The organism is Flavobacterium dankookense (assembly GCF_004362665.1).
GTDB classification, from domain to species: domain Bacteria; phylum Bacteroidota; class Bacteroidia; order Flavobacteriales; family Flavobacteriaceae; genus Flavobacterium; species Flavobacterium dankookense.
Genome location: NZ_SNXR01000011.1, coordinates 403701 through 461371, shown reverse-complemented (window position 1 = coordinate 461371; position 57671 = coordinate 403701). Strand labels below are relative to the sequence as shown.

Below are 57671 nucleotides of genomic sequence, written 5' to 3'. Positions count from 1 at the left end.
CCTCAGGTTTTTAAACATAAAAATGACTACTATATGTTACCCGAAACTCAAGGAGCAAATCATGTGATTTTATATAAGGCAAAAAGATTTCCTTATGAATGGGAAAAATGCGATACACTTTTAAAAAATACTAAATATAAAGATCCAACCATTTTTCTTTCGGACACGTTGAATATTATGGTTGCAACAGACCAAAATTTGACTATGCATTTATTTGAGGCAGATTCTCTTTTTGGCAAATGGAAAAAGCATACTAAACATACTGTGCTTATGGGTTCAGAATCGCGACCTGGCGGACGATTTTTTATTCATAAAAACGGATTGATGCTTCCTATTCAAAACGCAAGTAATGGTTATGGAACTGGACTGTCTTTGTATAAATTTAATTTTAAGAATGGTGATTATACTTTTTCAAAAGAAAAGCATTTTTATTTAAAAGGAAATAAAAAAACTAGAGAATTCAACGCTGGAATGCATCACTTGGATATTCAGAAAATTGACGGAAAGTATTATTATGTCTATGACGGAATTCGTTTATTGAATGAAGAAAAGACACTTCATGCAAAATCCGTATTTAAAATGAACTTCATGGATTTAAAAAATTGGATGCATCAAAAAGTAAATAACTAAAAAAGAGCAGTCAAAAACTGCTCTTTTTTTTTAAATTAAAAATCTATATCTAATTAGAATTTCAAATTATATGTTGCTCCAATACCAACAACTTGAATATCAACTTCATTTTCTGCAAATGTGTTTTGATAGTAAGCATAGATATTCCAATCAGCATTGTGATAACCAACTTGTGGATTAACATATAAACCACCAGAATTATTATCAATATTAGTTAGGAAACCATAACCTAAATCAGCACCAAGAAACACACCTTCAGTTTGGAAGTAATATCTACCAAATGCTGCCAATGGAACTAAACCAAAATCATCTAGACCATCTTTTCCAAAGAAATGGTTATATCCAGAAGTAACACCAATTCCGAAATGCTCCGTAACTAAATATTGACCTCTTAAATCTAAACCAACTGCAAAAGAAGAAGCATCAGCTGCATCTCCAACAGGTAAACCTGCGTTTAATCCTAATTTTAACCAAGAATTTTTTGAGTTAATTTCAACATCTTGTGCAAAAGTTGCAGTTCCGATGAACAAAGCTACTACTAAAATAATTTTTTTCATTTTTAATAAATTTAAATATTGTTACTTCCTACTTGTCAATTTTTGTGCCAAAATTCTTGTTTACATTTATTTTTTTAGCAAAAAAACTACAAGATACTGAAATTTAAATAGTTATGCCTCATAAAAAAACCTGACATATTTGTCAGGTTTTTAATATTAATCATTGTTTTCTATACTTTTATATGCGTCAATTACTTTTTTTACCAATCTATGTCTGACGATATCTTTGTCATCAAGATAAATAATTCCAATTCCTTCGATATCTTTTAAAACTAAAATAGCTTCTTTTAATCCTGAAATAGTTCTTCTTGGTAAATCCACTTGACCAGGATCACCAGTAATAATGAATTTAGCATTTTTACCCATACGCGTTAAGAACATTTTCATTTGCGAATGCGTTGTGTTTTGTGCCTCGTCTAAAATCACAAAAGCATTATCCAGTGTTCGACCACGCATAAATGCTAATGGAGCAATTTGAATAATTCCTTTCAAAATATAGTCGTCTAAGGTTTGTGGCGGCAACATATCACGCAAAGCATCGTATAATGGTTGCATGTATGGATCCAACTTGTCTTTCATATCTCCAGGAAGAAAACCTAGATTTTCTCCTGCTTCAACTGCTGGACGTGTGAGTACAATTCGTTTAACTTGCTTTTCTTTCAAAGCTTTAACCGCCAAAGCAACACCTGTATAGGTTTTTCCAGTTCCTGCTGGACCAACAGCAAAAACCATATCATTTTTATTAACCGCTTCAACAAGTCGTTGTTGATTTGGTGTCATGGCTTTGATTAGTTTTCCACCAATTCCGTGAACCAAGATTTTATCACTATCTGGCATTCTTTGCTCTTCTTGCGAATTACTTTGAATAACTCTATCGATAACATTAGTATCGATATTATTGTAGCGAGTGAAATGCAACATCAAGCGATTGAAACGATTTTCAAACTCATCGAGTTCTTCTTTTTCGCCAAATGCCTTGAGTGTTGTTCCTCTTGCGACAATTTTGAGTTTTGGATAATATCTTTTTATAGTTTCAAGATGTGCATCTTGAGCACCCCAAAATTCTTTTGGAGCAATGTCGTGTAATTCAATGATACGTTCGTTCAAAAGCAGTAGTATTAAATTAATTTTTTAGCTAAAAATAAATTAGCTTTGCATTCAAATTTAATCAAATTAGCGGTTAGGTTTTACTATTTTTGAAACCGATTTCAACTAAGTTATAAACAATTAATGTCAATAATTACACTTACAACCGATTACGGATTAAAAGACCACTTTGTTGGTGCATTGAAAGGTAAAATTCTATCCGAATTCCAAGAAGCTACTATCATTGATATTTCACATGAAATTGATCCATTTAATATAGCTAAAACCAGTTATGTTATTGGTGCAGCGTTTTCGAGTTTTCCAAAAGGAACTGTTCATCTTATTGGTGTAGATGTGGAATTGAATTCTGAAAATCAACATATTGCTATGCAATGGAATGACCAATATTTCATTTGTGCTGACAATGGTATTTTGAGTATTTTAATTCAAAAAATTGTTCCTCAAAAAATTGTAGCCATCAACATTCATGATCGTTTTCCATCTGATGCAACGGATTTAGACGTTTTTGTAAAAGTAGCTTGTCATCTAGCAAAAGGAGGTTTATTGAATGTTATTGGCAAAGAAATTAATAGTATTAAAGAAACTACAGAACTTCAAGCTGTGGTTCAAGAAAACCAAATTAAAGGTTATGTAATTTATATTGACCATTTTGGAAATGCTGTGACAAATATTTCTAAGAAAATGTTTTTAGAAACAGGCAAAAGTCGTCCATATGAAATTCAATTTAAGACCAAAATCATTAAAACAATATTAGCTAAATACTCCGATATTGTTGTCTCTGAAAAATACTCAATTAAAGATTATGAGGGTGAAAAACTTGCCATTTTTAACGAAGCTGGTTTTCTAGAAATTGCTATTTTCAGAAGTAATCCAGAAACCGTTGGAACTGCCAATACCTTATTGGGACTAAATTATCGAGATACTATTTTAATTGAATTTAAAAATTAAACCTTATGTTCATCCGTATAGTAAAAATGAGTTTTCATGAGGAAAATATTCCAAAATTTATGGAAAACTTCAATTTAATCAAAGAAAAAATACGAAACTCGCCAGGAAATCGTTATCTAGAATTATATCAAGACAAAAACAATCCGTGTATTTTTTTTACATACAGTTTTTGGGAAACCGAGGAAGATTTGGAAAACTATAGAAAATCAGCTTTATTTGATGATGTTTGGACGTTTACCAAAAAATTATTCAACGATAAACCCGAAGCTTGGAGTGTTGACAAAGTTGTCAGTTTACAGTAATTAATATTCAGTAAAAACAATAAGAAATAAATGAAATCAATCGCATTAAGAGAAATTAAATCCTTTTTTGGTTCGCCCATTGGATATTTAGTTATTGCCATTTTTCTTTTACTCAACGGATTATTCCTCTGGGTTTTTGATGGAGAATACAATATTTTACAAAGTGGTTTTGCCGATTTAAGTCCGTTTTTTACACTTTCGCCATGGATATTAATTTTCCTAATTCCGGCGGTAACTATGCGAAGTTTTTCAGATGAAAAAAAACAAGGAACCATTGAATTACTTTTAACCAAACCTTTATCGATTTGGCAAGTCGTTAACGGAAAATTCCTTGGTGCTTTTTTATTAATTGTAATCGCTATTATTCCAACATTGATTTATGTTTATGTGATTTCATCGCTTGGAATTCCTGAGGGAAATATAGATATGGGAAGTATTATGGGTTCTTATTTTGGACTTTTATTTTTAGTTGCTGCTTATACTTCTATTGGAATTTTCACTTCTACGCTATCCGAAAATCAAATTGTATCGTTTATTCTTTCGGTATTTTTATGTTTTTTCTTTTATTACGGTTTTGAAGGAATGACCACTATTATAAAATCGCAATCGGATGTAATTGCACGATTTGGTATGGATTACCATTTCAAAAGTATGGCTCGTGGTGTTATAGATACTCGTGATGTAATTTATTTTATTACCGTTTCAGTTTTATTTCTATCGCTTACTGTGTTTAACTTAAAATCGTTGAAATCTTAATGAAAACTATAAAAAACAACTTCAAAAAAATAGTTTCGCTTTTAGCCATTTTAATCGGAATTAACTTTGCTGGGCATTTCATTTTTAAACGTTTTGACTTAACGGCTGACAAACGTTACACACTTTCAGAAACATCGCTACAAATTGTTAACGAAATAAAAGAACCTGTATACATAGACGTTTTCTTGGAAGGCGAATTTCCTGGAGAATTCAAAAAACTTCAAACGGAAACACAACAATTATTAGAAGAGTTCAAAGCACAGAATTCAAATATCATTTTTCAATTTGCCAATCCATTAGAAGAAGAAGATAACAAAGATGAAACCATAAAATCATTTCTCGACAGAGGTTTAATGCCTGTTAATGTTACGGTTAATGACAAAGGTCAACAAACCCAGGAAGTTGTTTTTCCATGGGCAATTGCTACTTGTGGTAATAAAAGTGTAAAAATTCCTTTGCTGAAAAATATGATGGGTGCATCGACGGCTGATAAAGTGGTGAGTTCGGTTCAACATCTTGAATATGCTTTTACCAATGCCATCAATACCGTTTCTAAAGAAAAACAAAAACGTGTTGCTATCATAAAAGGAAATGGCGAATTACACGATATTTTAATTGCTGATTTTGTGAAATCGGTTCGCGATAATTATTACATCGGAACATTTACTTTAGATTCAGTTGCTAAAAATCCAACTGAAACGTTGAAATATTTAAAAAAATATGATTTAGCTGTTATTGCAAAACCAACCGAAGTTTTTACCGATTCTGAAAAACAAGTGCTTGACCAATTTATTATTAATGGTGGAAAAACGCTTTGGTTGATGGATCATGTGAGCATGGAAATGGACAGTTTGATGCAAACTGGAGAAAATCTAGCGTTTCCTAGAGATTTGAATTTGAACGACCAATTTTTCAAATATGGAATTCGAATTAAACCCGATTTGATAAAAGATATTATGGCTACTCCAATTTCTTTAGCCACTGGACAACGAGGAAGCGCAACACAGTATACGCAATTTCCTTGGTTATTTTCTCCTGCAGTTTACAGCGAGTCATCAAACCCAATTGTGAGTAATTTGGATATCATAAAATTTGAATTTGTCAATCCAATTGAACCACTAAAAAATGACATTAAAAAAACTGTTTTACTAACATCGTCAAAATATTCAAAACTTATTGGAACACCATCAGAAGTAAATCTAAACATGGTGGAAGAACGTCCGGAACAAAAAGAATTTATCGGTGGTGGAAATTTTCCAGTAGCCGTTTTATTAGAAGGAAAATTTCATTCCGTATATGAAAATCGTGTTTTAGCTTTCAAAGACAATACATTCAACAGCATTGGAAAAGACAATAAAATGATTGTTATTTCAGATGGAGATATTATTAAAAACCAATTGGATAAAAACTTCCAACCACTAGAATTGGGTTATGATAAATGGACCAATAATTTATATGCCAATAAAGAATTTTTGATGAATTGTGTAAATTATCTTTTAGATGATACTGGACTTATCAACATCCGAAGCAAAGAAGTTGATTTACCTATGCTGGACAAAGAAAAAGTATATACAGATTACACTTATTCACAAGTAATAACCGTTGGTTTACCGCTAGTTATCCTAGTGGTGTTTGGATTACTCTTTACGTTTTTGCGTAAGCGAAAATACAGTAAGTAATGTTAATAAAAAACTTTTTGAAATCTATTAGTTTAAGATATATTTGTAAAAAATAATTACCAATGAAATTTATAGTATCGAGTTCATACTTATTAAAACAACTACAAGTACTAGGTAGCGTTATCAACAGTAGCAACACCTTACCTATTCTAGATAACTTCCTTTTTGAATTAGATAATAAAGCATTAACCGTTTCTGCTTCTGACCTTGAAACTACTATGTCTGCAACGCTAGAAATAGATTCAACAAGTCAAGGAAGTGTAGCTGTTCCTGCAAAATTGTTATTAGACATTCTAAAAACTTTTCCAGAACAGCCATTAACGTTTACTGTTGAAGAAAATAGTACGATTGAAATCAGTTCTAATTCAGGAAAATATGCCATTGCTTATGCTCCAGGTGCTGAATTTCCAAAATCAGTAAATTTAGACGAACCTTCAACAACACTTATTCCTGCGGATGTTTTAGCAACTGCAATCAGCAAAACAATCTTTGCTGCTGGAAACGATGATTTACGTCCAGTAATGAGTGGCGTATTCTTCCAGTTTTCACCAGAAGGATTAATTTTTGTAGCTACAGATGCGCATAAATTAGTAAAATATGCTCGCACCGATGTAAAAGCATCTGAAGTAGCTGATTTTATTATGCCAAAAAAACCTCTGAATATCCTTAAAAGTATTCTTGGTGCAACCGATACCGAAGTTAAAATTGATTATAACGACTCTAATGCAACTTTCTCTTTTGATAGTTACGTTTTGACTTGTCGTTTAATTGATGGAAAATATCCAAATTACGAAGCTGTTATTCCAAAAGAAAATCCTAATAAACTAATGATTAATAGAGTTTTATTATTGAACTCTGTTCGTCGTGTTGCTATTTTCTCAAACAAAACTACGCACCAAATTCGTTTGAAAATAGCTGGTGCAGAATTAAATATTTCTGCCGAAGATATTGACTATTCAAACAAGGCTGAAGAGCGTTTAACTTGTGATTATCAAGGTGATGATATTCAAATTGGTTTTAACTCTCGTTTTCTTTCTGAAATGTTGACGAATTTAACTTCAGATGAAATTCAATTAGAAATGTCTATGCCAAATAGAGCTGGAATTCTAACACCAATTGATGGTTTAGACGAAGGCGAAACCGTAACCATGCTTGTAATGCCAGTTATGCTAAACAATTAAATCAACTAACCTTACTTTAATTGAAAACCGTCTTGTATAAAAACTAGACGGTTTTTTTATATTTGCATAATGAATAGTAAAAACTACATACTATTAACTAATTACTACTCACTAAATTTTACCTTTGTAAAAATTTAAAAATGATTTCACAAGAAACAATTGTTGCTTTAGCTTCGCCTTCTGGTGCAGGAGCAATTGCAGTTATTCGAATTTCTGGAAAAAATGCTTTACCTATTGCGGAAAGTATTTTCCAATCCGTTTCTGGAAAAAAAATAAGTACACAAAATACACATACCATACACCTTGGACATATTGTTGACGAAGGAAAAACGTATGATCAAGTTTTGCTTTCCATTTTTAAAAACCCAAATTCCTATACTGGTGAAGATGTCATTGAAATTTCTTGTCATGGTTCAACCTATATTCAACAACAAATTATTCAATTGTTACTTCGTAAAGGTTGTAGAATGGCTCAAGCTGGAGAATTTACTTTGCGTGCCTTTTTAAACGGAAAATTAGATTTATCGCAAGCCGAAGCCGTTGCAGACTTAATATCATCAGATAATGAAGCATCACATCAAATTGCAATGCAGCAAATGCGTGGCGGATTTAGTTCTGAAATTGCCAAATTAAGAGAAGAATTATTGAATTTCGCATCGCTTATTGAACTCGAATTAGACTTTGCGGAAGAAGATGTTGAATTTGCCGACAGAACACAATTCAAAGAATTATTAACCCGAATTGAATTTGTTTTAAAACGATTGATTGACAGTTTTGCCGTAGGAAACGTGATTAAAAACGGAATTCCTGTTGCTATTGTTGGCGAACCAAACGTTGGAAAATCAACGCTTTTAAACGCATTATTAAACGAAGAACGAGCTATAGTTTCAGATATTGCTGGAACAACTCGCGACACCATTGAAGACGAATTAGTAATTGATGGAATTGGTTTCCGATTTATCGATACTGCTGGAATTCGCGAAACAAAAGATGTCGTAGAAAGTATCGGAATTAAGAAAACATTTGAAAAAATTGAACAAGCGCAAGTCGTTTTATACTTGTTTGAGAGTTTAAAATTTAAAGTTCAAAGCTCTGAACATATCATAGAAATTGAAAAGATTAAAAACCAATTTCCATTAAAACCATTAGTTGTAGTTATCAATAAAATTGATTTGCTTTCAGAAACTGAAATTCAAAATATCAAGGAACAACTTGAAACACTGAACGTCAAACTACAGACCATTTCAGCTAAAAACAACATCGGAATTGAGGATTTAAAAAGTCAACTGCTATCCTTTGTCAATACTGGTGCTTTGCGAAACAATGAAACCATAGTAACCAATACACGACATTATGATTCGTTACTAAAAGCTTTAGAAGAAATTCAAAAAGTACGTTTTGGTCTCGATGGCGGTTTGTCTTCTGATTTAATGGCAATTGACATCAAACAAGCGTTATATTATTTTGGAGAAATCACAGGAGAAGTAACCAACGATGAACTATTAGGTAATATTTTTGCAAATTTCTGTATCGGAAAATAATCATGAACACTGATTTTTACAACTTATTAGGTGGTTTTTATTGTTGGATTTTCAAATTTTGTAAAACTAAATTAGCTGACGAACAAGCCGAAAAAAATAAAACAAGAAATCTACTAACTGCATTTATTCTAAACCTTACATTTGTAGTAACGTTAGCTATAATCATAACTTACTTCTAAGAATTAATCCATAATGAAAAAATTAACCCTACTACTACTCGCTTTACTATTAGCTTCATGCTACGACCAAGAACGAAAATGCACCGATTTTAAAATCGGAAAATTTGAGTTTTCTCAAGAAATTGATGGCAAAAAACAAACTTCTATTTTCACACGAACAGAAAATTTACAAATTGAAACTTTCAACGGCAAAACAGACACAGCAACTGTTCGTTGGGTAAACGATTGTGAGTTTATTTTAGAAAAACTGCATCCTAAAACCATGCAAGAAAAAAAAGCAATAAGTATGAAAATTTTGTACACCAAAGACAATTCCTATACCTTTGAGTATTCATTTGTTGGCGATGCAAAAAAACAACGTGGCATTGTAACAAAAATCGAATAATCAAGTATAATCGACATAAACATAAATTAAACTCATGGAAGTATTCTTAAATCCCGACGCTTGGATTGCGCTATTAACATTAACATTTTTAGAAATTGTTCTTGGAATTGACAACATCATATTCATTTCCATAGTAACAGGAAAATTACCCGAAGAAAAACGCAAAAAAGCCACCCAAATTGGTTTATTTCTCGCCATGTTCATGCGAATTGCGCTATTATTTGGAATAACTGTTTTAATAGCCATGAAAGCACCATGGTTTAGCATCGATTGGGGTTGGTTTAGCGCTAGTTTTACAGGTCAAGCTATCATTCTTTTGCTAGGTGGAATTTTTCTGATTTATAAAAGCACCAAAGAAATCCACGAAAAAGTTGATCACAAAGGCGAAGAAGAGAAAGTCCTAAAAACATCAGCAGCAAAATCATTTAGCAGCGTGATTGTTCAAATTTTATTAATCGATTTAATCTTCTCTGTCGATAGCATTCTAACCGCAGTTGGAATGACCAATGGCGTTGAAGGTGCGTTATATATTATGGTTACAGCTGTTGTAATTTCAGTTGGCGTAATGATGCTATTTGCCGTTCCAGTTGGAAAATTTGTCAATTCCAATCCTTCAATACAAGTACTTGGTTTGGCATTTTTAATCCTCATTGGATTTATGCTAATCACAGAAAGTATGCATTTATCCAATGCTTCATTGGCTGGTCAACACGTTGGCGTAGTACCAAAAGGTTACCTCTATTTTGCCATTGCGTTCTCGCTTGCGGTGGAATTCATCAACATGAAAATGCGTAAAAAGAAACACTAAAATAAAAATTAGAAGCGAATCGCTCGGGATTTATCAGTAAATGCAATTCCCGCTTTTCGTTACAATAAAAAAACCTTTCTGAACACCAGAAAGGTTTTTTTATTTTCTCTTCAATCGGGGCTAAAAAGTATTTTTTTTCTATTTGTACTTTTTTCTAGTCCTAAACACTATCGATAAATACTACCAATTTGGATAATTTCAATAAAAACATATAAATAAACAAATAGTGTTTTTGGATAAGCTCAAAAATAATTTTAAAAAATTATGTAACAATTTAAATACTATTGAATCCAAAGTGAAACTTTAAAAAAAAATATCATGAAAACAAAATTAGTGTTACTCGTAGTTCTAACTTTACTAAGTACCCAATTTTCAACTGCACAAAAGTCTTTTTCTGTTTCTGTAAAAGGTAAAGGCGAACCAATTTTATTATTTCCTGGTTTTGGATGTACTGGTGAATTGTGGAATGAAACTGTTGAAGAATTGTCAAAAACAAATGAATGTCATATTTTTACTTTTGCAGGTTTTGGAACTGTACCTCCAATTGAAACACCATGGTTTACAACAATAAAAAATGAACTCATAAGTTATGTAAAAGATAAAAAATTAAACAAACCCACACTTTTAGGACATAGTTTAGGTGGAACACTAAGTCTTTGGCTAGCATCATCCGAAACGGAGCTGTTTAAAAAAGCAATTTTAGTTGATGCTTTACCTGCATCAGCAGCTTTAATGATACCAAATTATAACGGTGAAATCATTGAATATGATAATCCTCAAAGCAAAATGATGCTTGAAATGGATAAAAACAGTTTTGAAGCGATGAATTCACAATCTATACCTTTTATGTGTTTAAATAAAGAAAAACATAAAATCATTACTTCTTGGATGAATATGGCGGACCGAAAAACATATGTACACGGCTATATTGATATGCTAAACTTGGATTTGAGAAAGGAAATTTCAAAAATTAAAATTCCTGTTGTAATTTTAGCTGCAACATCCCTTGGTTTAGATATTGTAAAAAGTACTTACACATCTCAATACCAAAATTTACCTTCTGTACAAATATATTATGCTGAAAATGCAGCTCACTTTGTAATGTATGATCAGCCTGATTGGTTTATCAAAAACGTAAAACTAGCGCTAAAGTAAAGTGGAAAAAGAAGAACAGTTCAATCAAATCTTTATTGACCATTATCATAAAGTATTCCGACTTTGCAAAGGATATTTCAATGGTGACACCAATAATGCAGACGATGCAACACAGGAAATTTTTATTAAAGTGTGGCAAAAACTCGAAACATTTAGAAAAGAATCGAGTATTAGTACCTGGATTTATAGAATAACCGTAAACACTTGCTTACTCTATTTGCGAAAAGAAAAATCTAAAAAAGAGATAGCCACTCAATTTTTTCCAATTCAAACAGAAGAAAACTATTCCGATGAAAAAGAAATACAATTGAAAAAAATGTATGACTGTATTCAAAAATTAGATGAAACTGGTAAGATGATCATTCTAATGATTTTAGAAGGAATTGAATACAAAGAAATAGCTGATGTAGTAGGTTTAAGCGAGGAAACGCTCAGAGTGAGAATTCATCGAATTAAAAAAAGTTTAACTCAATGTACACAATTATGAAAACATTTGAAAATTTACAAGATATTTGGAATCAACAACCCGCATCGAATATCACTAAAACTAGTGCAGAATTAATAAAAAAAGGTGAAAACCACATAAAAAAGATAAAGTCAAATCATATAGGAACTATAGCAATTATTGGGACTACTACTGTACTTTTAATCGCTTATTTTATTTGGATAGCTAAATACTCATTTACAATTTTCACAACAGGATTAAGTTTAATGATTTGTACAATGCTTTTGCGAATTATTTTAGAATTGATAAGTATTAAAAAATTTAATGCTTTAAAGATTGAAACATCGTTATTAGAATATAGTAAAAATGCAGCATCATTTTACAAATGGAGGAAAAGTATTCATTTCATAGCAACGCCAATAATTTATATAGTTTATACAATCGGATTTTCGCTATTAATACCAACGTTTTATAAACAATTCTCTACACCTTTTTTTATCTATCTGCTAGTTAGCGGTTACGGATTTTTAATCGTATTTGGTTTTTTTCTACGCAGAAAGTTAAAACATGAAATGAGCATTTTATCATTTTTAAAAAATATTGAATAATTAAAAAGCCTTTCGCATTGAAAGGCTTTTTAGTACAATTATTCCAATGATAATGTTATCTGACCATCATCACCCGTTTCCGTTTGAATATCTTCAGAAATAGTAGTTTCATCCGTTACTTCCATTTGTTCTGGTTGCTCTTCTTCTGGCTCTTCAAACGGTAATGATTCTAGCAAATTCACTTGTTTTAGTTTATCCGCAGTCAATTGATTACCTAAAGCTTTAATTCCTTTAATCGCAATAAATTGTTCTAAATCAATAGTTTGATTGTCTTTTTGAACACCTTTTACTTTAGCAAAAACAATTTCAGCAACTGGTCGCCAATCGGTAGAAACAATTTCTAATTGTGATTTTTCATGTTCCGTAATAAAGATTTCTTCCTTGTTTTCGTTTTCAACCAAAAAGCGTTTGATGAAATAACGTTCTTTTTCGCCGTCGTAATAAATGGCTGAAATCGGTTTCTTTGGATTCCATTTTTCCATTACAACTATATCTTCATCAAAATGCGTAGTCAATTCTGGTATAATCGTTTTCAATTTCCCCGATTGATTAATTAACAACAATCGGTCATTTGGTCTAAATTCGCCAAGCAATTCACCTCGTCCATCTACATTCAATCGTTGAACGGTATCGTCAAACCACACTTTTCTTGGTCGCAACGTGGAAATTCCTTTTTCCTTCAGTTCAATTTTCTTAATTGGATATTTAGTAACTGTATTTCCTCTTGAAGCTCTTCCTTTAATGGCTATTTCAGCAAAATCCAAATCCCATTTCAATTTTTTAATGCTTCCAACTTGACGCAACAAAATCGAAATTACTTCCGCTTCACCATTTGGATTATCCGAAAAATAAAGCACTTGCGAACCTGCTTTTTCCTGTGTTAAATCATAAAATTTATCACGAGTAACTCCCGAAACATTGAAACGTTTGATAAACGCCGAACCATTTTTACCATCGCGATAAATCATATTGTAAATCGTACGTTTATCGTTTTTATCAAATACTGCAATGTGAATGATGTCTTTTCCAACGAATTTTTTGTCATCTACTTTAGAAACCATCATTTTCCCATCGCGCAGAAACACGATAACATCATCAATATCAGAACAATCCGCAACGTATTCGTCTTTCTTTAAACCTGTTCCAAAAAAACCTTCTTCTTTGTTTACATAAAGTTTAGTGTTTCGCAAAACTACCTTTGTCGCTTCAATATTATCAAAGCTTCTCAACTCCGTTTGACGTTCGCGACCTTTACCGTATTTGTCTTTTAGTTTTTGGAAAAAATCAATGGTATAATCAATAATATGATCCAAATGATGTTTCACCTCTTCCATTTCAGCTTCCAATTTTGCAATAGCATCATCGGCTTTATCCGAGTCGAAACGTGTAATACGAATCATTGGAATTTGCGTTAATTTTTGCAAATCGTCATCATTAATTTCTCTAACAAACGATTTTGAAAACGGTTTGAAACGTTCATACATATAAACATTCAACGATTCTCTATCAGAATATAATTTGAAATCGATGTACATTTCTTCTCGAATGAAGATTTTTTCCAAAGTAGAGAAATGCCATTTGTTTTCGAGTTCATCCAATTGGATTTCCAATTCACGTTTGAGTAAATCAACCGTTCTGTGCGTTGAAATTTTCAACATATCTGTAACACCAATAAACAACGGTTTGTGGTTTTCAATCACACAACCCAATGGCGCAACCGATGTTTCACAAGCCGTGAAAGCATACAATGCATCTATCGTTTTATCAGGAGAAACACCTGGAGGAAGATGAATTAAAATCTCAACTTCGGCAGCCGTATTGTCTTCAATTTTTTTAATTTTAATTTTTCCTTTCTCATTGGCTTTCAATATACTATCAATAAGAGTTGAAGTATTAGTTGAAAAAGGGATTTGTGTAATTACCAAGGTTTGTTTGTCCAATTGACCAATTTTAGCACGAACTCGAACTCGTCCGCCACGCATTCCGTCATTGTAATTGGAAACATCAGCAATTCCAGCTGTTGGAAAATCTGGAAAAAGTGTAAACGGTTTTCCTTTCAAAACTTTAATCGAACAATCGATTAATTCATTGAAATTGTGTGGCAATATTTTGGTAGATAAACCAACGGCAATTCCTTCAGCACCTTGAGCCAAAAGCAACGGAAATTTTACCGGAAGATTAATTGGTTCTGCTCTTCTACCGTCGTAAGAAACACCCCATTTTGTAATTTTCGGCGAATACAAAACATCATGACCAAATTTCGAAATACGCGCTTCGATGTAACGTGAAGCCGCAGCACTATCGCCAGTCAAAATGTTTCCCCAGTTTCCTTGCATGTCGATAATCAAATCCTTCTGTCCGATTTGCACCATAGCATCACCAATACTAGCATCACCGTGCGGATGATATTGCATCGTATGCCCAACGATATTCGCTACTTTATTGTAACGACCATCGTCCAACTCTTTCATGGAATGCATAATACGACGTTGAACCGGTTTGAAACCATCTTCAATGGCAGGAACTGCACGTTCCAAAATCACATAGGAAGCATAATCCAAAAACCAATCTTTGTACATTCCTGTAACTTTGGTGATGGTATCTTCTGGATTTTCATCGTTTTCATAAAAATGACTGCCTGTTGAAGGACGAATTACGTCTTCAAAACCTTCTTCTAAGGAATCATCGTTTGTAGAGTCATTCAACTCGTCGTTACTTTCTTCTTCGTTGATGTTATCTTCTTCGTCTTTCATTTATGCTGAATTATTTTTCAGATCTGCTATAAAAAATTTTTCCTACCTGATTAATGTGTTCTATCAAACTTTTGGATTGTAAATCGCTAAATATAGAAATATCAATTAAATACGGAATTGTACTTTCTTCAAATTCGTGTTTCAATTTTATTAAATCATCATAATTTAAATTTCCAAAAAGTGTAAAATCGATATCCGAACCTTCTTTGTAATTTCCTTTTGCTCTTGAACCATAAATAATGACTTTTTCAATATTTTCATGTTTTTGAAAAATTGAAAGTATTTGTTTATATGAGCTTGGATACAATCCGAACATTATAAATAGGTTTTCATTTTGGTTTCAAAATCGATAAAAATGGGTAAATATTCATTAAAAACAATTTCAAGTATTTTTAAAATCTCGATTTCATCATAAATGTGAGAGGTTTTATTTCTACTTTCAATTGTCTTTAGCCAATGTTCGCCATTAGATATTAATCCTACATTGAATGCTTCTCTCACGACGGTTTTACTTCCAAAAAGGTCGGTTTTTCCTTGAGCTTCTAAAAAATCTTTCATTACTTTCCAAGAAAGCTCTTGAGTAACTTCAAAAGCTTGTACAGCACCTTGAAGTTCCAATTCTGTAAAAGCTCTTTGTTTCTGTAACACATTTGCATTCTTTAATTGCTTTAATGCTCCTAAAAAATGATCAAAACGTTGTTTCCATCGAATGTCTTGATTATCCATATTCTTAATTAATTTTTCTCCACTACATCCAATTCCACTTTCAAATTATTGATGATAAAATCTTGTCTGTCTGGTGTATTTTTACCCATATAAAACTCTAAAAGTGTTTCAATACTTGTGGCTTTGTCTAACATAACTGGATCCAATCGGATGCTTTCGCCAATGAAATGCTTGAACTCATCGGGTGAAATTTCTCCCAAACCTTTAAATCGGGTGATTTCGGGTTTTGGTTTTAATTTTTCGATAGCGTCAACACGTTCTTGTTCACTGTAGCAATAAATCGTTTCTTTTTTATTTCGCACACGAAATAATGGCGTTTGCAAAATGTATAAATGTCCGTCTTTAATTAATTCTGGGAAAAACTGCAAGAAAAACGTAATCAACAACAAGCGAATGTGCATACCATCGACATCGGCATCGGTTGCAATTACGATATTGTTGTAACGCAAATCGCCCATATCTTCTTCGATATCCAAAGCAGCTTGTAGCAAGTTAAACTCTTCGTTTTCGTATACAATTTTCTTCGTCATTCCATAGGAATTCAACGGTTTTCCACGCAAACTGAAAACGGCTTGTGTGTTCACATCACGACTTTTAGTAATCGAACCCGAAGCCGAATCTCCTTCGGTGATGAAAAGCGTACTTTCTAAACTTCGTGGATTTTTGGCATCGGTTAAATGCACACGACAATCGCGCAATTTTTTATTGTGAAGACTAGCTTTTTTGGCTCGGTCTTTGGCTAATTTTCTAATTCCGGATAATTCTTTACGCTCACGTTCGGCTTGAAGGATTTTACGAAGTAATAAATCGGCTGTTTCGGGATTTTTATGTAAAAAATTATCGAGTTTGGTTTTGATAAAGTCGTTTACAAAAGTTCGCACTGATGGACCATTCGGACCAATATCGGTTGAACCTAATTTGGTTTTGGTCTGACTTTCAAAAACGGGTTCTTCTACTTTTACAGAAACTGCAGAAACAATAGATTTACGAATATCCGAAGCTTCAAAAGGTTTGTTATAAAATTCTTTAATCGTTTTTACAATCGCTTCACGAAAAGCACCCAAATGTGTTCCGCCTTGCGTTGTGTTTTGTCCGTTTACGAACGAATGATATTCTTCAGAATATTGTGATTTACTGTGCGTTAAAGCAATTTCGATATCATCACCTTCGAGATGAATGATTGGATATTGCATGTCTTCTTCGGTGATGGTTTCTTCCAATAAATCTTTTAAACCAAACTCCGAAACGTATTTTTCACCATTGTAATAAATCGTTAAACCACGATTTAAATAACAGTAATTTTTGAGCATTTTGATGATATACTCATTTCGGTATTTGTAATTTTTGAAAATGGTTTCATCGGCTACGAAAGAAACTTTTGTTCCTTTGCGTTTGGTAGATTCAACAACATCTTCTTCGAGAGTAAGATTTCCAGCGGAGAATTCGGCTGCTTTTTGTTGGTTATCACGAACTGATTCTACACGAAAATAATTGGACAATGCATTTACGGCTTTCGTACCAACACCATTCAATCCAACCGATTTTTTAAACGCTTTGGAGTCGTATTTTCCTCCTGTATTCATTTTGGAAACTACGTCAACGACTTTTCCAAGCGGAATTCCACGACCATAATCGCGAACGGTTACCATTTTATCTTTGATAGTAACTTCAATCACTTTTCCTGCACCCATTACAAACTCATCGATACAGTTGTCCATCACTTCTTTGAGGAGAATGTAAATACCATCGTCAGGCGAAGAACCATCGCCTAGCTTTCCGATGTACATTCCTGGTCGCATTCGGATGTGTTCTTTCCAGTCGAGTGAACGAATATTATCTTCGTTGTATTGTGTTTCTTGAGCCATTTTAAAAACTATCGATTTTAACTACGTTCAGTTCGGTTTGTGCTTTCTATACAAACCTCGGGTGTGCTAATATAGTGGAAAACGAGCGTTTTTTGAAGTTGTGGAAAAAGAAGTTATTAAGAATGATATTGACAAAAATTATGGATAATGACGAAAAATTCCGCTATCGGTAACGGTCCAGAGTGCTGCTTTTTGATTGGCTGCTTTTAAGGCTAGATTTGCCCAAGAATTGCAAGTATAAAACAGCGAATAACTTCCGTTAGCTTCATAAAACACATCATTTTTTCCATAAACGGCATTGGTTTCAATTTTTAGAAATTCGCCAGAATTGGATTGAAATGATTCATTGATAAAAGAAATTAATTTGGTGTAATTCTCGGGAGAAATCAACAACTTTTTGCAAGAAGCATTCTCATTCATGGTTTTATAAAATGTAACATGCATTGCGGTAGAACTCAATCCTGAAGCGGCTTTCAACGCTGTACGGACTTTTAAATCAGCCCAAGTTGGCGTTTCTAAATAAAAACCTTTGTCGCCCCAACCCAAAGCAACATAATTATGAGTGGTATCTTTTGCAATAGTATGTTCGAATTTTAATTGTTTACTCCAATCTTGATGTTCGTTTTTTAATGGTATAACAATATCAGTATGAACACCGTTGGTTAAAATATAGATTGGAATTTCTTTTTGATTTTCTGTTACTTCGTCATTGACAGAAATTAAAGGTAACGAAAGCATAATCAAAACATAAGAAATCAATACTAGAATGAAAATGGCGACGTATTTAAGAAGTTTTTTTATGATTTTCATGGTTATGGTTTTCGATGGTCAGTCAAATTTTATGCCAAAAAATGAGGTTTATTTTTGAAACCTAAAGATTGTGATTTCTCCTTCGTCGAAATGACAAAACTGGCGATTAAATTAGTTTGCCCCAGATTGAAATGGAAAGCATTTTGCAGTTTTGCTGCCTGATTTTCTTAAAATAAAATAGCGACCAAAGGAAGCTCATTTTATTTTTTAGAAAATGGCGCAAAACAAAAAATCTTGGAATGAAAAGCTGGAAAAAGGCACAAAAAAAACGCAAAATTTCCTCTGCGGTTTTATGAAATATATCTATCTTATAAATCAAATGACAATTGTGTAATTAAATTTAAAGTGTTTGTTTTTATAGTATTATTTTCTCCAGATTGATTGAAATCTTGAATTATATTGACTAATCCAAAATTGTCTCTCAATTCTACAGATAATTTAGTTTTTGAATTTAATCTAAATGATTTTCCAACTCCCAAAGAAATTCCATAATCAACTCCACTCATATCATCCGCAAATGGAAAATTATTTTTTTCAACATTTATTGGATAGTTATACAATATCTCACTTGTTATTTTTGAAGACTTATGGTACTTTCCAGATGACGAAATAAATAAACCTCCATTAATAAAAAACAAGTTTTTTTTGCCAAAATTATATTTTAATAATAGTGGCAATGTAAAATACTGATATTTGTTTTTGGTTTCAAAAGAATATTCTAGAGGTAAAATTTGTCCCACCTCACTAACATAGTAATATTCAGATTTTGAATTATAATCAATTTGCTTTTGTTCAAATGATAATCCGGTAACAATAGACAAACGATTATTTAAAATGAATTCATATGAAACACCATAAGAAATGCCAAAGTTTGATTTTGTTTCATCAAGAAAATCTGAACCTCTTAAACTAAAATAATTAGGTCCGAAAACAAATCCAAGTTGGTGTTTACTTTGAGTAAAACTTGAATTACAACAAAGGACCGTTAGTATTAAAGATGCAAAAAGTTTATTCATCTCCTACACATTAAAACGGAAATGCATCACATCGCCATCTTTCACGATGTATTCTTTTCCCTCTACGCGAAGTTTTCCAGCTTCTTTGCATTTAGCTTCTGATCCTAAAGTTGAATAATCTTCAAAAGCAATAACTTCGGCACGGATAAATCCTTTTTCAAAATCGGTGTGAATTACTCCGGCAGCTTTTGGTGCTGTATCGCCAATATTGATTGTCCAAGCGCGAACTTCTTTTACTCCAGCTGTGAAATACGTTTGTAGTTTTAATAATTTATAAGCGGCACGAATTAAAACTGCCGAACCTGGTTCTGTTAATCCCATATCTTCAAGGAAAACTTGGCGTTCTTCGTAGCTTTCTAGTTCAGTAATATCAGCTTCGGCTCCAACGGAAAGAATAATCACTTCGGCATCTTCGTCTTTTACTAATTCACGAACTTGGTCCACATATTTGTTTCCGTTTACAGCTGCACTTTCATCCACATTACAAACATATAAAACTGGTTTTGTTGTGATTAACTGAAATTCTTCCATCAAAACTTCTTCATCTTGGTTTTGAGGAATTACAGTACGAGCCGATTTTGCTTGCAATAATGCTTCGCGAATTCTATCTAAAAGTGCTTTTTCAGCTTGTGCTTCTTTGTTTCCTGTTTTGGCTGCACGATTTACTTTTTCTAAACGTTTTTCAACCGTTTCTAAGTCTTTTAATTGCAACTCGATATCAATAGTTTCTTTATCGCGAATTGGGTTTACATTGCCATCAACGTGAACGATATTATCGTTATCAAAACAACGTAAAACGTGAATAATTGCGTTACATTCTCTAATATTTGCAAGAAATTGATTTCCTAAACCTTCGCCTTTACTTGCGCCTTTTACTAAACCTGCAATGTCAACAATATCGACCGTTGCCATTTGAACTGCTTGTGGTTTAACTAATTCTTCTAATCTATTGATTCTTGGATCGGGAACGTTTACTACGCCAATATTTGGTTCGATTGTACAAAACGGAAAGTTAGCACTTTGCGCTTTAGCATTTGATAAACAATTAAATAGCGTTGATTTTCCAACGTTTGGTAATCCTACAATTCCTGCTTTCATTTTTGAAGTAATTTTTAAAAGTTTGCAAATATACTTCTATTAATCTAAATCCATAATAAAATCAAATGACTATTCAATTTTATTAATTATTTCTAGTTCTTCTTCTGTTGCAGTTAATCCAGAAACGTTCCAATAATCCGTTAGGACAACGTCTTTTTTATTGAAAAGTGTTTTGTCTTTAAATACCTCGCTTTCTTTGTAAGTATAGTTTTGATTACTAAAATTGGTGGTTACAAAATAATTTCGAACTTCAATATCTGTAGTTTTATTATTTTTATCAACTCTCTCAAAACCAATTTCTTCCTTTGAACTAACTAAATAATAATTTTCACTATCTATTCGGTAAATTGTTTTAAAAAACGATTTATAAACATTCCTAGAACCAATCGATTTTTTGTCTTTATTTCGAGCTAAAGTCATTGGAGAAATTGCTGAATTGATTTCAACAATCAACTTTTTAGTTGGGTCATAAATTATCGTAAAATCATCCAATAGTCCTTTTGAATTTTCTAATGGTGATGCTGTAATTGCGTAGTAGTTTTTATTTGCTGTGTAAACTTTAATCAAAAAATCATACTCTTTTTTAGCTTTTGGTTCTAAAATTGGATTTAAGTATTTAAAATTATAATAATTTTCCATTATGTTGTTCAAATTATAGCCTAAAACATCACCGCTTATTTCTTCATTAATCAATCCCATCGAACGGTTTTGCTCAACTAAAATATTGCTTTTAAAGTTTTTATCCTTGCCGTAAAGCTGAAAATTCAGCAATCCGTCGTTATAATAAGAATAGGTTCCATTAAGCTTAAAAAACTCTCTCGAATATACTTTCAATCTTGCTGGAACGGTTAACTTTTTTATTGAATTATCAACGATAGATTTAAGAATTTTTTGCGGATGCTGTTTGGTGATGATAATTTCATCCAAATCTTTAGTATTGTTCTTTAGATAAATAATGTTATCTGTTTTCAATAAGGCTGTTGAACGAACTGTAACGCTAACATAAGAAGAATGCGTCGCTTGAATATTAGATGTGCCCGAAAGTGTAAAAGTTACTTTTCCTTCTACATTTGACAATAAAGTTTGTTTTGTCTTAATAATATAAACTGTGACATCTTCAATGGGAAGGTTTGTATCTGCATCGAGTAAAATAATCGATTTTTCGGCTGATTGTGCGAAAATCAATGATTGAAGAGAAATAAAAAGTAAGAGTACTACTTTCCTCATTTGTAACTTGTTTTAACAAATTAACAAAAAAAAATTCAAAAAAAAATCCCTTCTGAACTAGAAGGGAAAATTTTTATTCATTATGTAAAAATGATTGTCTGTTTAAAAGTGTTTCTTCACTTTCTACATGATTTTCATCAGGAACACAACAATCCACTGGACAAACAGCTGCACATTGTGGTTCTTCATGAAATCCTTTGCATTCTGTACATTTACCCGGAACGATATAATAAATATCATCAGAAATTGGAGTTTGAGCTGCATCAGAGTCAACTTCAGTTCCATCAGGTAAAATTACCTTACCTCTTAGTTTTGTTCCATCTTTATATCTCCAATCGTCAGCACCTTCATAGATAGCTGTGTTTGGACATTCTGGTTCACATGCTCCACAATTGATGCATTCGTCTGTTATTATGATTGCCATAGCTAATTTTAAATATTAAATTTCAGATATTAAATATCAGATTCTAGATGCTCACTTTTATCAAAAGAAATAATATCTTTTTTTTGAAAATTACATCTTTTCTCTTTAATCTATTTTCTATTGTCTTATTTTTGTGCAAAATTACAATCAAAACCATTCATAAACAAATAAACAAATGTTACAAATCGATAAAAAAAAATGTTTTATTGAATTAGGTCGTTTTTTAAGTCAATTTTCATTCGAAAACTATACAAAAAACGAAACTGTACTACACAACGATTTGCATTTTGATGGTTTTGCCGATTTAATTCAACTTTCGCAATCACACAATGGCTGGTTTACACCTGAACAAGTTTGCTTTTCTGTTCAATCATGGGCAAATGCGTTAACAGAAGAAAAACTAAACAAATGGTTATCAAACTATAATCTCCAAGAAGCGAAACCAAAAACCGTTGGATTAATTCTTGCTGGAAATATTCCTTTAGTTGGTTTTCATGATTTTCTTTCCGTATTGATTTCCGGTCATAATGTTTTGGTTAAAACATCTTCAAACGACCAACATTTAATTAAGTTCCTAGCAAAATATCTAATAACTGTAAACCCTGAAATAGAAAGCCACATCAACTTTACCGATGGAAAGCTAGAAAACTTTGATGCTGTGATTGCAACCGGAAGCAACAACACAGCGCGTTATTTTGAATTCTATTTCAAAGACAAACCAAGTATCATTCGCAAAAACCGAAATTCCGTTGCTGTTTTAACTGGCAATGAAACAAAAGAAGAATTAATAAACCTTGGCGAAGACATCTTCCGCTATTTTGGTCTAGGTTGCCGAAATGTTTCCAAATTATTTGTCCCGAGAAATTATGATTTTAAAGATTTCTTCGAAGCCATCTACGAGTACAAAGACGTGATTTATTACGAAAAATACTCAAACAATTACGACTACAACAAAGCCGTTTTCTTAATGAGCAATTTCAAATTATTAGACAATGAGTTTCTTACTTTGAAAGAAGACAGCAGTTACGCCTCGCCTATCTCATCAGTGTTTTATGAATATTATGACGATATTGAAGTGCTAAAATCGCAACTAAAAAATGATACCGAACAAATTCAATGCATTGTTTCTAAAGAAAGTATAGAAAATAGCATTCCATTTGGAAAAACCCAAAAACCTGAACTTTGGGATTATGCAGATAATGTAGATACAATAGCTTTTTTGTTGTCGATTTAAAATAACAAATCTTATCAACGAAACCGTTTTCGTTAATAATACAATTGATTTACAAGAAAATAAAAATCGGTTATATTGCACTAGTTTCCGTAATTTGCATCTTTAATTTTTTGAAAATCAAACCATGAAAAAACATAATTATAGCGCCGGACCATGCATCCTTCCACAAGAAGTATTTGAAAAATCAGCCCAAGCCGTTTTAAACTTCAACAATTCAGGATTGTCAATCCTCGAAATATCACACCGAAGTAAAGATTTCGTTGCCGTGATGGACGAAGCTCGTGCATTGGTTTTAGAACTTCTAGGACTTGAAGGGAAAGGATACCAGGCGTTGTTTCTTCAAGGTGGAGCAAGTTTGGAATTCTTGATGGTGCCAAACAACCTTATGAAAGTTAATGGAAAAGCGGCTTATTTAGATACTGGAACATGGGCGAATAACGCTATTAAAGAAGCTAAATTATTTGGAGAAACTTTGATTGTAGCTTCATCGAAGGAAGAAAACTATAGTCATATTCCAAAAGAGTTTACTATTCCTGTAGATGCGGATTATTTTCACTGCACGAGTAACAACACTATTTTTGGAACGCAAATGAAATCGTTTCCAAAAACAAATGTTCCAGTAGTTTGTGATATGAGTTCGGATATTTTTTCAAGAAGTTTAGATTTTTCTCAGTTTGATTTGATTTATGCTGGAGCTCAAAAAAATATGGGTGCAGCAGGAACAACTTTAGTTGTTGTAAAAGAAGAAATTCTTGGAAAATCTGGAAGAGCAATTCCGAGTATTTTGGATTATGAAAAACACATCAAAGCGGAAAGCATGTACAATACACCAGCAGTTTTTGCGGTTTATACTTGTTTACTAACTTTACAATGGTTAAAAAATCAAGGTGGAATTCCTACTATTGAAAAAATTAACGAAGCGAAAGCAGCGTTACTTTACAACGAAATCGACCGAAATCCATTATTCATCGGAACGGCAAATGTAGAAGACCGAAGCAACATGAACGCTACTTTCTTATTAGTCAATCCTGAACATCAAGAAACCTTTGACAAAATGTGGAAAGAAGCGGGAATTTCTGGTCTTCCTGGACATCGTTCTGTTGGTGGTTATCGTGCTTCTATGTACAATGCTCTCCCTCTAGAAAGCGTTCAAGTACTAGTTGATGTAATGAAAAAACTAGAAGAAGTGATAATCAACCAATCACAAATAGCACAACAATAAATACAGTTTAAATTAAACATTAAACGCTAAAAATTAAACATTAAAAATGAAAGTATTAGCCAACGACGGAATTTCTAAAAGCGGAATTAAAGCGTTAGAAAAAGGTGGTTTTGAAGTAATTACAACCAAAGTAGCTCAAGAACAAGTGGCTAACTTTGTAAACGAAAATAATGTTTCGGTGGTGTTAGTTCGTAGCGCAACCAAAGTAAGACGAGATATTATCGATGCTTGTCCAGGATTAAAAATAATTGGTCGTGGTGGCGTTGGAATGGATAATATCGATGTAGAATATGCACGTAGCAAAGGAATTCATGTCATTAATACTCCAGCTTCATCATCAGAAAGTGTAGCCGAATTGGTTTTTGCTCATTTGTTTACTGGCGTACGATTTTTGTATGATTCCAACCGAAACATGCCACTAGAAGGTGATACAAATTTTGAAGGTTTGAAAAAAGCTTATGCGAACGGTATCGAATTGCGTGGAAAAACATTAGGAATAGTTGGTTTTGGACGAATTGGTCAAGCTGTAGCAAAAATGGCATTGGGATTAGGAATGAAAGTTATTGCGGCTGATAAATTTGTGGATAAAGCCGAAGTTAAAGTTGACTTTTATAATGGACAATTTATAAATGTAGAGTTTGAAACAGAACCTTTAGAAGATGTCTTTAAACATGCTGATTTCATTACACTTCACGTTCCTGCACAAGAAGGTTATGTTATTGGGAAGGAAGAATTTCAACTATTAAAAGATGGTGTCGGAATAGTAAACTGCGCTCGTGGTGGAGTGATTGATGAAGTAGCATTAATAGAAGCATTAGATTCTGAAAAAGTAGCCTTTGCAGGATTAGACGTTTTTGAAAAAGAACCAACTCCCGAAATTCAAATCTTAATGCACCCAAAGATTTCGTTAACACCACATATTGGTGCTGCAACTTTAGAAGCACAAGATAGAATTGGAACCGAGCTAGCCGAACAAATTATTAGTTTATTAAAGAACGAAAAATAACCCACTTTTTTTACCTAGTTGTATTTTTTTTCATACATTTGGTTGTTAACCAATAAAAAGTATGAGATGTTTGAGCAATTAACAGAGTTAGTAAAACAATACGGTGGCGAAGCTGTTGTCAATAATACAGCGGTGCCAAACGAACAGAATGAAGCGGTTATGGAACACGCAAGTGGTTCTATTTTAGACAGCTTAAAAAGTATCGCTTCCCAAGAAGGTGGAACTGATTTGATTGGTAAATTATTCCAAGGGAATAATGCAAATGATGCTTCTAATCCGGTTGTTAGCATGATTACTAATCAACTGAGTGGAAGTTTAGGTCAAAAATTTGGATTGAGTAGCGAAGCATCATCCGGTGTTGCTGGCAGTTTAATTCCAAAAGTTTTAGGTTCATTAATTGGAGGAGCAAAAGATCCAAACAATTCAAGTATCCAAATTAACGATGTTATTGGAGCAATCACAGGCGGAAATTCAGATGCTAATGGCGGATTGATGGACTCTATTTCAAAATACGGAGGAATGCTCGGATTGGATAAAGATGGTGATGGTAAAGTAGGAATTCAAGAAGCCATATCAGCCGTTAGTGGAAATAATGATGGAAAAAGTGGTGGTTTTTTAGGTGGTTTGCTTGGAAAACTATTTGGAAAATAAAAAATAAAACTAAAACAGTAAAAAAGTCGTGCTTCAAGTACGACTTTTTTTTTAACACTTTGATTGCAAAACCTTTCGGGAAACTTCCGTAATTTTATAGAAATTTAATTACTGTGAAATCTGTTATTTCAATACTGCTTATTCTTCTAGCTATTATGGGTTGCACAAGCTCAAAAAGCATTTCAACCAATCCAAACGATGCAGTTGCAAATAAAATCTCCGATACGGTTAAAATTGCCAACGAAGAACTAGAATATGAAGTAATCATTATCGATCCAGGATTTAGTTCATGGATTTTAGGTCGCGCTCAACCGAGAGGTTTTCACTCAGAAACGTTTTTAGAAAGTAGAAATAGAATTTATGTAGCTGAGTGGAATCGTAGAGCAATGCAGCCACATTTATACAATCCCAATTTATATGAAATGCAAATTGATTACAATCCTAACATCCATTATGGTTACGAAGTCAATTACTTAATCTTTAACTATTTCATCTATTTTCAAATTACCTATAAACAACAATTAGCAGGATTTGTTCCTAGAATTTAAAATTAATAGCTTTGCATAAGTTTAATTTCTATGGCAAGTTTTAAAGAACGTTGGAATATTACTTCAAATTGGCAAGTTTTTGTCATCCTAATCGTTTTTGCTGTCACCGGTTCATCATCGGCTTTATTAGCAAAACCATTTTTAGGACTTTTTGGAATTGAAAAAGGAACTATTTCCAATTGGATTTATTATCCATTATATGTTGTTATGATTTTTCCAATATATCAATTGCTGTTGGTTTCATTTGGTTTTATCTTCGGACAATTCAAATTCTTTTGGGCATTCGAAAAAAAAATGCTTCGAAGCATGAAACTTGGTTTTATTGCTGACTTTTTTGAAAACAAAAAAAGAGCTTAACGCTCTTTCTTTTCAGTTTTAATTACATAAGTATAAATCCACATTAATGTAAATGTTGGAATAAAGTCGGTAAAAGGAATTATCTCTTCCAAAAAGGCAAAAATACCTGCCACTTTTCCTGAAGCACCTTTGTAAATTCTAGTCATCATATAACCAGCAATTGGCGCCCAAAGTAGATCACCTATTTCACCTAAAGCTGGTATAAGAAACGTAGCCATACCAACTAAATCTAATAAAACACTAATCATCAAATTACGGCTTTTATCCGACTCATAATTTGATTGTCCAACGGTTTTGAGTTGCTCTGTCAATTTTTTTAGTTTAATAATTTCTATAACTAATTATCAAAACTAATGCCAAATTTATTCCTGATTAATTAAATTGAAGAAATCATTTCTATTTTCCTTTTCATTAAAAATTCCTCCGTATTGAATTGTTGAAGTGTAACTACTTTCGTCTTTGATACCTCTACTTGAAACACATAGGTGCTTTGCTTCCATCACAACAATAACATTGTCCGTTTCTAATACTGTCTTTAATTCGTTGAAAATTTGCATAATTAATCGTTCTTGCACTTGTGGACGACGAGAATAATAATCAACAATTCTATTTAGTTTGGATAAACCAATTACTTTACCGCTAGAAACATAACCAATATGCGCTTTTCCAATAATAGGTAAAAAATGATGTTCACATGTAGAATTGAAACTAATGTTGGCTTCTACCAACATCTTATCATAATTATAACTGTTTTCAAAAACAGAAATTTTTGGTTTATTTGCTGGGTTAAGTCCTGAAAATATCTCTTGTATAAACATTTTCGCCACTCGATGTGGTGTTCCTTGCAAACTATCATCGCTCATATCCATTCCCATTTCATCCATTATGGCATGAAAATGTTTTTCAATAGCAATCATCTTTTGTTCATCTGATTTTATAAATGCATCAGGTCGCATTGGTGTTTCCGCAGAAGTCATTTGATGATTGTCGCCTATCAATTCAAATAATTCTTTTTCAATGGTAGTGTTCATAAGAATTAAATTTTTAAATTTTGTTTAACAAAAGTAATTAATAATTAAACAAAATTAACTACTTAACAAAACTTTATAAATTATTCAACTATAAATAAAATTGATAATGACCAAAAAATAAAAATACTTTGTTACTTTGTGAAAAATTCGATTGATGATTATTGCAAAAAATATTATTAAAAAATACGACAGCGTACAAGTACTAAAAGGCGTTTCTTTAGAAATAAAAAGAGCAGAAATTGTATCCATAGTTGGTGCTTCAGGAGCAGGAAAAACTACACTACTCCAAATCTTGGGAACGCTTGATAATCCTGATAAAAATGACAATTCATATTTAGAAATTCAAGGACAGAATTTATTAAATATGAAAGACAAGGAATTGTCTAAATTTAGAAATTTACATCTTGGATTTATCTTTCAGTTTCAACAATTGTTACCCGAATTTACCGCTTTAGAAAATGTTTGCATTCCTGCTTTCATTGCTGGAAAGGAAAAAGCCCAAACCGAAGCTGAAGCGATGAAACTGTTAAACTATTTAGGTTTAGCGGAACGAATACATCATAAACCCAACGAACTTTCGGGTGGCGAACAACAACGCGTTGCAGTTGCCAGAGCTTTGATTAATAAACCTGCCGTTATTTTTGCCGATGAACCATCCGGAAATTTAGACACTGCTTCTGCTGAAAATTTACATCAATTATTTTTTAAATTGAGAGACGAATTCAATCAAACCTTTGTAATTGTTACCCATAATGAAGAGCTAGCCAACATGGCTGATAGAAAATTAGTAATGGTTGATGGTTTAATTTCTGAATAATGAACTTTGACGAACTCAAAGAGTTTTTGGACGAAAAAGTTGAATTATACAACACAAAAAAATTCATAGACTCAGATCCTATTCAAATTCCGCATCAGTTTTCAGTAAAAGAAGATATTGAAATTGCTGGTTTTCTCTCTGCTACCATCGCATGGGGAAATCGAAAGATGATCATCAACAATGCACAAAAGATGATGGATTTAATGGATAATTCGCCATTTGACTTTGTGAAAAATCATAGTCCAAAAGATTTAGAAAGCTTAAACCATTTTGTACACCGAACTTTTAATGGGCAAGATTTTCAAACTTTCATAAAATCATTGCGGCATATTTATCAAAATCATGGTGGATTAGAAGGTGTTTTTACTAAAAATCAAGAACCAACTTCGCTCCAAAAAAGCATCACTGTTTTTAAAAATCATTTCTTTGAAATAGAACACCAAAACAGAGCCAACAAACATGTTTCCAATCCTGAAATGGGTTCGGCAGCCAAACGAATCAACATGTTTCTACGTTGGATGGTTCGTAAAGATAATTCTGGTGTTGATTTTGGTCTTTGGAAAAACATTTCACCAAGCAAATTATCTTGTCCTTTAGATGTTCATTCGGGAAATGTAGCAAGAAAACTTGAACTCCTTTCTAGAAAACAAAACGATTCAAAAGCGCTAAACGAACTGGATGTAATGCTACGCAAACTAGACGCAACTGATCCAGTCAAATATGACTTTGCGCTATTTGGATTGGGTGTTTTTGAACGTTTCTAATTCATTATAATTCGATTCAATTCCGCAAGAGAAATTGGTTTAGAAACAAACTCGCGAACAGTTTTATAAAGACTTACTTTTTCGATTTCAGTAGTATCAATAGTTGACGAAGTAACATAAACGTTTAGCGAATCGCCAAAAGGTAATAACTCAATTTCATCCAAAAACTGCCAGCCATCAAGCATTGGCATGTTAATGTCAAGAAAGATTATATCGGGTAACTTTTCGTTTTTTGAAAATTTTTCTTTTAAAACTTCTAAGGCTAAATATCCATTTGAAAATGTTTCTAAAGGTGTATTGTTTTCCATTTTTAAAAATAATTTTTTAAGCACAAAAACAAAAATTGCATCATCATCTATCACAAAAATAGATTTCTTATCACTCATATAATCTAAATTTAAATTCGGTTCCAATATTAACTTTACTCTCCACTCCAATATTTCCTCCCAATGCTTCTATGTGGTTTTTGGTCATAAATAATCCCAAACCAACAGCATCAGGATTGCCATGAAATGTTTTATACATTCCAAAAATTTTATCTTTATTTTTAACCAAGTCTATTCCAAGTCCATTGTCTTTAACGCTTATAGTATATTTATTCTCTTTCTTTTTTGCTGTAATTTCAACAATCAAATCTCTTTCTTTTGAACGGTATTTGATAGCATTTGTTATCAAATTGAGCATGATACTTTCAAGATAGGAAGGAATTACTTTGATAGTAAAATCATCAGGAATGTGATAATTAATCGTAACATTATTACTTTTAACTATGGCGTTGATAGCAACTAGAATTTTTTCAATTTCTTCTTTCAGATTTAGCTTTACCCTATTCTCTTTAGAACTCAATTGAATATTTACGGTTTCATTTAAATAGTAAATCGTATCAACTAGTTTTTTGTTACTTTCCTTCAGTAATTGAAAGTATTCTTCTTTTTCATCATTGTCAGAAGTTGATTCTATTAAATCAATAATCATACTGATATTGCTCGTATTAGAACGAATATTGTGAGAAATAATGTAGGTAAAATCAAGTAGTCGTTCGTTAAGATTTTTTGAAATGGTATACATTTTGTCAATCTCCATTTCTGCTGTTTTTATAGCTGTTACATCTCTTGAAATGATAATGTATTTTTCATAATTACCGTTTTCATCATATAAAACACTAGCTGTATCTTCTCTCCAAAAATAATTTCCTTCTTTATTTTTAAATCGGAATTCAGATTTAAAGTTCTTCTCTCTTTTACCTAAATTATCATAGATAATGGTTCTAACCTTTTCTACATCTTCTGGATGGATGCTATTAAAAACATCTTCCAACTTCATTTTATAGACTTCTTCCTCAGAATATCCAAGCATTTTAGAGTAAGAAGGTGAAATGTAAGTGATTACTTTATTCTCAAAAACTACAAAACCATCTTTAGAATTGTTTGTAATTAAACTCAGTTTTCGCTCACTCTCTACTAATTCTTTTTCAACTAATTTCTTGTTATTTTGCTCAAAAAGTATGGATAAAATATCCGCAATTGAACGAGTAAATGCTAAATCAGAATCTATCCAAACTCTATCGCTATCCCGATGTTCACAACATAGCACTCCATACAGTTTTCCATCAATTCGGATTGGCAAATCAAGCATATCTGTTATTCCAAGCGGAATTAGATAATTTTCTTTTAACTCTTTGGTATAAGTGTTGTTCAACACATCATCAGCCACAATGGCAATACCGTCTTTTAATGCTTTGAAATAAATAGGTAAATCTGCGGCAATTAAATCAGCCTCTTTGGTATGGGAATTAGTATTTTTTTCGAATAGATTTAAGCAGACAAGTCTATCATTTTCAATTTTCCAAAAACTGCATCGCTCAATATGTAAACCTTCTACAACTGTTTCGGTGATTTTATCTAGAGCAATTTCAATGGTGGTATGATTAGCCAAGGAAAATCTGTACAATTCGAGCAGTAACTCAAAGTGCTTATCAGAATATAGTAGATTCTTGCTAATTCTTCCATTTTCCATACATCACTACTTACAAATAAGAATACTGGAAATTTAAGATTATTATTTAGATAACACAAGTTAATTTTAATTAATATTATAAATTATTAAATAATTTATGTTAAAAACAAATTATTATTATTTTGAACATGGAATATCCTTTAAAAATATATATTTGTTAAAAAAAATAGGAATGAAAAAAATTACACAACTACTTGCTTTACTACTTATCGTTTCCTCCTGTGGCGTTCGTCAAACGAGAGATATGTTGACTTCTGGAGAATATGATGGAGCTATTCAAAATGCTGTTGATGGGTTGAAAGGCAACAAAAACGCTAAAGGAAAACAAGATTATGTTTATTTGCTCGAAGAAGCGTTTGCCAAAGCAAAAGATAGGGATTTACGTAACATAAATACTTGGTTTAAAGATGCTAATCCACAAAATCTTGAAAAAATATATAATACTTATGTACAATTGAATAACCGCCAAGAACAAATTCGTCCATTATTACCATTAAAATTATTAAAAGAAGGTCGAGATGCCATTTTCCCTTTTGATGATTATTCAGATCAAATTGTTAGCAGCAAAAATGCTTTAGCAAAATATTTATACGATAACTCAAAAGCGCTTTTAATCAACAAAGACAAAATGGTTCTCAGACGTGCGTATGATGATTTGATTTACTTAAAAAACTTAAGTCCTGGATTTAAAGATACTGACAAGCTTATTGAAGAAGCACGATTTAAAGGAACCGATTTTGTTAGCGTTTACACCAAAAACGAAACCAATATGGTTATTCCGGTTCGTCTTGAAAACGATTTATTGGATTTTAGCACCTTAGGTTTAAATGATAAATGGACTGTTTATCACAGCAATCGCCAAAAAGGAATTGATTACGACTATGGATTGGTGGTTAATTTTCGCCAGATCAATATTTCACCAGAACAAGTGAAAGAAAAAGAACTTCAAAAAGAGAAAATTATAAAAGTAGGTTTAAAAAATCTATTAAATGCTAACGGACAAGTTGTAAAAGACAGTTTAGGTAACGCAATCAAAGTTGATGACATGCGAACAGTTCGTGCTACTGTTTATGAGTTTGCACAATTTAAAGCATGTCAAGTAACTGCAAAAGTGGATTATATTGACTTTAGAACCAATCAATTATTACAAACATTCCCATTAGCAAGCGAGTTTACTTTTAATCATATTTATTCGAGATTTAAAGGTGATAAACGAGCATGTGAACAAGAATACTATCCTAATTTTGATAGACGAGCAGTTCCATTTCCATCCAATGAACAAATGGTTTTTGACACTGGAAATGATTTAAAAAACAAACTGAAAGAAATTATTACAAGGAATAAATTCAGAAGATAAAAAACAAAAAACGCATTGTTCTCCAATGCGTTTTTTATTGCTTTAAATCAAATAAATGATTCTAATTTCTTTGCCTCGATACTTTCATGAGAGGTATCATAAATTGCTTTTCCTTCCTTAATAAGTATAATTTGTGGTGATTGATGAATAACACCAAAACGTTGAGCTATCTCATTTGAAATATCCCGAAACTCTATTAAATCCAGAAAATAAGTTACAATTTTATCGCCAAATGCAAACTCATTCTCAAATTGCTTCAAAGCATATCTGCTAATACTACAACGTGTGCTGTGCTTGAAAATCAAAACTAACTTTTCATTTGACACCTCAACAATTTCATTCAACTGACCTAAATCGGTTAATTGTCTCCACGTCTTTTTTGAAGTTTTATTATCTTCTTCGGATGAACCAAATATATTTTTAAATAAACTCATAAAGCCTTTAATTTACATTGAATTGATTTTACAAAATTACGGCTTCTTTATTTAAAAAACTTGTTTTTATGTATTGATTAATACCATCATTTTTTTGGTTTAGTCAAATTATAAATTATCAGAACATGTTGTTTTAATACAAATTAATTCCCTCTATAAGTCGCGTATCCAAATGCAGAAAGCGTTATGGGAACATGATAGTGATTTTGATCTTTAATCTGAAACACAACATCTATAAATGGATAAAAACTTTCTATGTTATTTTTTTTAAAATAATCATTAGTAAAATAAGTCAATTTATAAATCCCAATATTAGATTTTTCAGAATTTAAAAAATCAGTAATTCTGCCATTAACATCTGTAATTTTTTCATCTACCAAATTCCAAGTTTTGTTTTGCTCGTTATATCGTTCCAATTTGATATGAACGCCACTAACTGGAACTCCTTTTGAAACATCTAGAATGTGACTAGACAATTGATAATTTGCTTTTTGTGCAAAAATAATTGAAACAAAAAGCGTTAAAGCGACTGTAAATAAGTTTTTCATGTTTTTTTAATTTTAAATTTTTATTTTGAAGTAGTAATTCCAAACTCTTGAATTGTTGCCGATTTCGCTAAAAAATCATCATTTTCTGGACTTCCGCCACCAGCAACTCCAATACTTCCCACAATAGTTCCTTTGTACCAAATGGGTGAACCGCCACTCAGTAAAAGCAATTCTGGTAAAGTATTTAAATTTTTTGTGTCGTCATTTGCTGCAGCATTTCTCAACAATAAAAGTGTAGCCGTTTTTGTAGAAAGCGCGGTGAAAGCTTTTCGTTTTGCGGCATCCGCGTTATGAGGTCCAACTCCATCATCTCGAGTTAGTAAAACAATTGTTCCTGAGGCATCAAGTATTGCTATGGCTACTTTTTTATTAAGCAAACGAGCCGATTCATTAACGCGTTTAACTATTTCGAAAGATGCTGATAATGTCAAATTATCTACAGAATGAATATAGGTGTTAGTTGATATTCCAAGTTCTTTTGGTTTCTCTTTAGTTTGTGCAATACCAAAAAAAGGTATTAACAAAAGAAGTAAGTGCAACGTTTTCATATAAAATTTGTTTCAGCAAAATTAATTGCTCAAAAACAAAAAAACGTTGCTTTATGTCAACGTTTTCTATAATTTAGATTTGATTCTACTCAAAGTAGATGGAGAAATTCCCAAATAGGAAGCTGCCATTTTATTGGAAACTTTAAGGAATAGTTGAGGTTGATGTTTTATTACCCATTTCACTTTATCTAATGCATCAAAACCTTGAAAACCATATATTCTTTTTTGAGCAACTATAAAACCAAGCTCCAAAATTTCAGTATATAGTTTTGCAAATTGCGGTATTTCTTTAACTAAGTTATAAAAGTCGGCTCTTGATATGCACAAAAGTTCCGATTTTTCAATGGTTTGCAAATACTCCTCAGCAGGTAACTGATCAATAAAACTTGGTAAAGCAGTAGCAAAACTACCTTGAAATGCAAAAAATCTCGAACTTTCATTTCCATCTTTCGAAATTGTAAACAATCGAATGCTTCCTTTATTGATGAAATAATAAAAATTACACACTTGAGAATAATCCAAAAGAATTTGATTTCGCTTTGTTTTCAATAACACAAAACATGAACAAATCTTATCAAGAGATTGTGCATCAATTTCAACTTTACTTTTTATAAATTTTTCTAAAACAGAATACATAATACTGAAATGTTAAGGATAATCGATGAAGCATGTAATTAAATATCCTATTTTCAAATTTAGTGTAAATAAACTGAAAAATTGACATCAAACCCGACTATTTGTCGTAACTTTATTAGTGTTGTTTGCTTTCAAACAAGCCATTTTGACCGCTTTATAACATTGGAACATAAATTGACGTAACTATTTCAAAAATCAATTTCAATCACAACAATAAATTATACAACAATTCACTATACAACAACACATTATAAAAAAAAATGAACATCAATAAATTCACAATCAAATCGCAAGAAGCTTTGCAACAAGCACAGCAAATTGCACAAAGTTTAGGGCAACAACAGCTCGAAAACGAACACATTTTCAAAGGTATCTTGGAAGTCGACGAAAATGTAACCCCTTTTATTTTGAAAAAACTTAACGTTAATGTAGAGCTTTTCAAAAAAATATTGGACAGTACCATTCAAAGTTTTCCAAAGGTTTCTGGTGGTGATTTAATGTTTTCTCGTGACGCTGCAACCACAGTAAACGAAGCAGAAATCATTGCTAAAAAAATGAACGACGAATTCGTTTCTATCGAACATTTAATCTTAGCTATTTTCAAATCGAAAAGTAAAGTCGCCCAAATCCTAAAAGACCAAGGTGTTACTGAAAAAGGTTTGCAAGCTGCTATCGACGAAATGCGTAAAGGAGAACGAGTAACTTCTGCATCTGCCGAAGAAACATACAATTCTTTGAATAAATACGCTAAAAACCTCAACGAATTAGCTAAAAGCGGTAAACTCGATCCAGTAATTGGTCGTGATGAAGAAATTCGAAGAGTTTTACAAATTCTAACACGTCGTACTAAAAATAATCCGATGTTAGTTGGTGAACCTGGTGTTGGTAAAACAGCCATTGCCGAGGGTTTAGCACACCGAATTGTAGATGGTGACGTTCCTGAAAATCTAAAAGATAAAATCGTTTATTCTTTAGATATGGGCGCATTGATTGCTGGTGCGAAATACAAAGGTGAGTTTGAAGAACGATTAAAAGCGGTAGTAAAAGAAGTAACTTCTGCCGAAGGTGACATCGTACTTTTCATTGACGAAATCCATACTCTTGTTGGCGCTGGCGGTGGCGAAGGTGCGATGGATGCAGCAAATATTTTAAAACCTGCTTTGGCTCGTGGCGAATTGCGTGCTATTGGTGCGACAACTTTAGACGAATACCAAAAGTATTTTGAAAAAGACAAAGCACTCGAAAGACGTTTTCAAAAAGTAATGGTCGATGAACCGGATACAGAAAGTGCGATTTCGATTTTGCGTGGTATCAAAGAAAAATATGAAACCCATCACAAAGTGCGAATCAAAGACGATGCAATTATTGCGGCTGTAGAATTATCACAACGTTATATTACCAATCGTTTTCTTCCTGATAAAGCTATTGACTTGATGGACGAAGCGGCTTCTAAATTGCGTATGGAAATCAATTCAAAACCTGAAGAATTGGATGTTTTGGATAGGAAAATTATGCAATTGGAAATCGAAATGGAAGCGATTAAACGTGAAAATGACGAAACCAAATTGAAAGGTTTGGGAATGGATTTAGCAAACTTAAAAGAAGAACGCAACGAAATTTTCACCAAATGGAAATCAGAGAAAGATGTTGTAGATAATATTCAAAACATCAAGCAAGAAATTGAAGATTTCAAAACCGAAGCTGAACAAGCTGAACGTAATGGTGATTACGGAAAAGTAGCTGAAATCCGTTATGGAAAAATTAAAGACGCTCAAGAACGTTTGGATGCTTTACAAATTCAATTAGCCGAAAACCAAGCAGGAACTTCGTTAATCAAAGAAGAAGTAACTCGTGAAGATATTGCAGAAGTCGTAGCAAAATGGACTGGAATTCCAGTAATGAAAATGCTTCAAGGTGAAAGAGAAAAACTCTTGAAACTAGAAGACGAATTACACCACAGAGTGGTTGGTCAAGAAGAAGCTATTGAAGCCGTGAGCGATGCTGTTCGTAGAAGTCGTGCCGGATTGCAGGACATGAAAAAACCAATCGGTTCTTTCTTATTCTTAGGAACAACAGGTGTTGGAAAAACCGAGTTAGCCAAAGCGTTAGCCGAATATTTATTTGACGATGAAAACGCAATGACACGTATTGACATGAGCGAATACCAAGAACGCCATTCGGTAAGCAGATTAGTTGGTGCGCCTCCAGGATATGTAGGTTATGATGAAGGTGGTCAATTGACCGAAGCTGTTCGAAGAAAACCATATTCTGTAATTCTTTTGGACGAAATTGAAAAAGCGCATCCTGACACATTCAATATCTTATTACAAGTTTTGGATGAAGGACGATTGACCGATAACAAAGGTCGCGTTGCTGATTTCAAAAACACAATTATCATAATGACTTCCAATATGGGAAGTGCCATTATACAAGACAAATTTGATAACCTAAAAGGAAATATTGAAGCCGTAACCGAAGCTGCCAAAGTAGAAGTTTTAGGTTTATTAAAACAAACGGTAAGACCAGAGTTTATCAATAGAATTGACGAAATTGTAATGTTTACGCCATTAACAAGTGCGAACATCAAACAAATTGTTGGATTGCAATTGAAAAGCGTTACCAAAATGTTAGCACATCAAAACATAACAATGGATGCAACTCCAGAAGCGATTGATTATTTAGCACAAAAAGGTTACGATCCTCAATATGGAGCACGTCCTGTGAAAAGAGTTATTCAGAGAGAAGTATTAAATCAGTTGTCTAAAGAGATTTTAGCGAATAAGGTAACTACTGATAGCATCATTTTATTGGATAGTTTTGATGGTCAACTAGTTTTTCGCAATCAATTACCTGGTGAGCTTTACTCCGAAGAACCTGAAAAAATTGAAGGAAGAGAATAGATAATAAAACTGATTATAAATTAAAAACCACGACTTAAAATTTTAGTCGTGGTTTTTTAAATTAAAAAAACTTCTAAATATTAGTCTGCTATTCTTTTACTATTTTATGTGAGCTTGAACCATTTTTTTTGCAAATTATTAAAAAAAAAATTCCAGTTGTGTATTCACTTTAATCAATTTGCTTCTAATTAAAATGTGTCAACACTACATAAATTTGTTGACCTATACTAATTAAAATTTTTACTTTAATAAAGTACTTTTACTATTTCTTGATACGGCTATTGACAGTAGTGGTATTTTATATTAAAATTGAAATTTATATCCAAAATCTGGAAATAAACCTATTTGGTCAATTCTATTTACTTGATTTGTTAAACGATTATAACGACTTACAAAAATATTATCATTGTCTGTTACATTCTGAATTTCGCAATAAAATATGTGAGATTGTTTTCGTTTTTTACTATTAAATTTTATTCCAGTTCTTAAATCTAGTCTAAAATAAGCGTCATATTGTTTGCTATACGCATTAGCATCGTCATTAACTTGAAAACCTGCATTTTGTGAAGCAACTAAATCTATTGGCGAATAAAATCGTCCTCCAGATGTTGTTATTTTTCCATCGAAAGATAGAATGGTGCGTTTCGATTTTCCGACTTTGAATTCCTTTCCACCTAAAGCGTTAATGGTATATTTGTTATTAAAAGGTGAGTTTCTCTCTATTCCATCACTACCTTCGTATTTACTTTCAAAAAATGATGTGGTTACAAGTGCGTGATAACCTTTGCTAAAGAATTTTTCTATGGTTAATTCTATTCCGATATTTTTTCCTTTTCCATTACTTACTAATGATGTTTTGTCGGTTGAATAACCAAAATCGGAACCTTCTGTTAAAGTTGAATAGCTACTAGCGAAATTTTCAACACCAGCATTATTAATATTTTGGTAATATAGTTCGGCTTTGCCACGCCATTTATCTGCTAATTTTACATCATAACCTAAAACAAAATGATTGCTTCTTACTAAGTCTAAATTTTTATTGGTTTGTACTAAATTCCCACCGATGTTTTCATTCTGAAATAAAATCGGTGCTGGAACATTTTGATGATGTAAACCGTATCCTAAATTTATAGTATTATTGCTATTAACTTTATAGGTTACGGAAGTTCTTGGTTCTAAAACAAATTGATTGTTAACAGAAAATGATTGTCCGTGAAGTCCAGCATTTAATGTTAATTTTTCAGAAAGTCTAATTTGAGCTTGGGCATAAGGTTGCAAAATCGTGTAATGGCCTTTTGTTTGGTAAATAGTATTGAAATCTTCAAATCCATCGGCATTGGCATCAGTTTGTTTGAATCGGTCTTGTAGATTAAAATCTATATTGAAAAGCTCAAATAAAACTCCTGTTCTAATTGTAAAATTTCTATTTATTTTTGAGTTAAATAAGGAACTTACTGTAATTCTATTTTCCTGATTATCACTTTCTGTATACCGAATTTTATTTTCGGTTGGAGTTCCAATATCAAACAATCGATCTTCTTCATAACTATTTAAAGAATTTGAAGTTCCAATTGTTGTTTTTAGAAATGAATTATTTCCAGTTGCTACTTTATGAGTTAAACCAACAGAATAAAAATCGGAATTTAATTTTTGATTGGCATCTTTTGCAGAAAACAAGTCTTCATCAGTGGCATCTTTTCCAAGAAATTCAATATTAGAAAATCCTGCAATTCCGAAAAGTGTAAAATTACCTAACTTGGTTTTTCCAAAATCAAGATGGAAAGAAACATCATTATAGTTAGGAATTGCTGCACCAGTTCCTGAACCGCCAAGATAACCTGCAATGCCGTAACGACCAGCAACCAAAAATGAACCTTGATTTTTTCCCATTGGTCCTTCGGAGACAAACTCAACACCAGGATAAGCACCAATGCCAGCAGTAAATTCGTAATTATCTTTGTTTCCTTTTCTAAAACTCAAATCAAAAACACCGCTAATTGCATTACCGTATTCGGCAGGAAAAGCAGAAGTTAGAAAATCGGAATTGGCTAACATATTTGGGTTTAAAGCCGAAACAGGACTTCCTGTTGTTCCTAAAGTTGAAAAATGATTTGGACTTGGTACAGGAATTCCTTCAATGCGCCACAACATTCCTGCAGGTGAATTTCCTCGAACTACAATATCATTTCTGCTGTCATTTCCAGTTGAAACTCCTGCAAAATTAGCAACCAAACGAGCCACATCGCTTCTTCCACCAGCATATCGATTTACTTCTTCTACGCTAAATTGTCGCGTTGATACTGCAGCCATTTTATTGATTGCTTTTGCTTTATTATTGTCAGATTTAATAACAACTTCCTCCAATTGATTAAATTTTTCAGTTAAAGCAATGGTTAAAAAAACATCTTTCCCTGAAGTTACATCAATATTTGGAACCGAACTGTTTTCATAACCTGCAAAACTAATCTCGATTACTTGCCTTCCGATTGGAACATTTTGCAAAGTAAAATTTCCATTTTCGTCAGTTTCAGAAGTGTTGTTTTCTGAATTAACTAGTACAATAATTACACCCTGAAGTGGTTTTTCTGATAATTTATCGGTAATTTTTCCTTTAATAGTTCCGTTTTGAGAAAAAACGGTTAATCCAAATAACAAACACACTAGTAATAATCCATTTTTCATAGTAATTAAGTTTAAATTTCAAAACAAAATTACTTTGAGTTTATATCATTAAACGATAACATTTGTTTAGATTTTACCGAAAAATGATTTTCCTTGTAAGGCTTGAATTAATGTAAAAAGAGCTAATCCGAAGTACAAAATACCTAGCCCAATGGTAAGTTTGGTGTTTTTTAATAAATAAAATGATGCGATTGGAATGATTTGCAAAGCGTGCATTCCTATAAAATGAGCAATACGCAAATCACCATAAGTAAAACTCCAATTCAATATTGCTAAGCCTTTGCTTCCGTCTTCACTTCCTATAGTATGTGCCATTTTTGAACCCATAACGAAACCTTCAAACGAAAAAATAACAAAGATTATCAATCCCAATCGAATGCTCCACAAATAATAATTGGGTAATTCTGAAACGGTAGAGCTAAAAAACAAAACAGCAATATAAGCTGTTGCCAAAGTTGCAATGGTTGCCATCAAGGCCATCATTGAAAACAAAAAAGATTTTGTTGGTGTAGAAATATTATAATGTGAAAGCTCTCCTTTTGAGGCTTGCAATGCAATATAGACTATCTCAAAACCCAAAGTAATGATGATAATCCAATTAAAAATGGTTGGATTAAAACTAGGCAAATACCCTAAAAACCAAGCCACTGTCCAGGAATAGATAAATGTAGAAAAAGCAAATTTGAAAGGTTTGATGTACGCGTTAATTCCTAAAACTTCGGTGGAAGTTGTTTTTGAAAGTATAAAAAACAGTATAGTAAAAACCAAACAAACTAATCCGAAATTGAACAAGGTTTCGTTTCTTTCTTTTAAGGTTTCAATAAAGTATATCATTTGATTTTAAAATTAATATCAAATATAGAAAAGATGGATTTTCAAAACGATAACAAATGTTTATGTTTTTTTTAATCGACTTAAATGTATTGATGTAATTCCTAAATAGGAAGCAATCATATGTTGTGGAACACGATTATGAATGTTTGGAAACACCTCTGAAATATTGTCATAACGCTCTTTTGGTGTTCTAAAATAGTTGTTTTTTATGCGATTATCTTGGTAAATAAAATAATATTCAGCAATTAATCTACCCATTTTTTGACCTTCTTTCAAATTGGCATAACCCCAATCAATAGTAGATTTTGGCATAATTATAACTTCGGTTTCTTCTAGTGCTTCTAAAGTATAAATTGATTTTGTTTGCTGAATAAAACTGGAGTAATCGGCAATAAATTGATTTTCTAATGCAAAATGAATTGAATGTTCCGTTCCACTATTGTCAAGAATTTTAACTCTAATGATTCCTTTATTGATAAAAAATATTTCGTTTGCAATTTCGTTTGGTTTACTTAAAACTTCTTTTTTCTTAAACGTTTTAGATTTGCAATAACACAAGAAATTTTCCATTTCGTTTTCTGAAATAGTTATTAGTTCTTTTATAGCAAATTGTAGTTGTTTCATCATTTTTTTATGATCTATGGAATCATTATTATAAAGTTCCTCTTCTTAACAAAGTTAAAAATTCGCTAACAATTATTTCAGTTAAAGATAAAAAATCTTGCGAAACGCAAACGTGAACTTACTACAAAATTCGCAATTGTGTGAAATGGCTGTTGTGCGTACTTCTTGTTATTTTTTCTTGCAATATATCTTACTGTCTTTAAGTTTAAAACCAACACTTGAATATAAATTTATTGCAGCCAATCTATGGTCTTCTGTAAAAAGAAGTATTTCAGATAGTTCTTTTTCTTCGCCTACTTCAACTAATAAGTTGATTAGTTTTCTTCCTATTCCTTTTCCCCGTGACGCTGAGTCTACAACTACATCTTCAATCCACCCCTTGCTTCCAGATATAACTTTGTAAGTACACATTAATGCAATTCCAATTATTTTATTATTGTCCTCACAATAGGCAACTGTAATTTGGTTTTTCTCATTCAATATTTCTTCAAGATCTAACTGAATTTTGTTTGGACTTAATTGACGGAATAATTCAGAAACTTGTTCTTTAATGCCTATGTTTAAATCATTTTTGTTTAAAATAGCTGTATTCATTTCTTTTTAAATATTTTAAAAAATATAATTTTATTGAGTTATTATTTTATTTCAAATTTAAGTTACTATTTTCTATGAACACGGTAAAATTACGCCCTTGAAACGGCTGTTAGTAGCAATTTTATTAAAAAGTTCTGCTTTCTCCGTCTTTCGGAATAAAAACTTTGTCAGAAAGTCCAATTTTTGAAACTGCTGTTTCTAATTGCTTTCTCGTTGTCGGACAATGATTTACTGCTTCTAAATGGTTAGCGATTACTTGATTTGGTGCATTTTTTACAAATTTTAAGATGTCATCCATTCGCATTAACAAAGGTTGAAAAATATCCAATTGAGCCGTTCCACAAGCCACAACTGAAATTTCAGGTTTTAATTGTGTCAAAACTTTGTGAACGTCATCAGTATATATGGTATCGGCACTTAAATAGATTGACTTTTCATTTGGTAATTCTAAATAAAATCCCATTACATTTCCCATAGGTTTTGCTACAAATCCATACCCATGAACGGCTGGAATACCCTGAATTATTCCACCTAAAAAACTGGTTTTTTTCCAATAGTCAACCGTTTGGGAAACGTTTAATCCTTTTTTTCTTAATGTACTTTCGTCCTTAACACTACAAATAACAGGAATTTGTTTAGTGCGAAGAAAATGCTCCGCTTCCTTGTCCAAATGGTCTGGATGCAAATGCGTTATTAAACAATGTGTAGCTTTTTCAACAATATCCATTGCATTGCTTGGTAAATCTACAATAGGATTTCGTTGTGGTTTGAAACGGAAAAGTGTAAATGTTGGTCCAGCTGTTCCTTTTTTTCCAAGCATTGGATCAACTAATATAAAATTATCTCCAGTTTCTATGACTAAAGTGGCGTTTCTTAAATGATGTACTTTCATTATTTAGTAGTTTTAAATTGAAAGTGCAAAGTTGCTCAATGCTATAATGTTTTACATTGATTGAAATCAAGAAATTAAATTTTTTTTCTAATTCTACTTAATGTTTCTGGAGTAATTCCTAAATAGGAAGCAATATGATACTGAGGAATTTGAAGTAACCAATCATGCTTATTTTTCATAATCTCGAGATATAATTCTTCAGCAGTATTTACAAAATGGTTGAATTCTTCATTTTCTTTATTAACAACAATTCTTTGGAAAATAGTTTCAATAAATAGTTTGCCACATTGGTATTGATTGGTAAAAGTCAAGAATTTATCTTTAGATAAAACCCTTAAATCAACGTCAGTCAAACATTCTTGATACTTTCTTGTTGCTGTGGAATGTGTAAACGAAGAAAAGTCGGTTATAAAACCTGAACTAGTGTAAAAATTAATATTTTTTTCCCTGTCGTTAGTTGCATAATATTCTCTAATAATGCCTTCGTCTAAAAAACGGAGTTCATTTTCAATAGCTCCATTTTCTAAAATGATTTCCCCTTTTTTGTATGATTTAATAACAAAAGTAGTTACAAATTCTTCTAAACCTTCTTTATTAAAAGGAAATTCATTGCTAAAAAATAAAGATAATTTGTCTGCTTCTGTCATTTTTATTTTAAAGTACTTTCTGCGGTTCGGCAAAATTGCCAACGTTTTACTGCTTCTCGTCAGTTGCAAACTTCGCAACCAATTATATTCTATCAAAGATAAAACTTCCTGCGATAGGATAGATTGAATTTACTTCAAAATTCGCACTCGAGCAAAGCGAACGGACGAAGTAATCGTGCCAAACACCATTTATCCCCTGTTCTTTTTTCGTCAGTATGGTTTAAACTTTTCAAATGTCTTTCCATTAAATTTATATACACCATTTTCGTGCGTTCCAAGCCAAAGATCACCATTGATGTCTTTGTATATGCTGAATAAAGTAATGTCTTTTGAGTTTACTTGAACTGGATAGTGTGTAATTTTTGTTCCATCATATTTCCAAACGCCACTACGATAAGTTACAAACCACAAATTATTCTCGTTGTCTCTTACTGTCGATAAATACTCATTTAAACCACTGGTATTTTTTCCATCTAAACTACCTATGCTTTCGTATCTTGTATAAAACTTATTGCTTTTTAAAGTGGCGCTGTCGTAAATACTATAACGGTTTTCAGTATTAAACCAAAAGTCGCCATTTTTGTCTTCCGTAATTGAACGCACTCCATTTGCTCCTTCATTTCGAAATTCTGTCACATCTTCTTCGGTAATCCATTCAAATGATTTTCCATCATAACGACATACTCCTACAGGATTAGTGCCAAACCAAATGTTTCCTTTTCTATCTTTATATATGCTATAAACTTCAAATGGATTATTATGTTTAGGTGGCTTTGGAAGTGTCAATTCATAAAGCGTATTTCCATCAAATCGATAGACTTTTTGTTCGGCTCGATAGGCATTAACTAGCCACAAATCATCTTCTTCAAGTTTCCACTCATTACTTGGGATTGCTTTGATATTGGTAAATGATTTTCCGTCAAACTTTGTTATGGTAGCATTTGGGTTCATACCCGCGAAATATAAGTTGCCCAATGTATCTTCTTCTATATCATCCACTCTATTGGTATACAAACCGTGTTTTGTTGTATAATTTATCAAAGTCTTACCGTCATATCGATACACTCCAGTTTCCCAACTTCCAAACCAATAGGTATTATTCTTATCTTGATAGACAACCATAATGCTTTTACCAAGTTCTTTTACAGTATCACCTTTTATAAATAAATCAGTGTTTTTCTTCTGATTAGAGGTCTGTCCATTGCATGATGTCAATAAAGTAATAGTGCTCAGAAATAAAAGTATGTTTAATCTCATTGTCGTCTTTTTGATGATTGCAGTGTTGTCATAGAGTTACTACTAACGCTCCGCCTCTTCTCGTCAGTTGAGAGCTTCGGAACCGATTATTTTCTGTTAAAGATAAAAATTCTCGCGAAACACAAACGTGAACTTACCACAATATTCGCAATTACGAGGAACGGCTGCTACCAGAAGTAGCTTTATTTAAATCCTGCATTTCTAATTTCAGATGTGTCTACTATCTCGTGGTCTAAAAAAATTGCAGAATATTGAGGATTTTTAGTAGATAAATTTACTTTATAAAATTTGTCTTTACTTTCTTCTCGGTTACCGTAATCAATATCTTCACTATTTCGATATTTCTTTCCGTCATAAAAATATTCGAAATAATAAGTGTTAAAACTTCTATTACTATGGAACTTATAAACTTTTGCTACAGTTTCATATTTGTTTTTTTCAATACTATCCGATCTTTTGTTCATATCAATAATTGCAGAAGTAATCATAAATATGAAGATTGAAATTCCGAATAGTACTAAAATTTTTTTTCCCATTTTGTTTGATAAATTTATAAGGTATCGAGCTTTACTATTTTCAGTAACTTTTCAACGCTTGGCTTCAGTTACGAACTCCGCAACCAATCATTCTCCATCAAAGATAAAACTTCTTGCAAAACACAAACGTGAACTTACCATAAAATTCGCAATTGCCCAAAAAGCAATTATCCAATATATTCCTCTAATGATGTCATTATCATTATACCTTTTTCCTCCACTCGCAGCAGTTTGTAGCTATCAACATTCCCTTTACCATTAGTAAAAATGATTTCGATACTGCTCCCATTTTCTCTGATTTCAGAAATCTTTGTCAACGGAATTTTGAACTTTGCTCCTATTTCACTTCTCAAATAATCGTAAAGTTTATATCCTCCTGCAATTGCTACTACTAGTAACGTCAACCCAACTTTTCCCGATATAAGATTTTTAACAACCAAAAACGCCAACAAACCAACTATCAAAATAATAAACCCTAAAATGGAGGAACTTTTAGTATCATTTTTACTTGCAACTCGTTTCGTCTTTTCCATCAAGTCAGTAGTTTCACTCCAATTTCCAGAATTAGTCAGATATAGATTCTCAGAATCTATATTGACATAACCAAATTCATATGTAAACCATTCTTTCATATACTTTCGTTATTACTATTGAGTATGATATTTCGCGAGTTCCTGCAGTGGTGAACTATTGAACTGATTAATTACTGTTAAAGATAAAATTTCTTGCGTAATGTGAACTTGAATTTACTGTAAAATTTGTAAACTCGCCAAACGCTTGTTAGTAGATAGCTTTTAGATTTTTTCCATGAGTTCTTTCAACATTTTTCCAACTTCCATTTCATCCTGTTGCAAAGTGTCTTTACTAAAAACAAAAAAAATAAATTTAATATTTTCTATTATTGTGTCAAATTCTTTCTTTGGAATTTCTATGTCAAATGACATTGCATTCATAAGTTCTCTTGGAAATAATGGAACCATTTTAATTGTAGAAATTTTGAAACCATCAGGTTCTTTAGTTGTTACAGAATAATTATCTTCCGAGTATTTTATTCCTAGCCCGCAAGCATTTTTTATGTCGCAACCAATTTTGTATTTTTCTGAAACAAATTTACCATCATTAACAATTTGAACCTCAATTTTAAAAATGTATTGAGTATCATTTTCCTCTATAAATTCGGATATTACTTTTTCAATATAAACTAAACTTTCTCTCTCTTTGAGATATGAGTTCCTTACTTCGTATTCCTCCATTGGTACTGACTGAAAATTATGTCGTTTATAGAATTTCTTATCGCCGTTTATGTGTGGATTATTAGGTGATTTTGGAATTTTAACAACATATATTGTTTTTAAAAAGTCATCCTCAAATCTGACAGGAAAAATTCTTAAATTATCAATTTTCTGTTGTATTGTGCTAATAATAGTATTTTCAAGCCATTCTTTTGTAAAGATATTTCCGTTAATAAATGATAATCCATTTGCTACATGATCTTTCTCATCAATTCCATAGAATATTATACCTCCATCAGAATTTGCAAAAGCGGTAATGTCTTTTGAAATTTCTTTTTTAACATTTTTATCATTTGATAAAGCATTAGCATTCTTAAACTCAATGTTAATGGACTCTTCTAATCTAGAATTTATAATTTCAAGGATATCGTCTTCGCTAAATACTTCTTTATTAAGTATATTCATCTATAAAGTTTTTTTTTATATTAATCGCTAGTTAAAATGGCTTAACATAGTAGCTATAGCGTCTAACTTATTATTCTTTATCAAAAATAAAATTTGTTGCAAAACGCAAACGTGAATTTACAGCAAAATTCGCAATCTTGCCAAACGGCTGTTGTAAGACGTAGTAATATGTAGATCTTAAAATTTACTTACAGGTTTTGTTGTAGCTTCTTTTTTCGGCGAAGAATCAACTAAAAATTGTAATGCTGATTCTATACGTGAGCTAAAATTTTCTCTTAAAAATAAATTGGATTTTACATCAAAATAATCGCTTAACATAAGTTGTCTTTCGTTCCAATTTACAAATGCTTTTTCAACATCAATTGTTGTATTATTAAAATCTCCTATATCCATGCAACTCGTTCCTACTGCAACAAATTGATTGGCAATTTTAGACGTGAATTTGCAAGGGATAAATTCTTTCCATTCAGCAGTATTCCAGCAATTTACGTCATCAATGTTTGCCAAATCAACATAAACAACTTTTTTATGATTATTGTCTATACAAGTTGAGATTATTTTTAAATATTTATCGTCTATGCTAAAAGTAGTGATAATTAAGTTTTGGAAAGTATCATCTTTTGCAGGAAAATCTTTTGCACATTTATTCAAGAAATCAATAGCTTCTTGAGGTGTGCGGTCTTTCTGCACCTCAAATTCCTTGGTTTTCTTTTGAAAATAGCCATTCATTAATACTATTTCATTATACTTTTCTTGTGGATATGTAGTTTTGTCAATTGTCGCTAGCATACTTTCTGATTGCTTTGATAAAATAAAAAAATTATCATAACTTTTATTACTTGAATTATCCAACTGAAAATATCTATATGCACTTTTTAAATGCAGAAAGAGAACTTTTGGAGACCAAACCTTTGAATTTGGATTCATTTCCGCATTTAAATCTGCAGTAATTTTAATGGCATCTTGGTAATTTTCTTTATTGTAAGCATCTTCAGCTTTTTGATACATTAATTTAGCATCGGTATCATTTATTTGGGCAAATGAGACACAACAACTAATTAATAAAAAAAGGAAATAATTATTTTTCATGACATTAGTTTTATGAGTAATTAATTTTTCCAAAAATCATTATCAAAATTTTTTGATGTAGTTATAGGATTTATTTCTTCGTAAAGTGGTTTACCATATTTATCTGTATGTATTTGAACAGCCACACCAGGAATATATATATCTGCAGAATTAATAATTAAATCCATAAAATCATTTAATTGTTTTTCTAAAAAAAAACCTAATAGCTCTTCAGATTTTAGAAGTTGATAATTATAATCAACACTTACATTTGATTGATTGGGATCAATATTGATTTTTTTTCCAATATCACCTAATAATGGCCATGTTCCATCTGAATATCTGTTAACTTTATATAATTTGATAATGATTTCATTTTTATCAAAAAATCTTTGATATTTTAAAAAATATACAGTGTTTATTTTTTCATCCACCTCACTAAAATTTCTTCTATAATTAAAAAATTTTCCGAAAATATCTTTTCTAGTTAGCATTTCAACCTCTGCTTCTTTTCTCGCCATATCAATTTTCTCTTCATTTAAAATTTGTTCATTTCTTATTTCAGCTTCAATTTCGGCTAATCTTTGATTTTCTTTTAAAGCGGCAATCTCTTTGTCACGTTTAGCAATTAAACGTTTTTCTTCTTTTTGTTTCTCAGCTATTTCCTCTCTAGCTTTCTTTTTTTCATAAATTTCGTTAATTGTATTCTTTGCTTCATCAAATGCCTGACTTACTATTTCTGAATTTTTCTGTAATGTTACATTACTTTGGTTTATATAATTTTGAGTTTGTTGTAATTGATTTGCGTAATTATCCTCAATCTCTCTTGTTTTTCTTTCATTTTCTATTCTTGTTAACCTTAAGCGTTCCTCATTTTCTAACTTTTGCTGTTTGATTTTTTCAGTTTCAAATGATGAATTGTTACTTGTATTATTAGAAAGTGGAATTTTGTTTTGTATACTTGGAGAAACTGGTTTCTCCCTATCAGGGAAATTTACTTCAATACCATCTAATTTAAAATTAAGAGAATTTCCATCATATCCTTTAGGTACATTCCAAAAAGATCCTGAAAAATCACCGCTTGCTATTTCTTTTGCCTTTAAGGTGAATGTGCCACCATTTTGTTTTGCAATAAAAGCTCCAGTTCCTGTTGACCAAATTAGATTTTCAAATCCTACTTCTACTTTTTCGTTGTTGATGTTCTCCCATTTTATGTATAACATTTCATTTTTTATTTTCGATGAAATTGATACACCACTTACCATTTTGATATATTTATATTCTTGAGAATATAGATTAGTGGAAAGAATTATGAAAAAGATTAATACTGCTCTCATGTTACATTTTTTTAATTAGAACTAAGATAAAAATTATTTCCTATTTTATTCATACTTCCTTTTTTTTAGTAATTGCTTACAACAAATTTATAAGCCCAACAAAACAAAACCAAACCCAAAAAACCCTATTTAAGCAAATAGGTCTCACTTCAGTCAGACGTTACCACAACCGTAAATATATAATTATTTCCAAAACAAACCAACAAATCCAAAACCAAACAAAACCCAAAAACCACAAAACCCAATCCACGATTATTTGTCACCCAGTCTATACTGAGCGAAGCAGAAGTACGGTCGAAGGGCTTAATTCCAACGTCGTAATTCGTAATTCGTAATTTTTAATTATTAATTTTTAATTCATTCTTAAAAACTTCTCTCCTCAAAACCACCCTTACCTCACTCCGAATCCCCTGCGTAATAGCAACACTAACCCGTTCCGTCTCATAACCAACCCGCTCAAACGACACTATATAAATACCCTTCTTCAAATTCTTCACCCAAAAACTCCCCAAAGCACTCGTCCTGCGCCGAACCTTAGTCCCAATAACAGTAACCCTAACATTACTAACCGGAGCATCAAACTCATCCACAACAAACCCCTCAATCGCCAACCTTCTATGCCCACGACGAATAATCTTCCGCGCCGAAAAATACGAACTATAAAATTCTGGTTCACTCCGTTGAAGCATCCGCACCAAAGTATCCATAACAGCCACTTCATCATCAATCTTCCCAATAGTCAAACCAATCAACCGCGTCGCCTCCTTCCGCTCAATAATCCCCATCCGAGGCTTCGGCATAGAACCAATAAAAGCAACAACCTTACTGTTCAAATCCGCCAAAACACCAGCAGTAATCCCATACGAACCCAAATCACCAACCAATCCATTCGCCTTTTTATAAATAAACCCACACAAATCCGCACACAAACCATCCCGCTTCTTAAACAAATCACTATACCTAAAATGCATCTCACTAGCCAATAAAACATTCTTAGTGTTAACCGCATACGCCTCCACGCGCAAACTAACATCAATCGCAGCACTAACCATAGCAACCCGTCGCGCATCCTTCACCTCCCTAAAACCCTTTCGGTTCACACTCTGTTGCACACTCGCCTTGTCCAATGCAACCAACGCCGCCTTAAAACGACCAAAAGCCAAATCAAACCCAGGCATCTGCTCCAAAACATCCGCCGAAACATCAGTTATATAGTCCTTCACAGCCAAATACATCTCGCGCTTCTCAATATACCGTTTTTCCATAATCAAAAAATAAAATCAATACCAAAAAAACACCTAAACAGCTCAATACTAAACTACTACTCTTTTACAAAACAACAAACACCAACCCCAATTTTTATCAAATCAACACCAAAATCCCAAAATCAATTAAAAAAATACACAAAACCTCCTCAAAAACAACCTATTACTATAAAATCATCAACAATTCAAACCCAAAAAACAACACAAAAACTGCAAAAATCACCGCAACATACTCAAAAACAACCCATTTACCTTCATTTTCTAGCAATCAATACCGATTTATTGACTATTGATAGCAATTAAATAAATACAGATAACAATAAACTAATAGTTAATAACAATTACTTAACTACAGATAACAATTACTAATATATACATAATAATTTCTTTACTATAGATAGTAATTTTTATACTGTAGATATTGTTCGCGTTAGTATTCATAAGCAATAACAAAACATTCAATAATAAAATCAATACACTCAACAATTATCACTAAATTTGGAATAACCAGAAACCAGAACACTATACCTTCTTTAAAGTAACAAACAACAAACAATAACAAATCATGAGCACAAACACAGTAAAAGCCTATGGAACATCGGCAGCCGATCAACCATTACAAGAAATGAATATCGAGCGTAGAACCGCCACTGATACTGACATTGAAATCGAAATACTATACTGCGGTGTTTGCCACTCCGATTTGCACACAGCACGAAATGATTGGGGTTTCACTAGCTATCCTTCTGTTCCTGGTCACGAAATCGTGGGTAAAGTAACCAAAGTAGGCAGCAAAGTAACCAAACTAAAAGTCGGCGATTTTGCCGCTGTAGGTTGCTTAGTTGGTTCTTGCCAAACCTGTGACAATTGTAAAAAAGACCTAGAGCAATACTGCTCAAACGGCTGGATTGGAACCTACAATAGCGAAGACAAACACCTCGGCGGAATGACATTTGGTGGTTATTCGCAAAAAGTAGTGGTAGAAGAACACTTTGTTTTAAAAGTTCCCGCTAATCTAGACCTAGCAGCAACCGCTCCATTATTATGCGCTGGAATTACTACTTGGTCGCCACTACGTCATTGGAATGTGACTAATGGAAGTAAAGTAGCCGTAGTTGGTCTTGGAGGTTTAGGACACATGGCAATCAAACTCGCTAAAGGTCTTGGTGCCGAAGTAACCCTTTTCTCCAGAACGCCAGATAAAGAAAAAGATGCCTTAGAACTCGGTGCAGATTCAGTCGTTATTTCTACTGATGAAAACCAAATGAACGCTGTAGCAGGAAAATTTGATGTCATTATTGACACTGTTCCTTATGTGCATGATGTCAATCCGTATATAACCACTTTAACCACCAGCGGAACCTTAGTTTTAGTTGGCTATCTCGGCGGATTAGAACCCATCCTAAACACAGTTCCAATGATTATGGGACGGAAATCTATCGCTGCTTCACTCATCGGCGGCATAGCCGAAACACAAGAAATGTTAGATTTTTGTGGACAACACAACATTGTTTCCGAAATTGAAATCATCAAAATGCAAGACATTAATGAAGCATACGAACGCATGCTCAAGAGTGATGTTCGCTACCGTTTTGTAATAGACATGACATCACTGAAATAGATTTAGAGTATTTTACAAACTTGATTTTCAGACTAATTAGAGTATTGTTACTGTTAAAAAAGTAACTTGTATAGCTCTAGTTGGTCTTTTAATCATTGGGAAATTTTAATTAACATTTTTACGTTAAAAGTTGTAATAATCAAGTATAAAAAACAGTAAAAAAAACCTAAATATATTGTAGAACTTATTCTACAAGCGATTTCAAAATGTATTACATTTATATGGATAAATGTAACGTAGTTTTGTCACTATATTTAAATATATTATATTTTTGTTGCCCCAAATCAGTGAATGTTTGTTTTCCACCTACAATAAACAAATGTTAAAAAAGTAACTATTGAATTCGATATATTTCAAGAACCTTAATTTTCAGAATAGAAAATTGGTTCACTATACTTTGTTGGCTTGCATTATTCTTTTGCAAATCGTTGTGGTCGTTATTTGGTATAACGAAACTGCTAATGAGGATAAGTTGTCCAAAGCTCTTACTAATGTTTCAAACGCTAATGAGGTTGGCAAACTAACTAGCGAGATGAACTCTGCTATAATTGCTTCTCAAAAACATTTCAATACTTATATTGATACAAAAAATCAAACGTCACTGGACGATTATTTATTATCGTTAAACAAAACTAGTTTGCTTATTGATAGTTTGCGAATATCAACTAACAACAGTGAAGCTTTTAAAAAAGTATTATCTAAAAGAAACAGGACAGAGAGCGAAATAAAACACATCAAAGCGTCAATAGATTCTATTATTGACAAACAACTCTATCCTACTCCACTTGATGTGGCTTCACCATTTCAGTTTAATGTTCTTAACTACAATAAGGTTTTAGATAGTATTAATACTAATACGTTTATAAAGGTAGATAGCGTTTCTAGAAAAGGGTTGTTTTCTCGATTAGCGGATGCTTTTTCGGGTAAAATTGAAATTCAAAAAGAGCAATTGAATACTGTTATTACAATGAAATATAAAGACAAAGTTAAAACAGGCACACTAGAAGAGCAAATGAAGTATTTGATAACGTCGTCGAACAAGTACTATGAAACTGAATTTAAACGACTAAAAAATTCATTCGTCAATTTACGACAAAAGGATTCGAAGTTAATTCAATTCAACAATCAACTTTTAATGCTAAGCCAAAATGTGCTTCCAGATTTCAATAATGCTGCTAATTCATTCAAATCTGACAGTCAAAAAGAATTTCAAAACCAATATGAAACTAACAAAAAAGTTAGAAATTATAGTATTGCTGCGCTGATATTCTTAATGTTTGTTATTTCGCTAATACTATTTGGATTTACGCGTTTGGCTTTCGAATATGAAAAAAGGTTGACTGTTGCTCAAGAAAAAATATCTAAAAGTTTGAGCTTTAAGAATAGAATTATTGGAATGATAAGTCACGAAATCCGTTCACCCTTAAGTATTATTTCTATTTACAGCAAAAAAATTAGTGCATCTGTGAAGGATGAAGAAGTGAAAGAAACGTTTAAATCAATACAATTCACAACCAATTCATTACAGTTGTTGTCTAATCAAATTCTAGAGTATTCAAAAGATGAAAACCATAAACTGGAATTAAAGAATAAAAACTTTTATCTAAAATCGGAACTCGAACAAATCATCACTTCAATGTCTTCGTTTGTTGAAACGAAAGCAAATAAAATAATGTTACAATCTAATATTAAAACAGATTATGAAGTTTATGCAGATGTAGCCAAAATTCACCAGTTGTTTTATAACATCATCGGAAATGCTAATAAGTTTACAGAAAATGGTAAAATCAATGTAAACATAAATGCCGATTCAAGTTCAGAGTATGAAGTAACACTTAATATCGATATTATAGACAACGGTATCGGAATTAACGAAAAAGAGTTAGAAAGTATTTTTGAACCTTATTATCAAGGAAGCGTTTCAAGTGATATTAATAATCTAGGCATTGGTTTAGGTTTAAATCTTTGTAAAGAAATCATTGAATTATTTGAAGGAACAATAACAGCCACAAGCAAAGAAAATAAAGGAACTAAAGTAACTTTTAATTTAGTTTTAAGCAAAGTTTAAAAATTATTACTTAAATTAAATACTTGTTGCAAAACCCAATACTAGAGAAAGATGAAACCAGCAAATAACTATACATTTTTAATCGCAGACGACCATAGTATCGTTAGACAAGGTATTTCTTTATTGATTAAAGAATTGTTTTTCAATGCCAAAATTTATCAAGCTGGTAATTTCAAAGATACTCTTAGCATAATAAAAGAAACAAAAATTGATTTATTAGTTTTAGACATTAATTTTCCTGATGGAAACAGCTTGAGCATTATTCCTGAGACAAAAGCAATTCAACCCGAAGTCAAAATTTTGATATTTTCTGCCTATGATGAAGATATTTATGCACTTCGATATTTAAACGCTGGAGCTTCTGGGTATTTAAATAAAGGCAGCAGCGAAGATGAAATGAAGAATGCATTACGAAGTATAATTCTTTCTGGTAAATATATTACTCAAAACATTAAAGACCGAATTTTAGACTCTTATATTTCAAAAAAACCAATTAATCCATTAGAACAACTTTCTAATCGCGAAATTGAAGTAGCAAGATTATTGATTAAAGGATATGGAAATATGGAAATTGCTGAAACATTAAACGTTAAAAAAACAACGGTCAGTACTTTTAAAAACAGAATTTTTGAAAAGCTAGAAATAAATAATTTAGCTGATTTAATTGATTTCTTTAATCTTTATAGCTAAATTCTTTTTTTTAAAATCATAAAAAAATCACATTAATTGTAGAAGCAATTCTACACTTGTTCATTGTCAATTCTACAATTTACTACATTCCGTTGATTTAAATTTGCACCAGTAGTTAAAGAACTTTTCGATTTTGTTTTTGAGATTAATAACAAATTTGGAAGAGCGTTTTAATCATAGATTTGAGGCAATCCCAAGAATCCTATTGTTCAAAAGACAGTCCCAAGCTTAAAATTGACGATAGGATTTAATGGGATTATTAAATCAAAAAAATTGGTTTTAACAAAAAAACTATAAAAGAAATAATGCAATCATTAGTAAATAAAAAAACAGTTTCCGTAATAAGTTATTTAACCATAATTGGTTGGTTTATTGCCTACGTTAAATATAAAAATGGAGTTAAATCTTCATTAACTAAATTTCATTTAGAACAATCGTTTGGACTTTGTTTAATAGTGATTTCATCTAATATAATAACTGGATTAACGGTTTTAATTGATCCTGTTTTCTTTTTATTATGGTTTTCTGTAAACATTGCGTTAATTATTTTATGGATTGCAGGTATTATAAGTGCTTATTATGGTGTGCGATTGCCATTACCTTTAATAGGTTCACTTTTTGAAAATAGATTTCGTTTTTTAGAATAGTCATTACAATTGCCATTTTTTAATTAAAATTCATTTGTAATTATAGTTTTGTGGTATTTGACTCTGAAGCCCAATAGTTTTTACTATTGGGCTTCTAATTTATAGTAAAATATGATTTGCTATTTATCAAAATGTAGCTGATATTTATTTTAAAAATAATTAACTATTTTTGAGTAAAGAATGCTTTCACTTTGCAAAAACTAAAACAACATAAAGAGATAATCACCTATGCCGTTGCAATGGCATTCTTATTACTCATACTTAGATTTTTAGAATATCGATTTCTAATTCTTCAACACGAATTTGAAATTTATGCAGGTATCATTGCTATATTATTTCTTCTATTTGGAATTTGGCTTTCAAGTAAAATCAGAAAACCAAAGGTTGAAACTGTCTTCATTGAAAAAGAAATAAAAATTTTTAAAAATGACTTTATTATCAATGAAAAAGCAATTTCAACTTTAAAAATTAGTCCTCGAGAACTAGAGGTTTTAAGTTTGATGGCGAAGGGATTAAGCAATCAAGAAATAGCTGATTCACTTTTTGTTTCGCTAAATACCATCAAAACACATTCTTCAAACCTACTAGAAAAACTAGACGCTAAGAGAAGAACACAAGCTATTGAAAATGCAAAAAAGTTACAAATCCTCGCTCCTACTTTAGAATGAAAAAACTAAAATCATACGAAAGGATGAGAGAAAATTGTATTCAACAAACCAACTTTGCAACCTAATCAATAAACTTTTATTATGAAATCGAAAATTCACGAACACGAAAAAAACAATTTAAAAACTGTGAGTAAAAAAATCATTATTACTCACGGACTTATTGCTGGATTTATTGTAGCTGCTTTTATGGTTTACGGCACCTATTCTCACATGACGAATGAGAATTTTGAACCAAGTATGTTTCTGGGCTATACTGGAATGTTAATTGCTTACCT

General features: G+C 31.9%; 60 protein-coding genes (2 of these 60 cut by a window edge). 28 read left to right on the top strand and 32 right to left on the bottom strand.

Annotated elements, in window-relative coordinates; all coding sequences use genetic code 11:
- Positions 1 to 630, top strand: partial view of a glucosamine inositolphosphorylceramide transferase family protein gene (locus tag BC748_RS03345; RefSeq protein ID WP_133532042.1) — the 3' portion only. Its footprint begins 387 nt before the window's first position; only the last 630 of its 1017 coding nucleotides appear in the window; its start codon lies off the left edge, out of view; its stop codon occupies positions 628 to 630.
- A gap of 53 nt (positions 631 to 683) precedes the next feature.
- Here the strand turns inward: BC748_RS03345 and BC748_RS03340 are convergent, their stop codons facing one another.
- Positions 684 to 1187 carry a hypothetical protein gene (locus BC748_RS03340; RefSeq protein ID WP_133532041.1) on the bottom strand — a complete coding sequence of 168 codons (504 nt, stop codon included), beginning with the start codon at positions 1185 to 1187 and terminating at the stop codon, positions 684 to 686.
- A gap of 156 nt (positions 1188 to 1343) precedes the next feature.
- Entirely contained in the window at positions 1344 to 2294 is a 951-nt protein-coding gene (locus BC748_RS03335) for a PhoH family protein (protein WP_133532040.1), read from the bottom strand.
- Positions 2295 to 2417: 123 nt separating this feature from the next.
- Between BC748_RS03335 and BC748_RS03330 the strand changes: the two genes are divergently transcribed.
- The 11 genes from BC748_RS03330 (at position 2418) to BC748_RS03280 (ending at position 12281) form a co-directional block, all read left to right on the top strand.
- Positions 2418 to 3242, top strand: a complete 825-nt coding sequence (locus tag BC748_RS03330) for an SAM hydrolase/SAM-dependent halogenase family protein (RefSeq protein ID WP_133532039.1) — start codon at positions 2418 to 2420, stop codon at positions 3240 to 3242.
- A 5-nt stretch (positions 3243 to 3247) separates the two neighbouring features.
- Complete coding sequence (locus BC748_RS03325) at positions 3248 to 3544, top strand: putative quinol monooxygenase (protein WP_133532038.1); 297 nt, start codon at positions 3248 to 3250, stop codon at positions 3542 to 3544.
- A gap of 30 nt (positions 3545 to 3574) precedes the next feature.
- A complete protein-coding gene (gene gldF / locus BC748_RS03320; RefSeq protein WP_133532037.1) occupies positions 3575 to 4300 on the top strand; it encodes a gliding motility-associated ABC transporter permease subunit GldF in 726 nt (241 codons plus the stop codon).
- Positions 4300 to 5979, top strand: a complete 1680-nt coding sequence (gene gldG, locus BC748_RS03315) for a gliding motility-associated ABC transporter substrate-binding protein GldG (protein ID WP_133532036.1) — start codon at positions 4300 to 4302, stop codon at positions 5977 to 5979. Before gldF ends, gldG begins: the two co-directional genes overlap by 1 nt.
- A 62-nt stretch (positions 5980 to 6041) precedes the next feature.
- The gene (gene dnaN, locus BC748_RS03310) at positions 6042 to 7160 is read left to right on the top strand and encodes a DNA polymerase III subunit beta (RefSeq protein ID WP_133532035.1); all 1119 of its coding nucleotides are present in this window, start codon (positions 6042 to 6044) and stop codon (positions 7158 to 7160) included.
- A 140-nt stretch (positions 7161 to 7300) separates the two neighbouring features.
- A complete protein-coding gene (gene mnmE / locus BC748_RS03305) occupies positions 7301 to 8701 on the top strand; it encodes a tRNA uridine-5-carboxymethylaminomethyl(34) synthesis GTPase MnmE (RefSeq protein WP_133532034.1) in 1401 nt (466 codons plus the stop codon).
- Positions 8702 to 8893: 192 nt separating this feature from the next.
- Positions 8894 to 9265, top strand: coding sequence for a DNA topoisomerase IV (locus BC748_RS03300; RefSeq protein WP_133532033.1), 372 nt, complete (start codon positions 8894 to 8896; stop codon positions 9263 to 9265).
- Positions 9266 to 9299: 34 nt separating this feature from the next.
- Entirely contained in the window at positions 9300 to 10073 is a 774-nt protein-coding gene (locus BC748_RS03295) for a TerC family protein (RefSeq protein ID WP_133532032.1), read from the top strand.
- Between the two features lie 318 nt (positions 10074 to 10391).
- Positions 10392 to 11228 carry an alpha/beta fold hydrolase gene (locus BC748_RS03290; RefSeq protein ID WP_133532031.1) on the top strand — a complete coding sequence of 279 codons (837 nt, stop codon included), beginning with the start codon at positions 10392 to 10394 and terminating at the stop codon, positions 11226 to 11228.
- A 1-nt stretch (position 11229) separates the two neighbouring features.
- A complete protein-coding gene (locus BC748_RS03285) occupies positions 11230 to 11715 on the top strand; it encodes an RNA polymerase sigma factor (RefSeq protein ID WP_133532030.1) in 486 nt (161 codons plus the stop codon).
- Entirely contained in the window at positions 11712 to 12281 is a 570-nt protein-coding gene (locus BC748_RS03280; protein WP_133532029.1) for a hypothetical protein, read from the top strand. The genes BC748_RS03285 and BC748_RS03280 overlap by 4 nt, the downstream gene beginning before the upstream one ends.
- A 38-nt stretch (positions 12282 to 12319) precedes the next feature.
- On the opposite strand, the gene BC748_RS03275 is transcribed toward BC748_RS03280, so the two are convergent.
- The 9 genes from BC748_RS03275 to BC748_RS03235 all read right to left on the bottom strand — a co-directional run bounded on the left by BC748_RS03275 (position 12320) and on the right by BC748_RS03235 (position 22200).
- Positions 12320 to 15034, bottom strand: a complete 2715-nt coding sequence (locus tag BC748_RS03275) for a DNA gyrase/topoisomerase IV subunit A (RefSeq protein WP_133532028.1) — start codon at positions 15032 to 15034, stop codon at positions 12320 to 12322.
- A gap of 10 nt (positions 15035 to 15044) precedes the next feature.
- On the bottom strand, positions 15045 to 15350 hold the full coding sequence (locus BC748_RS03270; protein ID WP_133532027.1) for a nucleotidyltransferase domain-containing protein: 306 nt from the start codon (positions 15348 to 15350) through the stop codon (positions 15045 to 15047).
- Positions 15350 to 15760 carry an HI0074 family nucleotidyltransferase substrate-binding subunit gene (locus BC748_RS03265; RefSeq protein ID WP_133532026.1) on the bottom strand — a complete coding sequence of 137 codons (411 nt, stop codon included), beginning with the start codon at positions 15758 to 15760 and terminating at the stop codon, positions 15350 to 15352. The genes BC748_RS03270 and BC748_RS03265 overlap by 1 nt, the downstream gene beginning before the upstream one ends.
- Before the next feature lie 8 nt (positions 15761 to 15768).
- Complete coding sequence (locus BC748_RS03260; RefSeq protein ID WP_133532025.1) at positions 15769 to 17625, bottom strand: DNA topoisomerase IV subunit B; 1857 nt, start codon at positions 17623 to 17625, stop codon at positions 15769 to 15771.
- A gap of 138 nt (positions 17626 to 17763) precedes the next feature.
- Positions 17764 to 18435 (bottom strand): TIGR02117 family protein, encoded by a 672-nt coding sequence (locus tag BC748_RS03255; RefSeq protein WP_133532024.1) that lies wholly within the window; start codon positions 18433 to 18435, stop codon positions 17764 to 17766.
- Positions 18436 to 18743: 308 nt separating this feature from the next.
- Positions 18744 to 19451 (bottom strand): outer membrane beta-barrel protein, encoded by a 708-nt coding sequence (locus BC748_RS03250; protein WP_133532023.1) that lies wholly within the window; start codon positions 19449 to 19451, stop codon positions 18744 to 18746.
- Between the two features lie 3 nt (positions 19452 to 19454).
- Positions 19455 to 20549, bottom strand: a complete 1095-nt coding sequence (gene ychF / locus BC748_RS03245; protein ID WP_133532022.1) for a redox-regulated ATPase YchF — start codon at positions 20547 to 20549, stop codon at positions 19455 to 19457.
- Positions 20550 to 20618: 69 nt separating this feature from the next.
- On the bottom strand, positions 20619 to 21776 hold the full coding sequence (locus tag BC748_RS03240; protein ID WP_133532021.1) for a hypothetical protein: 1158 nt from the start codon (positions 21774 to 21776) through the stop codon (positions 20619 to 20621).
- 73 nt (positions 21777 to 21849) lie between these two features.
- Complete coding sequence (locus BC748_RS03235; protein ID WP_133532020.1) at positions 21850 to 22200, bottom strand: 4Fe-4S dicluster domain-containing protein; 351 nt, start codon at positions 22198 to 22200, stop codon at positions 21850 to 21852.
- A gap of 175 nt (positions 22201 to 22375) precedes the next feature.
- On the opposite strand from BC748_RS03235, the gene BC748_RS03230 reads away from it, so the two are divergent.
- From BC748_RS03230 to BC748_RS03205, 6 genes are all read left to right on the top strand, one after another.
- Entirely contained in the window at positions 22376 to 23434 is a 1059-nt protein-coding gene (locus BC748_RS03230) for an acyl-CoA reductase (RefSeq protein ID WP_133532019.1), read from the top strand.
- Between the two features lie 124 nt (positions 23435 to 23558).
- A complete protein-coding gene (gene serC / locus BC748_RS03225) occupies positions 23559 to 24656 on the top strand; it encodes a 3-phosphoserine/phosphohydroxythreonine transaminase (RefSeq protein WP_133532018.1) in 1098 nt (365 codons plus the stop codon).
- Between the two features lie 46 nt (positions 24657 to 24702).
- Entirely contained in the window at positions 24703 to 25662 is a 960-nt protein-coding gene (locus tag BC748_RS03220; protein WP_133532017.1) for a D-2-hydroxyacid dehydrogenase, read from the top strand.
- 66 nt (positions 25663 to 25728) lie between these two features.
- On the top strand, positions 25729 to 26313 hold the full coding sequence (locus BC748_RS03215; protein ID WP_133532016.1) for a hypothetical protein: 585 nt from the start codon (positions 25729 to 25731) through the stop codon (positions 26311 to 26313).
- A gap of 113 nt (positions 26314 to 26426) precedes the next feature.
- Positions 26427 to 26861, top strand: coding sequence for a DUF6146 family protein (locus tag BC748_RS03210; protein WP_133532015.1), 435 nt, complete (start codon positions 26427 to 26429; stop codon positions 26859 to 26861).
- 30 nt (positions 26862 to 26891) lie between these two features.
- Positions 26892 to 27218 (top strand): DUF6787 family protein, encoded by a 327-nt coding sequence (locus BC748_RS03205; protein WP_133532014.1) that lies wholly within the window; start codon positions 26892 to 26894, stop codon positions 27216 to 27218.
- On the opposite strand, the gene BC748_RS03200 is transcribed toward BC748_RS03205, so the two are convergent.
- Positions 27215 to 27529 (bottom strand): hypothetical protein, encoded by a 315-nt coding sequence (locus tag BC748_RS03200; RefSeq protein ID WP_246013992.1) that lies wholly within the window; start codon positions 27527 to 27529, stop codon positions 27215 to 27217. The genes BC748_RS03205 and BC748_RS03200 overlap by 4 nt on opposite strands.
- Positions 27530 to 27580: 51 nt before the next feature.
- Entirely contained in the window at positions 27581 to 28249 is a 669-nt protein-coding gene (gene folE / locus BC748_RS03195) for a GTP cyclohydrolase I FolE (protein ID WP_133532013.1), read from the bottom strand.
- A 154-nt stretch (positions 28250 to 28403) separates the two neighbouring features.
- Between folE and BC748_RS03190 the strand changes: the two genes are divergently transcribed.
- Positions 28404 to 29066 carry an ABC transporter ATP-binding protein gene (locus BC748_RS03190; protein ID WP_133532012.1) on the top strand — a complete coding sequence of 221 codons (663 nt, stop codon included), beginning with the start codon at positions 28404 to 28406 and terminating at the stop codon, positions 29064 to 29066.
- Complete coding sequence (locus BC748_RS03185; RefSeq protein WP_133532011.1) at positions 29066 to 29830, top strand: TIGR02757 family protein; 765 nt, start codon at positions 29066 to 29068, stop codon at positions 29828 to 29830. Before BC748_RS03190 ends, BC748_RS03185 begins: the two co-directional genes overlap by 1 nt.
- On the opposite strand, the gene BC748_RS03180 is transcribed toward BC748_RS03185, so the two are convergent.
- Both BC748_RS03180 and BC748_RS03175 read right to left on the bottom strand, forming a co-directional pair.
- Positions 29827 to 30216 (bottom strand): response regulator, encoded by a 390-nt coding sequence (locus tag BC748_RS03180; RefSeq protein ID WP_133532010.1) that lies wholly within the window; start codon positions 30214 to 30216, stop codon positions 29827 to 29829. The genes BC748_RS03185 and BC748_RS03180 overlap by 4 nt on opposite strands.
- Positions 30209 to 31765, bottom strand: a complete 1557-nt coding sequence (locus BC748_RS03175; RefSeq protein WP_162846394.1) for a GAF domain-containing sensor histidine kinase — start codon at positions 31763 to 31765, stop codon at positions 30209 to 30211. The genes BC748_RS03180 and BC748_RS03175 overlap by 8 nt, the downstream gene beginning before the upstream one ends.
- Before the next feature lie 253 nt (positions 31766 to 32018).
- On the opposite strand from BC748_RS03175, the gene BC748_RS03170 reads away from it, so the two are divergent.
- A complete protein-coding gene (locus BC748_RS03170; protein ID WP_133532008.1) occupies positions 32019 to 33203 on the top strand; it encodes a hypothetical protein in 1185 nt (394 codons plus the stop codon).
- 47 nt (positions 33204 to 33250) lie between these two features.
- On the opposite strand, the gene ytxJ is transcribed toward BC748_RS03170, so the two are convergent.
- The 4 genes from ytxJ to BC748_RS03150 all read right to left on the bottom strand — a co-directional run bounded on the left by ytxJ (position 33251) and on the right by BC748_RS03150 (position 35369).
- Positions 33251 to 33637, bottom strand: a complete 387-nt coding sequence (gene ytxJ, locus BC748_RS03165) for a bacillithiol system redox-active protein YtxJ (protein WP_133532007.1) — start codon at positions 33635 to 33637, stop codon at positions 33251 to 33253.
- 143 nt (positions 33638 to 33780) lie between these two features.
- A complete protein-coding gene (gene uraH, locus BC748_RS03160; RefSeq protein ID WP_133532006.1) occupies positions 33781 to 34185 on the bottom strand; it encodes a hydroxyisourate hydrolase in 405 nt (134 codons plus the stop codon).
- A 20-nt stretch (positions 34186 to 34205) separates the two neighbouring features.
- Entirely contained in the window at positions 34206 to 34733 is a 528-nt protein-coding gene (locus tag BC748_RS03155) for a heme-binding protein (RefSeq protein ID WP_133532005.1), read from the bottom strand.
- 66 nt (positions 34734 to 34799) lie between these two features.
- Positions 34800 to 35369, bottom strand: a complete 570-nt coding sequence (locus BC748_RS03150; protein ID WP_133532004.1) for a Crp/Fnr family transcriptional regulator — start codon at positions 35367 to 35369, stop codon at positions 34800 to 34802.
- Positions 35370 to 35629: 260 nt separating this feature from the next.
- Here BC748_RS03150 and clpB point away from each other — a divergent pair, with 260 nt between their 5' ends.
- A complete protein-coding gene (clpB, locus tag BC748_RS03145; protein ID WP_133532003.1) occupies positions 35630 to 38269 on the top strand; it encodes an ATP-dependent chaperone ClpB in 2640 nt (879 codons plus the stop codon).
- 303 nt (positions 38270 to 38572) lie between these two features.
- On the opposite strand, the gene BC748_RS03140 is transcribed toward clpB, so the two are convergent.
- The 13 genes from BC748_RS03140 to BC748_RS03080 form a co-directional block, all read right to left on the bottom strand.
- Positions 38573 to 40951, bottom strand: coding sequence for a TonB-dependent receptor (locus tag BC748_RS03140; RefSeq protein WP_133532002.1), 2379 nt, complete (start codon positions 40949 to 40951; stop codon positions 38573 to 38575).
- A 66-nt stretch (positions 40952 to 41017) separates the two neighbouring features.
- The gene (locus BC748_RS03135; protein WP_133532001.1) at positions 41018 to 41785 is read right to left on the bottom strand and encodes a hypothetical protein; all 768 of its coding nucleotides are present in this window, start codon (positions 41783 to 41785) and stop codon (positions 41018 to 41020) included.
- Between the two features lie 60 nt (positions 41786 to 41845).
- The gene (locus tag BC748_RS03130) at positions 41846 to 42412 is read right to left on the bottom strand and encodes a Crp/Fnr family transcriptional regulator (protein WP_211338541.1); all 567 of its coding nucleotides are present in this window, start codon (positions 42410 to 42412) and stop codon (positions 41846 to 41848) included.
- A 165-nt stretch (positions 42413 to 42577) separates the two neighbouring features.
- A complete protein-coding gene (locus tag BC748_RS03125; RefSeq protein ID WP_133532000.1) occupies positions 42578 to 43003 on the bottom strand; it encodes a GNAT family N-acetyltransferase in 426 nt (141 codons plus the stop codon).
- 124 nt (positions 43004 to 43127) lie between these two features.
- Positions 43128 to 43895 carry an MBL fold metallo-hydrolase gene (locus tag BC748_RS03120; RefSeq protein ID WP_133531999.1) on the bottom strand — a complete coding sequence of 256 codons (768 nt, stop codon included), beginning with the start codon at positions 43893 to 43895 and terminating at the stop codon, positions 43128 to 43130.
- 74 nt (positions 43896 to 43969) lie between these two features.
- A complete protein-coding gene (locus BC748_RS03115) occupies positions 43970 to 44542 on the bottom strand; it encodes a Crp/Fnr family transcriptional regulator (RefSeq protein ID WP_133531998.1) in 573 nt (190 codons plus the stop codon).
- A gap of 210 nt (positions 44543 to 44752) precedes the next feature.
- Positions 44753 to 45799, bottom strand: a complete 1047-nt coding sequence (locus BC748_RS03110; RefSeq protein ID WP_133531997.1) for a ligand-binding sensor domain-containing protein — start codon at positions 45797 to 45799, stop codon at positions 44753 to 44755.
- A 182-nt stretch (positions 45800 to 45981) separates the two neighbouring features.
- Positions 45982 to 46335, bottom strand: a complete 354-nt coding sequence (locus BC748_RS03105; protein ID WP_133531996.1) for a hypothetical protein — start codon at positions 46333 to 46335, stop codon at positions 45982 to 45984.
- Positions 46336 to 46502: 167 nt separating this feature from the next.
- Positions 46503 to 46967 carry a hypothetical protein gene (locus tag BC748_RS03100; RefSeq protein ID WP_133531995.1) on the bottom strand — a complete coding sequence of 155 codons (465 nt, stop codon included), beginning with the start codon at positions 46965 to 46967 and terminating at the stop codon, positions 46503 to 46505.
- 162 nt (positions 46968 to 47129) lie between these two features.
- Positions 47130 to 48032, bottom strand: coding sequence for an AlbA family DNA-binding domain-containing protein (locus BC748_RS03095; RefSeq protein WP_133531994.1), 903 nt, complete (start codon positions 48030 to 48032; stop codon positions 47130 to 47132).
- A gap of 177 nt (positions 48033 to 48209) precedes the next feature.
- Positions 48210 to 49121, bottom strand: coding sequence for an outer membrane protein assembly factor BamD (locus BC748_RS03090; RefSeq protein ID WP_133531993.1), 912 nt, complete (start codon positions 49119 to 49121; stop codon positions 48210 to 48212).
- Positions 49122 to 49141: 20 nt separating this feature from the next.
- Positions 49142 to 50437: a hypothetical protein gene (locus BC748_RS03085; protein ID WP_133531992.1), complete on the bottom strand. Its 1296-nt coding sequence runs from the start codon at positions 50435 to 50437 to the stop codon at positions 49142 to 49144.
- Between the two features lie 338 nt (positions 50438 to 50775).
- A complete protein-coding gene (locus BC748_RS03080; protein ID WP_133531991.1) occupies positions 50776 to 51702 on the bottom strand; it encodes a carboxypeptidase-like regulatory domain-containing protein in 927 nt (308 codons plus the stop codon).
- 565 nt (positions 51703 to 52267) lie between these two features.
- Between BC748_RS03080 and BC748_RS03075 the strand changes: the two genes are divergently transcribed.
- The 6 genes from BC748_RS03075 to BC748_RS03050 form a co-directional block, all read left to right on the top strand.
- Complete coding sequence (locus BC748_RS03075) at positions 52268 to 53323, top strand: NAD(P)-dependent alcohol dehydrogenase (protein WP_133531990.1); 1056 nt, start codon at positions 52268 to 52270, stop codon at positions 53321 to 53323.
- 337 nt (positions 53324 to 53660) lie between these two features.
- Positions 53661 to 55391 (top strand): sensor histidine kinase, encoded by a 1731-nt coding sequence (locus tag BC748_RS03070; RefSeq protein WP_133531989.1) that lies wholly within the window; start codon positions 53661 to 53663, stop codon positions 55389 to 55391.
- Positions 55392 to 55442: 51 nt separating this feature from the next.
- Positions 55443 to 56081 carry a response regulator gene (locus BC748_RS03065; RefSeq protein ID WP_133531988.1) on the top strand — a complete coding sequence of 213 codons (639 nt, stop codon included), beginning with the start codon at positions 55443 to 55445 and terminating at the stop codon, positions 56079 to 56081.
- Positions 56082 to 56386: 305 nt separating this feature from the next.
- Positions 56387 to 56728, top strand: a complete 342-nt coding sequence (locus BC748_RS03060; RefSeq protein ID WP_133531987.1) for a DUF4870 domain-containing protein — start codon at positions 56387 to 56389, stop codon at positions 56726 to 56728.
- 191 nt (positions 56729 to 56919) lie between these two features.
- Entirely contained in the window at positions 56920 to 57396 is a 477-nt protein-coding gene (locus tag BC748_RS03055) for a helix-turn-helix transcriptional regulator (protein ID WP_246013991.1), read from the top strand.
- 81 nt (positions 57397 to 57477) lie between these two features.
- A protein-coding gene (locus BC748_RS03050; RefSeq protein WP_133531986.1) for a DUF4199 domain-containing protein crosses the window boundary here: on the top strand, positions 57478 to 57671 show its 5' portion. It continues 379 nt past the right edge of the window; only the first 194 of its 573 coding nucleotides appear in the window; the start codon lies at positions 57478 to 57480; its stop codon lies beyond the right edge, outside the window.

Bases quoted from the DNA above. Each gene is read 5' to 3' on its own strand.
- BC748_RS03340 (WP_133532041.1), bottom strand. From the start codon at position 1,187: ATGAAAAAAATTATTTTAGTAGTAGCTTTGTTCATCGGAACTGCAACT.
- BC748_RS03330 (WP_133532039.1), top strand. From the start codon at position 2,418: ATGTCAATAATTACACTTACAACCGATTACGGATTAAAAGACCACTTT.
- BC748_RS03325 (WP_133532038.1), top strand. From the start codon at position 3,248: ATGTTCATCCGTATAGTAAAAATGAGTTTTCATGAGGAAAATATTCCA.
- gldF (WP_133532037.1), top strand. From the start codon at position 3,575: ATGAAATCAATCGCATTAAGAGAAATTAAATCCTTTTTTGGTTCGCCC.
- gldG (WP_133532036.1), top strand. From the start codon at position 4,300: ATGAAAACTATAAAAAACAACTTCAAAAAAATAGTTTCGCTTTTAGCC.
- dnaN (WP_133532035.1), top strand. From the start codon at position 6,042: ATGAAATTTATAGTATCGAGTTCATACTTATTAAAACAACTACAAGTA.
- mnmE (WP_133532034.1), top strand. From the start codon at position 7,301: ATGATTTCACAAGAAACAATTGTTGCTTTAGCTTCGCCTTCTGGTGCA.
- BC748_RS03300 (WP_133532033.1), top strand. From the start codon at position 8,894: ATGAAAAAATTAACCCTACTACTACTCGCTTTACTATTAGCTTCATGC.
- BC748_RS03295 (WP_133532032.1), top strand. From the start codon at position 9,300: ATGGAAGTATTCTTAAATCCCGACGCTTGGATTGCGCTATTAACATTA.
- BC748_RS03290 (WP_133532031.1), top strand. From the start codon at position 10,392: ATGAAAACAAAATTAGTGTTACTCGTAGTTCTAACTTTACTAAGTACC.
- BC748_RS03280 (WP_133532029.1), top strand. From the start codon at position 11,712: ATGAAAACATTTGAAAATTTACAAGATATTTGGAATCAACAACCCGCA.
- BC748_RS03275 (WP_133532028.1), bottom strand. From the start codon at position 15,034: ATGAAAGACGAAGAAGATAACATCAACGAAGAAGAAAGTAACGACGAG.
- BC748_RS03270 (WP_133532027.1), bottom strand. From the start codon at position 15,350: ATGTTCGGATTGTATCCAAGCTCATATAAACAAATACTTTCAATTTTT.
- BC748_RS03265 (WP_133532026.1), bottom strand. From the start codon at position 15,760: ATGGATAATCAAGACATTCGATGGAAACAACGTTTTGATCATTTTTTA.
- BC748_RS03260 (WP_133532025.1), bottom strand. From the start codon at position 17,625: ATGGCTCAAGAAACACAATACAACGAAGATAATATTCGTTCACTCGAC.
- BC748_RS03255 (WP_133532024.1), bottom strand. From the start codon at position 18,435: ATGAAAATCATAAAAAAACTTCTTAAATACGTCGCCATTTTCATTCTA.
- BC748_RS03250 (WP_133532023.1), bottom strand. From the start codon at position 19,451: ATGAATAAACTTTTTGCATCTTTAATACTAACGGTCCTTTGTTGTAAT.
- ychF (WP_133532022.1), bottom strand. From the start codon at position 20,549: ATGAAAGCAGGAATTGTAGGATTACCAAACGTTGGAAAATCAACGCTA.
- BC748_RS03240 (WP_133532021.1), bottom strand. From the start codon at position 21,776: ATGAGGAAAGTAGTACTCTTACTTTTTATTTCTCTTCAATCATTGATT.
- BC748_RS03235 (WP_133532020.1), bottom strand. From the start codon at position 22,200: ATGGCAATCATAATAACAGACGAATGCATCAATTGTGGAGCATGTGAA.
- BC748_RS03230 (WP_133532019.1), top strand. From the start codon at position 22,376: ATGTTACAAATCGATAAAAAAAAATGTTTTATTGAATTAGGTCGTTTT.
- serC (WP_133532018.1), top strand. From the start codon at position 23,559: ATGAAAAAACATAATTATAGCGCCGGACCATGCATCCTTCCACAAGAA.
- BC748_RS03220 (WP_133532017.1), top strand. From the start codon at position 24,703: ATGAAAGTATTAGCCAACGACGGAATTTCTAAAAGCGGAATTAAAGCG.
- BC748_RS03215 (WP_133532016.1), top strand. From the start codon at position 25,729: ATGTTTGAGCAATTAACAGAGTTAGTAAAACAATACGGTGGCGAAGCT.
- BC748_RS03205 (WP_133532014.1), top strand. From the start codon at position 26,892: ATGGCAAGTTTTAAAGAACGTTGGAATATTACTTCAAATTGGCAAGTT.
- folE (WP_133532013.1), bottom strand. From the start codon at position 28,249: ATGAACACTACCATTGAAAAAGAATTATTTGAATTGATAGGCGACAAT.
- BC748_RS03190 (WP_133532012.1), top strand. From the start codon at position 28,404: ATGATTATTGCAAAAAATATTATTAAAAAATACGACAGCGTACAAGTA.
- BC748_RS03185 (WP_133532011.1), top strand. From the start codon at position 29,066: ATGAACTTTGACGAACTCAAAGAGTTTTTGGACGAAAAAGTTGAATTA.
- BC748_RS03180 (WP_133532010.1), bottom strand. From the start codon at position 30,216: ATGAGTGATAAGAAATCTATTTTTGTGATAGATGATGATGCAATTTTT.
- BC748_RS03170 (WP_133532008.1), top strand. From the start codon at position 32,019: ATGAAAAAAATTACACAACTACTTGCTTTACTACTTATCGTTTCCTCC.
- ytxJ (WP_133532007.1), bottom strand. From the start codon at position 33,637: ATGAGTTTATTTAAAAATATATTTGGTTCATCCGAAGAAGATAATAAA.
- uraH (WP_133532006.1), bottom strand. From the start codon at position 34,185: ATGAAAAACTTATTTACAGTCGCTTTAACGCTTTTTGTTTCAATTATT.
- BC748_RS03155 (WP_133532005.1), bottom strand. From the start codon at position 34,733: ATGAAAACGTTGCACTTACTTCTTTTGTTAATACCTTTTTTTGGTATT.
- BC748_RS03150 (WP_133532004.1), bottom strand. From the start codon at position 35,369: ATGTATTCTGTTTTAGAAAAATTTATAAAAAGTAAAGTTGAAATTGAT.
- clpB (WP_133532003.1), top strand. From the start codon at position 35,630: ATGAACATCAATAAATTCACAATCAAATCGCAAGAAGCTTTGCAACAA.
- BC748_RS03140 (WP_133532002.1), bottom strand. From the start codon at position 40,951: ATGAAAAATGGATTATTACTAGTGTGTTTGTTATTTGGATTAACCGTT.
- BC748_RS03135 (WP_133532001.1), bottom strand. From the start codon at position 41,785: ATGATATACTTTATTGAAACCTTAAAAGAAAGAAACGAAACCTTGTTC.
- BC748_RS03130 (WP_211338541.1), bottom strand. From the start codon at position 42,412: ATGATGAAACAACTACAATTTGCTATAAAAGAACTAATAACTATTTCA.
- BC748_RS03125 (WP_133532000.1), bottom strand. From the start codon at position 43,003: ATGAATACAGCTATTTTAAACAAAAATGATTTAAACATAGGCATTAAA.
- BC748_RS03120 (WP_133531999.1), bottom strand. From the start codon at position 43,895: ATGAAAGTACATCATTTAAGAAACGCCACTTTAGTCATAGAAACTGGA.
- BC748_RS03115 (WP_133531998.1), bottom strand. From the start codon at position 44,542: ATGACAGAAGCAGACAAATTATCTTTATTTTTTAGCAATGAATTTCCT.
- BC748_RS03110 (WP_133531997.1), bottom strand. From the start codon at position 45,799: ATGAGATTAAACATACTTTTATTTCTGAGCACTATTACTTTATTGACA.
- BC748_RS03105 (WP_133531996.1), bottom strand. From the start codon at position 46,335: ATGGGAAAAAAAATTTTAGTACTATTCGGAATTTCAATCTTCATATTT.
- BC748_RS03100 (WP_133531995.1), bottom strand. From the start codon at position 46,967: ATGAAAGAATGGTTTACATATGAATTTGGTTATGTCAATATAGATTCT.
- BC748_RS03095 (WP_133531994.1), bottom strand. From the start codon at position 48,032: ATGAATATACTTAATAAAGAAGTATTTAGCGAAGACGATATCCTTGAA.
- BC748_RS03090 (WP_133531993.1), bottom strand. From the start codon at position 49,121: ATGAAAAATAATTATTTCCTTTTTTTATTAATTAGTTGTTGTGTCTCA.
- BC748_RS03085 (WP_133531992.1), bottom strand. From the start codon at position 50,437: ATGAGAGCAGTATTAATCTTTTTCATAATTCTTTCCACTAATCTATAT.
- BC748_RS03080 (WP_133531991.1), bottom strand. From the start codon at position 51,702: ATGGAAAAACGGTATATTGAGAAGCGCGAGATGTATTTGGCTGTGAAG.
- BC748_RS03075 (WP_133531990.1), top strand. From the start codon at position 52,268: ATGAGCACAAACACAGTAAAAGCCTATGGAACATCGGCAGCCGATCAA.
- BC748_RS03065 (WP_133531988.1), top strand. From the start codon at position 55,443: ATGAAACCAGCAAATAACTATACATTTTTAATCGCAGACGACCATAGT.
- BC748_RS03060 (WP_133531987.1), top strand. From the start codon at position 56,387: ATGCAATCATTAGTAAATAAAAAAACAGTTTCCGTAATAAGTTATTTA.